This is a genomic window from Streptomyces sp. NPDC002870 (assembly GCF_042888505.1).
In the GTDB taxonomy this organism is placed as follows: domain Bacteria; phylum Actinomycetota; class Actinomycetes; order Streptomycetales; family Streptomycetaceae; genus Streptomyces.
On sequence record NZ_JBIAPW010000004.1, the window covers coordinates 168300 to 222699 of the forward strand.

At 67.8% G+C, this 54400-nt stretch carries 61 protein-coding genes and 4 tRNA genes (2 of these 65 only partly in view); 12 read left to right on the forward strand and 53 right to left on the reverse strand.

Features of this window, described 5'->3' with window-relative positions; genetic code table 11:
- The 19 genes from rpsE to rpsJ all read right to left on the reverse strand — a co-directional run.
- On the reverse strand, nt 1–153 hold the 5' portion of the coding sequence (gene rpsE, locus ACFYWY_RS07380; RefSeq protein WP_385309881.1) for a 30S ribosomal protein S5. 450 nt of this gene lie to the left of the window's left edge; only the first 153 of its 603 coding nucleotides appear in the window; the start codon lies at nt 151–153; the stop codon falls past the left edge of the window.
- A gap of 46 nt (nt 154–199) precedes the next feature.
- On the reverse strand, nt 200–583 hold the full coding sequence (gene rplR / locus ACFYWY_RS07385) for a 50S ribosomal protein L18 (RefSeq protein ID WP_389181113.1): 384 nt from the start codon (nt 581–583) through the stop codon (nt 200–202).
- 3 nt (nt 584–586) lie between these two features.
- On the reverse strand, nt 587–1126 hold the full coding sequence (gene rplF, locus ACFYWY_RS07390) for a 50S ribosomal protein L6 (protein WP_389181116.1): 540 nt from the start codon (nt 1124–1126) through the stop codon (nt 587–589).
- 21 nt (nt 1127–1147) lie between these two features.
- The gene (gene rpsH / locus ACFYWY_RS07395; protein WP_307661675.1) at nt 1148–1546 is read right to left on the reverse strand and encodes a 30S ribosomal protein S8; all 399 of its coding nucleotides are present in this window, start codon (nt 1544–1546) and stop codon (nt 1148–1150) included.
- 210 nt (nt 1547–1756) lie between these two features.
- Nucleotides 1757–1942 carry a type Z 30S ribosomal protein S14 gene (locus ACFYWY_RS07400; protein ID WP_003956452.1) on the reverse strand — a complete coding sequence of 62 codons (186 nt, stop codon included), beginning with the start codon at nt 1940–1942 and terminating at the stop codon, nt 1757–1759.
- Nucleotides 1943–1947: 5 nt separating this feature from the next.
- Nucleotides 1948–2505, reverse strand: coding sequence for a 50S ribosomal protein L5 (gene rplE, locus ACFYWY_RS07405; protein WP_307661676.1), 558 nt, complete (start codon nt 2503–2505; stop codon nt 1948–1950).
- Nucleotides 2505–2828 (reverse strand): 50S ribosomal protein L24, encoded by a 324-nt coding sequence (gene rplX / locus ACFYWY_RS07410; protein WP_142214201.1) that lies wholly within the window; start codon nt 2826–2828, stop codon nt 2505–2507. Before rplX ends, rplE begins: the two co-directional genes overlap by 1 nt.
- A gap of 2 nt (nt 2829–2830) precedes the next feature.
- Nucleotides 2831–3199 (reverse strand): 50S ribosomal protein L14, encoded by a 369-nt coding sequence (rplN, locus tag ACFYWY_RS07415; protein ID WP_008739701.1) that lies wholly within the window; start codon nt 3197–3199, stop codon nt 2831–2833.
- A 107-nt stretch (nt 3200–3306) separates the two neighbouring features.
- On the reverse strand, nt 3307–3591 hold the full coding sequence (rpsQ, locus tag ACFYWY_RS07420; RefSeq protein WP_307661677.1) for a 30S ribosomal protein S17: 285 nt from the start codon (nt 3589–3591) through the stop codon (nt 3307–3309).
- Nucleotides 3591–3815, reverse strand: a complete 225-nt coding sequence (rpmC, locus tag ACFYWY_RS07425) for a 50S ribosomal protein L29 (RefSeq protein WP_307661678.1) — start codon at nt 3813–3815, stop codon at nt 3591–3593. The genes rpsQ and rpmC overlap by 1 nt, the downstream gene beginning before the upstream one ends.
- Nucleotides 3815–4234 (reverse strand): 50S ribosomal protein L16, encoded by a 420-nt coding sequence (gene rplP, locus ACFYWY_RS07430; RefSeq protein WP_014047785.1) that lies wholly within the window; start codon nt 4232–4234, stop codon nt 3815–3817. Before rplP ends, rpmC begins: the two co-directional genes overlap by 1 nt.
- A 5-nt stretch (nt 4235–4239) precedes the next feature.
- The gene (gene rpsC / locus ACFYWY_RS07435; protein WP_307661679.1) at nt 4240–5091 is read right to left on the reverse strand and encodes a 30S ribosomal protein S3; all 852 of its coding nucleotides are present in this window, start codon (nt 5089–5091) and stop codon (nt 4240–4242) included.
- A complete protein-coding gene (gene rplV / locus ACFYWY_RS07440; RefSeq protein ID WP_004571827.1) occupies nt 5091–5438 on the reverse strand; it encodes a 50S ribosomal protein L22 in 348 nt (115 codons plus the stop codon). The genes rpsC and rplV overlap by 1 nt, the downstream gene beginning before the upstream one ends.
- Before the next feature lie 40 nt (nt 5439–5478).
- Entirely contained in the window at nt 5479–5760 is a 282-nt protein-coding gene (gene rpsS, locus ACFYWY_RS07445; RefSeq protein ID WP_003966956.1) for a 30S ribosomal protein S19, read from the reverse strand.
- A 12-nt stretch (nt 5761–5772) separates the two neighbouring features.
- Nucleotides 5773–6609 carry a 50S ribosomal protein L2 gene (rplB, locus tag ACFYWY_RS07450; RefSeq protein ID WP_108151510.1) on the reverse strand — a complete coding sequence of 279 codons (837 nt, stop codon included), beginning with the start codon at nt 6607–6609 and terminating at the stop codon, nt 5773–5775.
- A gap of 50 nt (nt 6610–6659) precedes the next feature.
- Complete coding sequence (rplW, locus tag ACFYWY_RS07455; RefSeq protein ID WP_389181123.1) at nt 6660–6995, reverse strand: 50S ribosomal protein L23; 336 nt, start codon at nt 6993–6995, stop codon at nt 6660–6662.
- Nucleotides 6995–7654: a 50S ribosomal protein L4 gene (gene rplD / locus ACFYWY_RS07460; protein ID WP_389181126.1), complete on the reverse strand. Its 660-nt coding sequence runs from the start codon at nt 7652–7654 to the stop codon at nt 6995–6997. The genes rplW and rplD overlap by 1 nt, the downstream gene beginning before the upstream one ends.
- A gap of 5 nt (nt 7655–7659) precedes the next feature.
- Nucleotides 7660–8304 (reverse strand): 50S ribosomal protein L3, encoded by a 645-nt coding sequence (rplC, locus tag ACFYWY_RS07465; protein ID WP_266534126.1) that lies wholly within the window; start codon nt 8302–8304, stop codon nt 7660–7662.
- A gap of 14 nt (nt 8305–8318) precedes the next feature.
- A complete protein-coding gene (gene rpsJ, locus ACFYWY_RS07470) occupies nt 8319–8627 on the reverse strand; it encodes a 30S ribosomal protein S10 (RefSeq protein ID WP_003948644.1) in 309 nt (102 codons plus the stop codon).
- 560 nt (nt 8628–9187) lie between these two features.
- Between rpsJ and ACFYWY_RS07475 the strand changes: the two genes are divergently transcribed.
- Nucleotides 9188–11284 (forward strand): PIG-L family deacetylase, encoded by a 2097-nt coding sequence (locus tag ACFYWY_RS07475; RefSeq protein WP_389181129.1) that lies wholly within the window; start codon nt 9188–9190, stop codon nt 11282–11284.
- Between the two features lie 90 nt (nt 11285–11374).
- Here the strand turns inward: ACFYWY_RS07475 and tuf are convergent, their stop codons facing one another.
- The 14 genes from tuf to ACFYWY_RS07545 form a co-directional block, all read right to left on the reverse strand.
- Nucleotides 11375–12568, reverse strand: coding sequence for an elongation factor Tu (gene tuf / locus ACFYWY_RS07480; protein WP_307661685.1), 1194 nt, complete (start codon nt 12566–12568; stop codon nt 11375–11377).
- A gap of 161 nt (nt 12569–12729) precedes the next feature.
- Nucleotides 12730–14856 (reverse strand): elongation factor G, encoded by a 2127-nt coding sequence (gene fusA / locus ACFYWY_RS07485; RefSeq protein WP_389181133.1) that lies wholly within the window; start codon nt 14854–14856, stop codon nt 12730–12732.
- Nucleotides 14857–14894: 38 nt separating this feature from the next.
- Nucleotides 14895–15365 carry a 30S ribosomal protein S7 gene (gene rpsG, locus ACFYWY_RS07490; RefSeq protein ID WP_340474758.1) on the reverse strand — a complete coding sequence of 157 codons (471 nt, stop codon included), beginning with the start codon at nt 15363–15365 and terminating at the stop codon, nt 14895–14897.
- 2 nt (nt 15366–15367) lie between these two features.
- Nucleotides 15368–15739, reverse strand: coding sequence for a 30S ribosomal protein S12 (gene rpsL / locus ACFYWY_RS07495; RefSeq protein WP_003948652.1), 372 nt, complete (start codon nt 15737–15739; stop codon nt 15368–15370).
- Nucleotides 15740–16080: 341 nt separating this feature from the next.
- Nucleotides 16081–19998, reverse strand: a complete 3918-nt coding sequence (locus tag ACFYWY_RS07500; protein ID WP_389181136.1) for a DNA-directed RNA polymerase subunit beta' — start codon at nt 19996–19998, stop codon at nt 16081–16083.
- Between the two features lie 99 nt (nt 19999–20097).
- Nucleotides 20098–23583 carry a DNA-directed RNA polymerase subunit beta gene (gene rpoB / locus ACFYWY_RS07505; protein ID WP_389181139.1) on the reverse strand — a complete coding sequence of 1162 codons (3486 nt, stop codon included), beginning with the start codon at nt 23581–23583 and terminating at the stop codon, nt 20098–20100.
- 540 nt (nt 23584–24123) lie between these two features.
- Nucleotides 24124–24507 (reverse strand): 50S ribosomal protein L7/L12, encoded by a 384-nt coding sequence (gene rplL, locus ACFYWY_RS07510; RefSeq protein WP_389181142.1) that lies wholly within the window; start codon nt 24505–24507, stop codon nt 24124–24126.
- 112 nt (nt 24508–24619) lie between these two features.
- Nucleotides 24620–25150 (reverse strand): 50S ribosomal protein L10, encoded by a 531-nt coding sequence (gene rplJ / locus ACFYWY_RS07515; RefSeq protein ID WP_389181145.1) that lies wholly within the window; start codon nt 25148–25150, stop codon nt 24620–24622.
- Nucleotides 25151–25409: 259 nt separating this feature from the next.
- Nucleotides 25410–26345 carry a hypothetical protein gene (locus ACFYWY_RS07520; protein ID WP_389181148.1) on the reverse strand — a complete coding sequence of 312 codons (936 nt, stop codon included), beginning with the start codon at nt 26343–26345 and terminating at the stop codon, nt 25410–25412.
- Nucleotides 26346–26482: 137 nt separating this feature from the next.
- A complete protein-coding gene (rplA, locus tag ACFYWY_RS07525; protein ID WP_389181151.1) occupies nt 26483–27205 on the reverse strand; it encodes a 50S ribosomal protein L1 in 723 nt (240 codons plus the stop codon).
- 109 nt (nt 27206–27314) lie between these two features.
- Nucleotides 27315–27749, reverse strand: coding sequence for a 50S ribosomal protein L11 (rplK, locus tag ACFYWY_RS07530; protein WP_307661693.1), 435 nt, complete (start codon nt 27747–27749; stop codon nt 27315–27317).
- Nucleotides 27750–27916: 167 nt separating this feature from the next.
- Nucleotides 27917–28846 (reverse strand): transcription termination/antitermination protein NusG, encoded by a 930-nt coding sequence (gene nusG, locus ACFYWY_RS07535; protein WP_389181154.1) that lies wholly within the window; start codon nt 28844–28846, stop codon nt 27917–27919.
- Nucleotides 28847–28920: 74 nt separating this feature from the next.
- Nucleotides 28921–29208, reverse strand: coding sequence for a preprotein translocase subunit SecE (gene secE / locus ACFYWY_RS07540; RefSeq protein WP_307661695.1), 288 nt, complete (start codon nt 29206–29208; stop codon nt 28921–28923).
- A gap of 111 nt (nt 29209–29319) precedes the next feature.
- A tRNA-Trp gene (locus tag ACFYWY_RS07545) sits at nt 29320–29392 on the reverse strand.
- Nucleotides 29393–29563: 171 nt separating this feature from the next.
- Here ACFYWY_RS07545 and ACFYWY_RS07550 point away from each other — a divergent pair.
- Both ACFYWY_RS07550 and ACFYWY_RS07555 read left to right on the forward strand, forming a co-directional pair.
- Nucleotides 29564–30790, forward strand: coding sequence for a pyridoxal phosphate-dependent aminotransferase (locus ACFYWY_RS07550; RefSeq protein ID WP_389181158.1), 1227 nt, complete (start codon nt 29564–29566; stop codon nt 30788–30790).
- A gap of 174 nt (nt 30791–30964) precedes the next feature.
- Nucleotides 30965–31984 carry an adenosine deaminase gene (locus ACFYWY_RS07555; protein WP_389181161.1) on the forward strand — a complete coding sequence of 340 codons (1020 nt, stop codon included), beginning with the start codon at nt 30965–30967 and terminating at the stop codon, nt 31982–31984.
- 6 nt (nt 31985–31990) lie between these two features.
- Here the strand turns inward: ACFYWY_RS07555 and ACFYWY_RS07560 are convergent, their stop codons facing one another.
- Nucleotides 31991–32584, reverse strand: a complete 594-nt coding sequence (locus ACFYWY_RS07560) for a TetR/AcrR family transcriptional regulator (RefSeq protein WP_389181164.1) — start codon at nt 32582–32584, stop codon at nt 31991–31993.
- 101 nt (nt 32585–32685) lie between these two features.
- Here ACFYWY_RS07560 and ACFYWY_RS07565 point away from each other — a divergent pair, with 101 nt between their 5' ends.
- Nucleotides 32686–33321, forward strand: a complete 636-nt coding sequence (locus ACFYWY_RS07565; RefSeq protein ID WP_389181167.1) for an NAD(P)-dependent oxidoreductase — start codon at nt 32686–32688, stop codon at nt 33319–33321.
- Between the two features lie 72 nt (nt 33322–33393).
- On the opposite strand, the gene ACFYWY_RS07570 is transcribed toward ACFYWY_RS07565, so the two are convergent.
- The 10 genes from ACFYWY_RS07570 to ACFYWY_RS07615 all read right to left on the reverse strand — a co-directional run bounded on the left by ACFYWY_RS07570 (nt 33394) and on the right by ACFYWY_RS07615 (nt 39736).
- On the reverse strand, nt 33394–34248 hold the full coding sequence (locus tag ACFYWY_RS07570) for a hypothetical protein (protein ID WP_389181170.1): 855 nt from the start codon (nt 34246–34248) through the stop codon (nt 33394–33396).
- Nucleotides 34245–34820, reverse strand: a complete 576-nt coding sequence (locus tag ACFYWY_RS07575; RefSeq protein ID WP_389181173.1) for a SigE family RNA polymerase sigma factor — start codon at nt 34818–34820, stop codon at nt 34245–34247. Before ACFYWY_RS07575 ends, ACFYWY_RS07570 begins: the two co-directional genes overlap by 4 nt.
- A gap of 38 nt (nt 34821–34858) precedes the next feature.
- The gene (locus tag ACFYWY_RS07580; RefSeq protein WP_389181176.1) at nt 34859–35914 is read right to left on the reverse strand and encodes a UDP-N-acetylmuramate dehydrogenase; all 1056 of its coding nucleotides are present in this window, start codon (nt 35912–35914) and stop codon (nt 34859–34861) included.
- A 127-nt stretch (nt 35915–36041) separates the two neighbouring features.
- Entirely contained in the window at nt 36042–37484 is a 1443-nt protein-coding gene (locus tag ACFYWY_RS07585) for a DHA2 family efflux MFS transporter permease subunit (RefSeq protein ID WP_389181179.1), read from the reverse strand.
- A 78-nt stretch (nt 37485–37562) separates the two neighbouring features.
- Nucleotides 37563–38174: a TetR/AcrR family transcriptional regulator gene (locus ACFYWY_RS07590; protein WP_389181182.1), complete on the reverse strand. Its 612-nt coding sequence runs from the start codon at nt 38172–38174 to the stop codon at nt 37563–37565.
- Between the two features lie 132 nt (nt 38175–38306).
- Nucleotides 38307–38735, reverse strand: a complete 429-nt coding sequence (locus ACFYWY_RS07595; RefSeq protein ID WP_389181185.1) for a MaoC family dehydratase — start codon at nt 38733–38735, stop codon at nt 38307–38309.
- Entirely contained in the window at nt 38735–39187 is a 453-nt protein-coding gene (locus ACFYWY_RS07600; RefSeq protein ID WP_389181188.1) for a MaoC family dehydratase N-terminal domain-containing protein, read from the reverse strand. The genes ACFYWY_RS07595 and ACFYWY_RS07600 overlap by 1 nt, the downstream gene beginning before the upstream one ends.
- Nucleotides 39188–39290: 103 nt before the next feature.
- Complete coding sequence (gene rpmG / locus ACFYWY_RS07605) at nt 39291–39455, reverse strand: 50S ribosomal protein L33 (protein ID WP_003956487.1); 165 nt, start codon at nt 39453–39455, stop codon at nt 39291–39293.
- An 89-nt stretch (nt 39456–39544) separates the two neighbouring features.
- Nucleotides 39545–39617: transfer RNA gene (locus ACFYWY_RS07610), tRNA-Met, on the reverse strand.
- A gap of 46 nt (nt 39618–39663) precedes the next feature.
- A tRNA-Thr gene (locus ACFYWY_RS07615) sits at nt 39664–39736 on the reverse strand.
- A gap of 225 nt (nt 39737–39961) precedes the next feature.
- On the opposite strand from ACFYWY_RS07615, the gene ACFYWY_RS07620 reads away from it, so the two are divergent.
- The 3 genes from ACFYWY_RS07620 to ACFYWY_RS07630 all read left to right on the forward strand — a co-directional run bounded on the left by ACFYWY_RS07620 (nt 39962) and on the right by ACFYWY_RS07630 (nt 42529).
- Nucleotides 39962–41194, forward strand: coding sequence for an amidohydrolase family protein (locus ACFYWY_RS07620; protein WP_389181191.1), 1233 nt, complete (start codon nt 39962–39964; stop codon nt 41192–41194).
- 130 nt (nt 41195–41324) lie between these two features.
- On the forward strand, nt 41325–41981 hold the full coding sequence (locus ACFYWY_RS07625; protein WP_389181194.1) for an SDR family oxidoreductase: 657 nt from the start codon (nt 41325–41327) through the stop codon (nt 41979–41981).
- 50 nt (nt 41982–42031) lie between these two features.
- On the forward strand, nt 42032–42529 hold the full coding sequence (locus tag ACFYWY_RS07630; protein ID WP_389181197.1) for a GyrI-like domain-containing protein: 498 nt from the start codon (nt 42032–42034) through the stop codon (nt 42527–42529).
- Nucleotides 42530–42593: 64 nt separating this feature from the next.
- Here the strand turns inward: ACFYWY_RS07630 and ACFYWY_RS07635 are convergent, their stop codons facing one another.
- Nucleotides 42594–42995 carry an amphi-Trp domain-containing protein gene (locus ACFYWY_RS07635; RefSeq protein WP_389181200.1) on the reverse strand — a complete coding sequence of 134 codons (402 nt, stop codon included), beginning with the start codon at nt 42993–42995 and terminating at the stop codon, nt 42594–42596.
- A 670-nt stretch (nt 42996–43665) separates the two neighbouring features.
- On the opposite strand from ACFYWY_RS07635, the gene ACFYWY_RS07640 reads away from it, so the two are divergent.
- Nucleotides 43666–43998: a carboxymuconolactone decarboxylase family protein gene (locus ACFYWY_RS07640; RefSeq protein ID WP_389181203.1), complete on the forward strand. Its 333-nt coding sequence runs from the start codon at nt 43666–43668 to the stop codon at nt 43996–43998.
- A gap of 391 nt (nt 43999–44389) precedes the next feature.
- On the opposite strand, the gene ACFYWY_RS07645 is transcribed toward ACFYWY_RS07640, so the two are convergent.
- Nucleotides 44390–44471 (reverse strand) — tRNA-Tyr (locus tag ACFYWY_RS07645).
- Between the two features lie 194 nt (nt 44472–44665).
- Between ACFYWY_RS07645 and ACFYWY_RS07650 the strand changes: the two genes are divergently transcribed.
- The 3 genes from ACFYWY_RS07650 (at nt 44666) to ACFYWY_RS07660 (ending at nt 46627) form a co-directional block, all read left to right on the forward strand.
- Entirely contained in the window at nt 44666–45154 is a 489-nt protein-coding gene (locus tag ACFYWY_RS07650) for a YajQ family cyclic di-GMP-binding protein (protein WP_307661710.1), read from the forward strand.
- 211 nt (nt 45155–45365) lie between these two features.
- Nucleotides 45366–45869 (forward strand): methylated-DNA--[protein]-cysteine S-methyltransferase, encoded by a 504-nt coding sequence (locus ACFYWY_RS07655; protein ID WP_389181207.1) that lies wholly within the window; start codon nt 45366–45368, stop codon nt 45867–45869.
- Complete coding sequence (locus tag ACFYWY_RS07660; protein WP_389181210.1) at nt 45866–46627, forward strand: alpha-ketoglutarate-dependent dioxygenase AlkB family protein; 762 nt, start codon at nt 45866–45868, stop codon at nt 46625–46627. The genes ACFYWY_RS07655 and ACFYWY_RS07660 overlap by 4 nt, the downstream gene beginning before the upstream one ends.
- Nucleotides 46628–46648: 21 nt before the next feature.
- On the opposite strand, the gene ACFYWY_RS07665 is transcribed toward ACFYWY_RS07660, so the two are convergent.
- Complete coding sequence (locus tag ACFYWY_RS07665; RefSeq protein WP_307661712.1) at nt 46649–46918, reverse strand: GlsB/YeaQ/YmgE family stress response membrane protein; 270 nt, start codon at nt 46916–46918, stop codon at nt 46649–46651.
- 86 nt (nt 46919–47004) lie between these two features.
- Between ACFYWY_RS07665 and ACFYWY_RS07670 the strand changes: the two genes are divergently transcribed.
- Nucleotides 47005–48273: an APC family permease gene (locus ACFYWY_RS07670; RefSeq protein WP_389181214.1), complete on the forward strand. Its 1269-nt coding sequence runs from the start codon at nt 47005–47007 to the stop codon at nt 48271–48273.
- Here ACFYWY_RS07670 and ACFYWY_RS07675 read toward each other — a convergent pair.
- From ACFYWY_RS07675 to ACFYWY_RS07700, 6 genes are all read right to left on the reverse strand, one after another.
- Nucleotides 48270–48572, reverse strand: a complete 303-nt coding sequence (locus ACFYWY_RS07675; RefSeq protein WP_389181217.1) for a hypothetical protein — start codon at nt 48570–48572, stop codon at nt 48270–48272. The genes ACFYWY_RS07670 and ACFYWY_RS07675 overlap by 4 nt on opposite strands.
- Nucleotides 48573–48730: 158 nt before the next feature.
- Entirely contained in the window at nt 48731–49123 is a 393-nt protein-coding gene (locus ACFYWY_RS07680) for a YccF domain-containing protein (RefSeq protein WP_389181220.1), read from the reverse strand.
- Nucleotides 49120–49983, reverse strand: a complete 864-nt coding sequence (gene htpX / locus ACFYWY_RS07685) for a zinc metalloprotease HtpX (RefSeq protein WP_389181223.1) — start codon at nt 49981–49983, stop codon at nt 49120–49122. The genes ACFYWY_RS07680 and htpX overlap by 4 nt, the downstream gene beginning before the upstream one ends.
- A 146-nt stretch (nt 49984–50129) precedes the next feature.
- On the reverse strand, nt 50130–51659 hold the full coding sequence (locus ACFYWY_RS07690; RefSeq protein ID WP_389181226.1) for an NADH-quinone oxidoreductase subunit N: 1530 nt from the start codon (nt 51657–51659) through the stop codon (nt 50130–50132).
- On the reverse strand, nt 51656–53218 hold the full coding sequence (locus ACFYWY_RS07695; protein ID WP_389181532.1) for an NADH-quinone oxidoreductase subunit M: 1563 nt from the start codon (nt 53216–53218) through the stop codon (nt 51656–51658). Before ACFYWY_RS07695 ends, ACFYWY_RS07690 begins: the two co-directional genes overlap by 4 nt.
- A 27-nt stretch (nt 53219–53245) precedes the next feature.
- Nucleotides 53246–54400: the 3' portion of an NADH-quinone oxidoreductase subunit L gene (locus ACFYWY_RS07700; protein ID WP_389181229.1), read on the reverse strand. The gene runs 852 nt beyond the window's last position; the window shows 1155 of its 2007 coding nt (coding positions 853–2007); its start codon lies off the right edge, out of view; its stop codon occupies nt 53246–53248.

The window sequence follows — 54400 nt, forward strand, 5'->3', positions numbered from 1 at the left end:
GCGACCACCCTTGACAACCTTGGCAACGCGGTTGATCGCGACAACGCGCTCAACATAAGCGGTCTTCTCGGCGGCAGGGCCACCGTCGCGACCCTTCCGGTCCCGCCGCTCGCCGCCACCGGCACCGCTTCCGCGGCGCTGGGGTCCAGCCATTGGATTTACCTCTCTCTGTTACGTCCGTTAGTCCCGGAACCGGGGCTTAGAACTTCAGCCCGGCTTCGCGGGCGGCGTCAGCCAGAGCGGCAATGCGCCCGGCGTACCTGTTGCCACCACGGTCGAACACGACGGTCTCGATGCCGGCAGCCTTCGCACGCTCGGCCACAAGCGCGCCGACCTGCTTGGCCTGGGCGCTCTTGTCGCCCTCGCCACCACGAATCGAGGTGTCCAGGGTCGACGCCGACGCGAGCGTGTGGCCCGCGATGTCGTCGATGACCTGCGCAACGATGTTGCGGTTGGAGCGCGTCACGACCAGGCGCGGACGTACCGGCGTGCCGGAGACGTGCTTGCGGACGCGGATGTGGCGGCGCTTGATGGCAGCGCGCTTGTACGCGTCGCCCTTGGCAATCTTTACACCGTATGCCATGGCTTACTTACCCGCCTTTCCGACCTTGCGGCGGATGACCTCGCCGGCGTACTTGACACCCTTGGCCTTGTACGGGTCGGGCTTCCGCAGCTTGCGGATGTTCGCGGCGACCTCGCCGACCTTCTGCTTGTCGATGCCTTCGACCGAGAACTTGGTCGGCGACTCGACCTTGAAGGAGATGCCCTCGGGCGCCTCCACCAGGATCGAGTGGCTGTAGCCGAGCTGGAACTCCAGGTTGGAGCCCTTCGCGGCAACGCGGTAACCGACACCGCTGATCTCGAGCGCCTTGACGTACCCCTGGGTCACGCCGGTGATCATGTTCGCCACCAGCGTGCGGGACAGGCCGTGGAGGGCCTTGTTCTGACGCTCGTCGTTCGGGCGCAGCACCTTCAGGGTGCCGTCCTCGCCCTTGGTGACCTCGATCGGCGCAGCGACGGTGTGCGCGAGGGAACCCTTGGGTCCCTTCACCGCGACCGTGCGGCCATCGATGGTGACGTCCACACCGGCGGGAACCTGGATGGGGAGCTTGCCGATTCGCGACATTAGCTTTTCCTCCGTTCCCGACTACCAGACGTAGGCGAGGACTTCCCCACCCACGCCCTTCTTCTGCGCCTGCTGGCCGGTCAGGAGACCGTGGGACGTGGAGATGATCGCCACGCCCAGGCCGCCGAGAACCTTCGGCAGACTGGTGGACTTCGCGTACACGCGCAGACCCGGCTTGGAAATGCGCTTGATGCCGGCGATCGAACGCTCGCGGTTCGGGCCGAACTTCAGCTCCAGGACGAGGTTCTTGCCGACTTCGGCGTCCTCGACCTTCCAGCCGGTGATGAAGCCCTCCTGCTGGAGGATCTCCGCGATGTGCGACTTGATCTTGCTGTGCGGCATCACGACGGAGTCGTGGTATGCCGAGTTCGCGTTACGCAGACGCGTGAGCATGTCTGCGATGGGATCAGTCATGGTCATGAATTGGCCTTCGGCCTCTCTCGCCGGGGTTTCCTGTATGCGCCATCCCTCTCCCCACTCAGTGGCGGGACGGGTGCGGTGCGGGGACCTACGGCGTAGTAAGTCGGTCAGGGCGGCAGGCGCCCAACCCCACAAGCCTACGGCATATGAGGGAGGGCTCCCGCCGACCAGATACTTACCGAGAGCCTCCGGTAATTCCCAAGAAGGGAATTACCAGGAGCTCTTGGTCACGCCCGGCAGCTCGCCACGGTGAGCCATCTCACGAAGGCACACGCGGCACAGGCCGAACTTGCGGTAGACGGAGTGCGGACGGCCACAGCGCTGGCAGCGGGTGTAGGCGCGCACACCGAACTTGGGCTTACGAGCAGCCTTGGCAATAAGAGCCTTCTTCGCCATCTCGCTTACGCCTCCTTGAACGGGAAGCCGAGGTGACGAAGGAGCGCGCGGCCCTCAGCGTCGTTGGTCGCCGTGGTGACCACGGTGATGTCCATACCCCGGACGCGGTCGATCTTGTCCTGGTCGATCTCGTGGAACATGACCTGCTCCGTGAGACCGAAGGTGTAGTTGCCACGGCCGTCGAACTGCTTGGGGGACAGACCACGGAAGTCGCGGATGCGCGGAAGCGCGAGCGACAGAGTGCGGTCCAGGAACTCCCACATGCGGTCGCCACGAAGCGTGACGTGGGCACCGATCGGCTGGCCCTCACGCAGCTTGAACTGCGCGATGGACTTACGGGCCTTGGTGACGGCCGGCTTCTGGCCGGTGATCGTGGTGAGGTCGCGAATCGCGCCGTCGATCAGCTTGGAGTCGCGGGCGGCGTCGCCCACACCCATGTTGACCACGATCTTGACGAGGCCGGGAATCTGCATGACGTTCTCGTACGAGAACTCCTCACGCAGCTTGCCCGCGATCTCCTCGCGGTACTTCGTCTTCAGACGCGGAGTGGTGGTGGTAGCCATCAGATGTCCTCACCCGTCCGCTTGGCAACGCGGATCTTGTTGCCTTCGTCGTCGAAGCGGTAACCGACGCGCGTGACGACCTTGTTGCCGTCCTTCTCCACGACGAGCTGAACGTTGCTCACGTGAACGGGGGCCTCAGTCGTGACAATGCCACCGGTCTGCGAGCCGCGAGCGGTCTGACCGGCCTTGGTGTGCTTCTTGACCCGGTTGACACCCTCGACCAGGACGCGGTCCTCACGGGGGAAGGCCGCGATGACCTTGCCCTGCTTGCCCTTGTCCTTGCCGGTGATGACCTGAACCAGGTCGCCCTTCTTGATCTTCATGCTTACAGCACCTCCGGCGCGAGCGAGATGATCTTCATGAACTTCTTCTCGCGCAGCTCACGGCCCACCGGGCCGAAGATACGGGTGCCCCGAGGGTCGCCGTCGTTCTTCAGAATGACGGCGGCGTTCTCGTCGAAGCGGATGTACGAGCCGTCCTGGCGACGGCGCTCCTTGACGGTGCGAACGATGACCGCCTTGACGACGTCACCCTTCTTCACGTTGCCACCGGGGATCGCGTCCTTGACGGTGGCGACGATGACGTCACCGATGCCCGCGTAGCGGCGACCGGAACCACCGAGAACACGGATGCAAAGGATCTCCTTGGCACCAGTGTTGTCGGCGATACGCAGTCGCGACTCCTGCTGGATCACGTCTATCTCCTGATCGTCTGCCGGTTCCCGGCAGGGGCTGTCCTCTTACGAGGTCAGGCCCCTGCCGAGCCTGGCGGAACTGTCCTGAGGGGAAACCCCCTCAGGGATTACTTGGCCTTCTCGAGGATCTCGACGATGCGCCAGCGCTTCGTCGCCGACAGCGGACGCGTCTCCATGATGAGGACGCGGTCGCCGACACCGGCAGCGTTCTGCTCGTCGTGCGCCTTGAGCTTGTTGGTACGGCGGATGACCTTGCCGTACAGCGCGTGCTTCACACGGTCCTCGACAGCGACGACGACGGTCTTGTCCATCTTGTCGCTGACGACCAGACCCTCACGGGTCTTGCGGAAACCGCGGTCAGTGTTGGTCTCAGTCACATTGCTCTCGCTCATCAGGCGCTCTCCACCGTCTCGATGCCCAGCTCGCGCTCACGCATGAGGGTGTAGATCCGCGCGATGTCCTTGCGGACGGCCTTGAGCCGGCCGTGGTTCTCGAGCTGACCGGTCGCCGCCTGGAAGCGGAGGTTGAACAGCTCTTCCTTGGCCTCGCGAAGCTTGGCGACAAGCTCCTCGTCGCCCAGCTCTCGCAGCTCGGACGCCTTGGTACCGGTAGACATCACGACTCACCTGCCTCGCGCCGAACGATCCGGCACTTCATTGGAAGCTTGTGAGCTGCGCGGGTAAGCGCCTCACGCGCAATCTTCTCGTTCGGGTAGGACAGCTCGAACATCACCCGACCGGGCTTGACGTTCGCGATCCACCACTCCGGGGAACCCTTACCGGAACCCATGCGGGTCTCGGCAGGCTTCTTCGTCAGCGGGCGGTCCGGGTAGATGTTGATCCAGACCTTGCCGCCACGCTTGATGTGGCGGGTCATCGCGATACGAGCCGCCTCGATCTGGCGGTTGGTCACGTACGCCGGAGTGAGGGCCTGAATGCCGTACTCGCCGAACGCAACCTGCGTACCACCCTTGGACATACCGCTGCGCTTCGGGTGGTGCTGCTTGCGGTGCTTGACCCTACGGGGGATCAGCATTTCGGTCAGGCCTCCGTTCCGGTGCTCTCAGCAGCCGGAGCAGCGGCAGCGGCGGGAGCCTCGGCCTTGGGGGCCTCGGCTGCCGGCGCAGACTGCTGCGGCTTGCGACCACCGCGGCCGCCCCGCTCGCCACCACGACCGCCACGGCCACCGGCCGGACGGTCGCCGGCGCCACCACGGGCCGGGCGGTTACCCGCACGGGCCGCAGCGTTCTCGGCGCGGACCTCGGCGATGTTCTTGACGTCGCCCTTGTAGATCCAGACCTTCACACCGATACGGCCGAAGGTCGTCTTGGCCTCGAAGAAGCCGTAGTCGACGTTCGCGCGGAGCGTGTGCAGGGGCACACGGCCCTCGCGGTAGAACTCCGAGCGGGACATCTCGGCGCCGCCGAGACGGCCACCGCACTGGATCTTGATGCCCTTGGCGCCGGCCTTCATCGTGCCCTGCATGCTCTTACGCATGGCGCGACGGAAGGAGACGCGGGAGGAGAGCTGCTCGGCGACGGCCTGGGCCACCAGCTGAGCGTCCACCTCGGGGTTCTTGACCTCGAGGATGTTCAGCTGGACCTGCTTGCCGGTCAGCTTCTCCAGCTCGCCACGGATGCGGTCGGCCTCGGCGCCACGGCGACCGATGACGATGCCCGGGCGGGCGGTGTGGATGTCAACGCGGACGCGGTCGCGGGTGCGCTCGATCTCAACCTTCGAGATGCCGGCTCGCTCCATGCCCTTCGTCATCATGCGACGAATGGCGACGTCTTCCTTGACGTAGTCCTTGTACAGCTTGTCGGCGTACCAACGGGACTTGAAGTCCGTGGTGATGCCGAGCCGGAACCCATGCGGGTTAACCTTCTGGCCCATTACCGGGTTCCTTCCTTGCTGCTGACGACCACGGTGATGTGGCTGGTCCGCTTACGGATCCGGTAGGCACGGCCCTGAGCACGCGGACGGAACCGCTTCAGGGTCGGGCCCTCGTCCACGTACGCCTCGCTGATGACCAGCGAAGAGGCGTCGGTGTGGTCGTAGTTGTGTGCAGCGTTGGCAATGGCGCTGTCAAGCACCTTGCCAACCGGCACGCTCGCGGCCTGCGGGGCGAAACGCAGGACCGCCTGAGCCTCCGTGGCATCCATGCCACGGATGAGGTCCACCACTCGGCGGGCCTTCATGGGCGTGACGCGGATGTACCGCGCCTGGGCCCTGGCTTCCATGGTTGTCCCTTCGGTGTAAGTCATAGTCAGTCACCCCGCGTTAGCGGCGCTTCGACTTCCGGTCGTCCTTGACGTGGCCGCGGAAGGTGCGAGTCGGCGAGAATTCGCCGAGCTTGTGGCCGACCATCGACTCGGTGACGAACACCGGGACGTGGATCTTGCCGTTGTGCACCGCGATCGTGTGGCCGAGCATGGCCGGGACGATCATCGAGCGACGGGACCAGGTCTTGATGACGTTCTTGGTGCCTGCTTCGTTCTGGACATCCACCTTCTTGATGAGGTGTCCGTCGACGAAGGGCCCCTTCTTGAGACTGCGCGGCATCTAAACCCGCTCCTAGCGCTTCTTGTTCGTCTTGCGGCGGCGGACGATGTACTTGCTCGATGCCTTCTTCGGCGAGCGAGTACGACCCTCCTTCTGACCCCACGGGCTGACCGGGTGGCGACCACCGGAGGTCTTGCCCTCACCACCACCGTGCGGGTGGTCGACCGGGTTCATGGCGACACCGCGGACGGTCGGGCGAACGCCCTTCCAGCGCAGACGGCCGGCCTTGCCCCAGTTGATGTTCGACTGCTCGGCGTTGCCGACCTCGCCGATGGTGGCGCGGCAGCGGGCGTCGACCAGCCGGATCTCACCGGAAGGCATACGAAGGTGGGCCATCGTGCCCTCCTTCGCCAGCAGCTGCACGGAGGCACCCGCGGAACGGGCGAACTTCGCGCCGCCGCCGGGCCGCAGCTCGATGGCGTGGATGGTCGTACCGACCGGGATGTTGCGCAGCGCCAGGTTGTTGCCGGGCTTGATGTCGGCGGCCGGGCCGTTCTCGACACGGTCGCCCTGCGTCAGGCCCTTGGGCGCGATGATGTAGCGCTTCTCGCCGTCTGCGTAGTGCAGAAGCGCGATGCGCGCGGTGCGGTTCGGGTCGTACTCGATGTGAGCGACCTTGGCCGGCACGCCGTCCTTGTCGTGACGACGGAAGTCGATCACGCGGTAGGCGCGCTTGTGGCCACCGCCCTGGTGACGGACGGTCACACGACCGGTGTTGTTACGGCCGCCCTTGCTGTGCAGCGGGCGGACCAGCGACTTCTCCGGCGTGGACCGCGTGATCTCGACAAAGTCGGCGACGCTGGAGCCACGACGGCCCGGGGTCGTCGGCTTGTACTTGCGGATACCCATGTTCTCTCAGTCCTCGGAAGAATTCCGGATCCTGGACGTCTCGACCTCCGTCAGGAGGTCGGGCCGCCGAAGATGTCGATTCGGTCGCCCTCAGCGAGGGTCACGATGGCGCGCTTGGTGTTGGCGCGCTTGCCGAAACCGGTCTTGGTGCGCTTGCGCTTACCCTGACGGTTGATCGTGTTGACCCCGGTGACCTTGACCGAGAAGACCGCCTCGACGGCCTGCTTGATCTGGGTCTTGTTGGAGCCGGGCGCGACGATGAACGTGTACTTGTTCTCGTCCAGCAGGGCGTAGCTCTTCTCGGAGACAACCGGCTTGACGAGAACGTCGCGCGGGTCCGAGTAGGTCTTGCTGGTGACGGTGGCCTGCGAGGCAATGTCAGCCATCAGGCGTCGCTCCCTTCGGTCTCATCGTTCCGGCCAGTAGGCGCGCCAGACACGAAGGACTCGAAGGCGGCCTTGGTGAAGACCACGTCGTCAGAGACGAGTACGTCGTACGTGTTCAGCTGGCCCGGCTCCAGGAGGTGCACCTGGGGCAGGTTGCGGGCGGAGAGCCACGCGGCCTCGTCCGAGCGCTCGACAACCAGGAGCACGTTCTTGCGCTCGCTGACCTTGCCCAGCAGGGACTTGGCGGCCTTCGTGGAGATCTCGCCCTCGACCACGCCGGAGACGACGTGGATACGGGAGTTACGGGCCCGGTCGGTGAGGGCACCGCGCAGGGCGGCGGCCTTCATCTTCTTCGGGGTCCGCTGCGAGTAGTCACGCGGCGTGGGGCCGTGTACGACGCCACCGCCGGCGAACTGCGGCGCACGGGTCGAACCCTGACGGGCTCGGCCGGTGCCCTTCTGGCGGTAAGGCTTCCTACCGCCACCACGGACCTCGCCACGGCGCTTGACCTTGTGCGTGCCCTGACGGGCGGCGGCCAGCTGCGCGACAACGACCTGGTGGATCAGCGGGATGCTGATCTTGGCGTCGAAGATCTCGGCCGGGAGCTCGACGGTCCCGGACTTGTCGCCGGAGGGCGACAGAATGTCAATGGTGCTCATAGTCCTCAGACCCCCTTGGCCGCAGTGCGGACGAGGACGAGGCCGCCGTTCGGACCAGGAACCGCGCCCTTGATGAGCAGCAGGCCCTTCTCCGCGTCAACCGCGTGGATGGTCAGGTTCTGGGTGGTGACCCGCTCGTTACCCATGCGGCCCGCCATGCGCATGCCCTTGAAGACACGCCCAGGGGTGGCGCAGCCACCGATGGAACCGGGCGAGCGGTGCTTGCGCTGGGTACCGTGACCGGCGCCGAGGCCCTTGAAGTTGTGACGCTTCATGACACCGGCGAAGCCCTTGCCCTTGCTCTTGCCCGTGACGTCAACCTTGACGCCGGACTCGAACACCTCGGCAGTGATCTCCTGGCCCAGCGTGTACTCGCTGGCGTCGGAGGTACGGAGCTCCACCAGGTGGCGGCGCGGGGTTACGTCGGCCTTGGCGAAGTGACCCTTGAGGGGCTTGTTCACCTTGCGCGGGTCAATCTCGCCGAAGGCGATCTGGACCGACTCGTAGCCGTCGATGTCGTTCTTACGGACCTGGGTAACGACGCAGGGCCCGGCCTTGACGACGGTCACCGGGACGACACGGTTGTTCTCGTCCCAGACCTGGGTCATGCCGAGCTTCTCGCCCAGGACGCCCTTGATCTGCTTTGCCATCTTCTCCGCGCCTCTCAGAGCTTGATCTCGATGTCAACGCCGGCCGGAAGGTCCAGGCGCATCAACGAGTCAACGGTCTTGGGCGTCGGGTCGAGGATGTCGATCAGGCGCTTGTGCGTGCGCATCTCGAAGTGCTCGCGAGAGTCCTTGTACTTGTGCGGCGACTTGATGACGCAGTACACGTTCTTCTCAGTGGGCAGCGGCACCGGGCCCGCGACCGACGCACCAGTGCGGGTCACCGTCTCGACGATCTTCTTCGCCGAGGAATCGATGACCTCGTGGTCGTAGGCCTTGAGCCGGATGCGGATCTTCTGTCCCGCCATGGCTACTAGTAGTCCTGTCTCTAGAAACGCTCTGGAACTCGGTCGGTCCTGCGAACTTCTCCGACCCCCGCGGTCGGGCGTGTCGCACTCCCTCTACGAAGATCTCCCGAAGGATTTCCCAACCAAGGGGGTGCGGGCCGAAGACCACGCGTCGGGGGAAGAACACCCACCGAGCGCCTGGCTGGTACCCCGCTGACACTTCCCGGAAGATTCCCGTACGTCCGCTCCAGCGCTGCCTTACGGCAGTTGGGGCGACGAGTACTGTGGGACTCGCTTCCGGTCCTCCCGGCGGGAGGCGCGCAACATTGGCACTCAACCGAGCAACCTGGACAGTGTGCCATAAGGGGCAGACCCCTGGCCAATCGTGGCCGGAGAGCGTACCCCACCGCTCCGCCCCACGCACAAGCTTCCTGCGGCGAAGCAACCTCGCGTGTCGGTCAGCCGTCTTGCTGACTGCGGAACGGCTCTGACCAGCAGCCCGTCCGCCATCGCCTGAGAAAGACAGTACGCAGCACGGGGGCCTCTCTGCCCGCTGCGGGGGAGCGGACGGAGCACGACAGATGAACGACGCGCCTGCCCGGGCGGCGGCTGCCACGCGCCCCGGCGGCCCGAGCAGACGCCGTGTGGTCACCGCCACGACCGTCCTCGCCGCCGCCGCGGCCCTCAGTTCCTGCTCCGTACCCGCCCCGCGGCGCTCCACCCCCGCCGCGGACCCCGCGCCCGGCATGGCGATAGCCAGCTCCCGGCGGGCGCAGGCGATGCAGATACTGGCCCATCCGGATGACGATCTGTACTTCATGAACCCCGACACCCAGCGGATGCTGGCCGCCGGGGTCCCGCTGGTCTGCATCTATGTCACCGCGGGTGAGCACAACGGCAAGAACCACATACCCGGGGACTGGGACGTCCCCGCGGACCGGGCCGGCTACGCCTCCGCCCGCCACCAGGGCCTGCGCCAGGCCTACGCGGCCCTGCTCGGGCTCGACATGTTCGCCGACTGGACCAAGGATGTCGCCTCGCTGCACGGCGGCCACCGGGCGGAGATCAACACCCTCACCAACGGCCGGGCCGCGGTCGAACTGATCTTCCTCAACCTCCCCATGCACACCACTCGCCGCTATATGGCTCTCCCCAGCCTGTGGCGGGACCGCTCGCTCGGTCTGAACACCGTCGTCGCCACGGACTCTCCGCTGCGCAGGACCGTCTCGTACGACTACGACGCGCTCATCGACGTACTCGTCGGGCTGATGGAGCAGTACCGGCCGACCGTGATCCAGACCCTGGACCCCGATCCCGACATCCAGCACAGCGACGAGGCCACCCGTAAGAAGGACAGCGAGCAGCGCGGCTACTCGGATCACGCCGACCACACCGCCGCCGCCCTGTTCAGCTGGGCCGCGATGGTCCGCTGGGTCGCCCGTGCGACGAGCGACAGCGGTGAGGTGCCCGGCTTCGTCGCCACCGCCTTCCGCGGCTACTACAACCGCCACTGGCCGAAGAACCTCCCGGCCGCGGTCCTCCGGGAGAAGGCCGCCGGCCTCGTCCCGTACGGCGGCAGCCCGGACTGGGAATGCGGCAACGCGGCCGGCTGCGGCGACTACAACGTCGGCGGCATCCGCCCGCTCAAGAACAAGAAGGGCTGGGTCCGCGCCACCCACCACCGCTACCCCGGCCCCCGCACCACCGTCGCCGCCGAGGCGTCCGGCCGGCTGGTCGCCTACGGCGTACTCGGGCTGCGTGCGGTCCGCTGGCGGGAGACCCGGCCGGGAAGCGGCCAGTGGGGCGCCCCGGACGACCTCGGCGGCGGCCCGCTCGCGCCCGCGCTCGGCGCGGCCACCCTCAAGGACGGCCGTCAGCTGCTGTTCGCGCTGCGCTTCGCCGCCATCGACGGCCACGGCGGCGCCAACCGGCGCGAGGTCGTCCTGCTGGAACAGGGCTCCCCCGGCGGCGAGTTCCTCGCCTGGAACGGCCTGGGCAACCCCGAGCGGGACGACGACCGCGGCCGCCGCATCGGCGTTCCGGTGGCGGTCGCGGCCCCCGACGGCCGGGTCCACCTCTTCGTCCGCAATGCCGACAAGGGCATCAGCACCCGGGTCCGCGACAGGACCGGGCGCTGGGACCGCTGGCGCGACCTCGGCGGCGCGGAGATCCAGGACGGCCTCTCCACGGTCGTGGACAGGGCCGGCCGGGTCCATGTCTTCGGCGCCGGTCGCGAGAGCGTGCACCACTGGACGCAGGACACCATGGGCCTGCCGCTCACCTTCCGCCCGGACAGCCGGCTGCCGGTCCCCGGGGGCCCGCTCGCCCCGGTGCTGACCGACGACGGTGGCATCGAGCTGTACTACCGCAAGCCGGCGGACTCGGTGGTGATGGCCGTACGCACCGGCGGCGCACCCGCCCGGCCCCGCAAGGAAGGCTTCGAAGGGTACGGCCCACTCAGCGCGGCCGCGGCCCCGGGCGGCCTCGTACTGCTCGGCAAGGACATCCGTGGCCGGATCCAACTCCGCACCGGCGAAAAGCTTCTGACGCGCACGCAAGGGATCGCGGCGCTGGACGCGCCCTCCCTGCACACGGGCCGCTCGGGCGCCACCGTCGTGGGCCTTGGGGCCGACGCACACCCCTGGACCTGGTTGCCCGGGGCCGGAACGGCCGGCTGAGAGGGCCGAGACGCGAACAAGGGCCCCGCACCGATGGTGCGGGGCCCTTGCTGATGCTCCAGGAGCAACCAGATCAGATCAGATCAGCAATTACTTGTTGATCTTGATGACCTGGCCGGCGCCGACGGTCCGGCCACCCTCACGGATGGCGAACTTCAGGCCCTCCTCCATGGCGACCGGCTGAATCAGCGAGACCGTCATGGTGGTGTTGTCGCCCGGCATGACCATCTCGGTGCCCTCGGGGAGGGTCACGACGCCGGTCACGTCCGTGGTACGGAAGTAGAACTGCGGGCGGTAGTTGTTGAAGAAGGGGGTGTGACGACCACCCTCGTCCTTCGACAGGATGTAGGCCTGGGCCTCGAACTCGGTGTGCGGCGTAACCGAACCGGGCTTGATGATGACCTGGCCGCGCTCCACGTCCTCGCGCTTGATGCCACGGAGGAGCAGACCGACGTTCTCACCGGCCTGGCCCTCGTCGAGCAGCTTGCGGAACATCTCGATGCCGGTGACCGTGGTGGTGGTCTTCTCGGTCTTGATGCCGACGATGTCGACGGTCTCGTTGACCTTGAGGACACCACGCTCGATACGACCGGTGACGACGGTGCCACGACCGGTGATCGTGAAGACGTCCTCGATCGGCATCAGGAACGGCTTGTCGACGTCACGCTCGGGCTGCGGGATCGCCTCGTCGACGGCGGCCATCAGGTTCAGGACCGACTGGCCCCACTCCTTGTCGCCCTCGAGAGCCTTGAGCGCCGAGACGCGCACGACCGGCAGGTCGTCGCCCGGGAACTCGTACTCGGAGAGGAGCTCACGAACCTCGAGCTCGACGAGCTCCATGATCTCCTCGTCGTCCACCATGTCGGCCTTGTTCAGGGCGACAACGATGTACGGCACGCCGACCTGGCGGGCCAGGAGCACGTGCTCCTTGGTCTGCGGCATCGGGCCGTCGGTGGCGGCGACCACGAGGATGGCGCCGTCCATCTGCGCCGCACCCGTGATCATGTTTTTGATGTAGTCCGCGTGACCCGGGCAGTCGACGTGCGCGTAGTGACGCGACTCCGTCTGGTACTCGACGTGCGCGATGGAGATGGTGATACCGCGCTGGCGCTCCTCAGGAGCCTTGTCGATCTGGTCGAAGGCCGAGGCCTCGTTCAGGTCCGGGTACGCGTCATGCAGCACCTTGGTAATGGCGGCCGTGAGGGTCGTCTTACCGTGGTCGATGTGACCGATGGTGCCGATGTTGACGTGCGGCTTAGTCCGCTCGAACTTCGCCTTCGCCACTGGGGTCCTCCTGTGGAGTGGTTCTGTACGCCTTACTCATCGGCGCCAGGTGATCTTTGCTGGGATGCCGGGGCCCGGGGCACTCCAGCCGATTACTTGCGTAACGGCTGGAATGCCCCAGCAGGCTCCGGTGACAAGCCTAAGGCGTGTACTCGGAAGAGTTACTCGCCCTTGGCCTTCGCGATGATCTCCTCGGCGACGTTCCGCGGAACCTCGGCGTAGGAGTCGAACTGCATCGAGTAGCTTGCGCGACCCGAGGTCTTGCTGCGGAGGTCTCCGACGTAGCCGAACATCTCCGACAGCGGAACCAGGCCCTTGACGACCCGGGCACCGCTGCGCTCCTCCATGGCCTGAATCTGGCCACGGCGGGAGTTGAGGTCGCCGATGACATCGCCCATGTAGTCCTCGGGCGTGGTGACCTCAACGGCCATCATCGGCTCGAGGAGCACGGGGGACGCCTTGCGAGCACCCTCCTTGAACGCCTGCGAACCGGCGATCTTGAACGCGAGTTCGGAGGAGTCGACCTCGTGGTAGCCACCGTCGAGAAGGGTGACGCGGACGCCCACCATCTCGTACCCGGCCAGGATGCCGAACTGCATGGCCTCCTGCGCGCCCGCGTCCACCGAGGGAATGTACTCACGGGGGATGCGGCCACCGGTGACCTTGTTCACGAACTCGTAGGTCGCGTCGCCGCCCTCGATGGGCTCCAGCGCGATCTGCACCTTCGCGAACTGACCGGTACCACCGGTCTGCTTCTTGTGCGTGTAGTCGATACGCTCGACGGTCTTGCGGATCGTCTCGCGGTACGCGACCTGCGGCTTGCCGACGTTCGCCTCGACGCGGAACTCGCGACGCATGCGGTCGACGAGCACTTCGAGGTGAAGCTCGCCCATACCACCGATGATGGTCTGGCCGGTCTCCTCGTCCGAGTGGACCTGGAAGGAGGGGTCCTCCTCCGCGAGACGCTGGATGGCGACACCCAGCTTCTCCTGGTCACCCTTGGACTTGGGCTCGATCGCGACCTGGATGACCGGCGCCGGGAAGTCCATGGACTCCAGGATCACCGGGTTCTTGTCGTCGCACAGCGTCTCACCGGTGGTGGTCTGCTTCAGGCCCATGACGGCGACGATGTCGCCGGCGCCCACCGACTCGATCTCCTCACGCTTGTTCGCGTGCATACGGTAGATCTTGCCGATGCGCTCCTTCTTGCCCTTGGTGGGGTTCAGCACAGCGGTGCCGGACTCCAGGCGACCCGAGTAGACCCGGATGAAGGTGAGCTTACCCAGGTGCGGGTCGCTCGCGATCTTGAAGGCGAGGGCGGACAGCGGCTCGTCGTCGGACGGCTTGCGCTTGACGACCGTCTCCGGGTCCTTCACGTCGTGGCCCTCGATGGCCTCGACGTCCAGGGGAGAAGGCAGGTAGCGCACGACCGCGTCGAGCAGCGGCTGAACACCCTTGTTCTTGAAGGCGGTACCGCAGAACACCGGGGTGATCGTGGTGCCGCCGCCCTTGCCGGACGCGATGGTGATACGACGGATCGCGGCGTACAGCTGCTCCTCGGTGGGCTCGACGCCCTCCAGGTACAGCTCCATGACCTCTTCGTCGTTCTCAGCCACGGTCTCGACCAGCTTGCCGCGCCACTCCTCGGCAGCCTCGGTGTGCGTGGCCGGGATGTCGACGACGTCGTACATCTCGCCCTTGGTGGCCTCGGCGGACCAGACAAGAGCCTTCATACGAACGAGGTCGACGACGCCCTTGAAGTCCGCCTCGGCACCGATCGGCAGCTGCATCACGATCGGGGTCGCGCCGAGGCGGTCCACGATCATGTCGACGCAGCGGTGGAACTCCGCGCCGGTGCGGTCGAGCTTGTTGACGAAGCAGATACGCGGAACGCCGTAGCGGTCCGCCTGGCGCCACACAGTCTCGGACTGGGGCTCAACGCCGGCGACACCGTCGAACACCGTGACGGCACCGTCGAGCACGCGGAGCGAACGCTCCACCTCGACCGTGAAGTCGACGTGCCCCGGGGTGTCGATGATGTTGATGGTGTGATCGACGTCCTCGAGCGGCCAGTGACAGGTCGTCGCGGCGGACGTGATCGTGATGCCGCGCTCCTGCTCCTGCTCCATCCAGTCCATCGTGGCAGCGCCGTCGTGGACCTCACCGATCTTGTAGCTCACACCGGTGTAAAACAGGATGCGCTCGGTGGTCGTCGTCTTGCCCGCGTCGATGTGGGCCATGATCCCAATATTGCGGACCTTGGCCAGGTCAAGCGAAGTGGTGGCCATAAGGCTCAATCTTCTCTCGGTCTCGATGTGGGTAGCGACTACCAGCGGTAGTGCGCGAAGGCCTTGTTGGACTCGGCCATCTTGTGCGTGTCCTCACGCTTCTTGACCGAAGCGCCGAGGCCGTTGGAGGCGTCGAGCAGTTCGTTCATGAGGCGCTCGGTCATGGTCTTCTCGCGACGGGCGCGGGAGTAACCCACGACCCAGCGGAGCGCGAGGGTGGCGGCGCGACCGGGCTTGACCTCGATCGGCACCTGGTAGGTGGCGCCACCGACACGGCGGGACTTGACCTCGAGAGACGGCTTGACGTTCTCGAGAGCGCGCTTCAGCGTGATGACCGGGTCAGCGCCGGTCTTCTCGCGGAGGCCTTCCATGGCGCCGTAGACGATCCGCTCGGCGGTGGAACGCTTGCCGTTGAGCAGAAGCTTGTTGATCAGCGACGTGACAAGAGGAGAACCGTAGACCGGGTCGATGATGACCGGGCGCTTCGGGGCGGGGCCCTTACGAGGCATTCTTACTTCTCCTTCTTGGCGCCGTAGCGGCTGCGGGCCTGCTTGCGGTTCTTGACACCCTGGGTGTCGAGGGAACCGCGGATGATCTTGTAGCGAACACCCGGCAGGTCCTTCACACGGCCACCACGCACGAGCACGATGGAGTGCTCCTGCAGGTTGTGTCCCTCACCCGGAATGTAGGCCGTGACCTCGATGCCGGAGGTCAGACGCACACGCGCGACCTTCCGCAGGGCCGAGTTCGGCTTCTTCGGGGTGGTCGTGAACACTCGCGTGCAGACACCACGACGCTGAGGGGAACCCTCGAGCGCGGGCGTCTTGTTCTTCTCGACCTTGTCCTGCCGGCCCTTCCGGACCAGCTGCTGGATCGTAGGCACTACTTCTCCGGTTTCTGTGTGCCGTTCGTGAAGCTAACCTGGAACGTCGCCGACCCACGCGGTCGGGTGTGTCGAATACAGGCTCCCGCCGCAAGGCAGAGAGAGCGCAGATTACGGTGGCCGATTCTTCAGACTCGCCATGCGGTTGAGGACACGCACACGAGCCCAGGCACACCCCAGGCACAAGGACAGAGCGTACCTACCGCATCGGCTGCGGTCAAAACAACTGCACACGCGCAGGACACACCGGCCTGCAACATACTTCCCCGCGGCTCGCTGGGGATACCCCGACAGGGCGGCCATCCCGCGAGGGTTGGCCGCCCTGTGGCGGTTGCTATCGCTTACTGGTTGTACGGACCGTAGTCGTAGTCCTCCAGCGGAACGGCCTGGCCGGAGCCGGTGCCGAACGGCGAGTAGTCGATGTCGTCGTAGCCGACGGCCGAGTACATCGCGGCCTTGGCCTCCTCGGTGGGCTCCACCCGGATGTTGCGGTAGCGGGACAGGCCCGTACCGGCCGGGATGAGCTTACCGATGATGACGTTCTCCTTGAGGCCGATCAGGGAGTCCGACTTGGCGTTGATCGCCGCGTCGGTCAGAACCCTGGTCGTCTCCTGGAAGGACGCCGCCGACAGCCACGACTCGGTGGCGAGCGAGGCCTTGGTGATACCCATCAGCTGCGGACGGCCGGAGGCGGGGTGACCGCCCTCGGTGACCACACGACGGTTCTCGGTCTCGAACTTCGAGCGCTCGACGAGCTCGCCAGGCAGCAGCTCCGCGTCGCCGGACTCGATGATCGTCACGCGGCGCAGCATCTGCCGGATGATGATCTCGATGTGCTTGTCGTGGATCGACACACCCTGCGAGTTGTAGACCTTCTGGACCTCGCCGACCAGGTGGACCTGGACCGCGCGCTGACCGAGGATCCGCAGCACGTCGTGCGGGTTGGTGGCACCCACGGTGAGCTTCTGGCCCACCTCGACGTGGTCGCCCTCGCCCACCAGCAGACGGGCACGCTTCGAGATCGGGAACGGCGTCTCGTCGCTGCCGTCGTCGGGGGTGACGACGAGCTTCTTGGTCTTCTCGGTCTCCTCGATACGGACGCGGCCAGCCGCCTCCGAGATCGGGGCGACGCCCTTGGGCGTACGAGCCTCGAAGAGCTCGACGACACGGGGCAGACCCTGGGTGATGTCGTCACCGGCCACACCACCGGTGTGGAAGGTACGCATCGTCAGCTGGGTACCGGGCTCACCGATGGACTGGGCGGCGATGATGCCGACCGCCTCACCGATGTCCACCAGCTTGCCGGTGGCGAGCGAACGGCCGTAGCAGTACGCACACGTGCCGACCGCGGACTCACAGGTCAGGACCGAACGGGTCTTGACCTCCTCGACGCCCGCGGCGACGACCGCGTCGATGAGCACATCGCCCAGGTCGACATTGGCCGGCGCGATGACCTTGCCGTCGACGACGACGTCCTCGGCGAGCATCCGCGCGTACACGGACGTCTCGACGTCCTCCGCCTTGCGCAGCACACCGTCGGCGCCGCGCTCGGCGATCCGCAGCTTGAGGCCGCGGTCGGTGCCACAGTCCTCTTCGCGGATGATGACGTCCTGCGAGACGTCCACCAGACGACGGGTCAGGTAACCCGAGTCGGCGGTACGCAGGGCGGTGTCGGCCAGACCCTTACGGGCACCGTGGGTGGAGATGAAGTACTCCAGCACGGACAGACCCTCACGGAACGACGCCTTGATCGGCCGCGGGATGGTCTCGTTCTTGGCGTTGGACACCAGACCACGCATACCGGCGATCTGACGCATCTGCATCATGTTTCCACGAGCACCCGAGTTGACCATCATGAAGATGGGGTTGGTCTTCGGGAAGTTCTCGTTCATGGCCTCGGCAACCTCGTTGGTCGCCTTGGTCCAGATCGCGATGAGCTCCTGGGTGCGCTCGTCCTTGGTGATCAGACCGCGCTCGTACTGCTTCTGGACCTTCTCGTCCTGCGCCTCGTAGCCCGCGACGATCGCCTTCTTGGCCTCGGGGACCACGACGTCGGAGATGGCCACGGTGACACCGGAGCGGGTCGCCCAGTAGAAGCCGGCCGCCTTCAGGTTGTCGAGCGTCGCCGCCACGATGACCTTGGGGTAGCGCTCGGCCAGATCGTTGACGATCTCGGAGAGCTGCTTCTTGCCGACCGAGTAGTCGACGAAGGGGTAGTCCTCGGGCAGCAGCTCGTTGAAGAGCGCGCGGCCCAGAGTCGTACGCAGCCGGAAGCTGTCACCCTGCTGCCACTCACCCGCGGCGCCGCTGATGTCTGCGGCGCCCTGCTCGGCCGGGGGAACCCAGCCGCGCGGCGGAATGGTGCCGACGGGGAAGCGGATGTCGACCTTCGCCTGGAGCGAGAGCTCGCGGGCGTCGAACGCCATGATCGCCTCGGCCGTGGAGCCGAAGGACCGGCCCTCGCCGATGACCTTGCGCTCTTCCTCGTCGGTCGTGAGGAAGAAGAGGCCCAGCACCATGTCCTGGGTCGGCATGGTGACCGGACGGCCGTCGGCCGGCTTCAGGATGTTGTTCGAGGACAGCATCAGGATGCGTGCCTCGGCCTGCGCCTCCGCGGAGAGCGGCAGGTGGACGGCCATCTGGTCACCGTCGAAGTCCGCGTTGAACGCGGTGCAGACGAGCGGGTGGATCTGGATGGCCTTGCCCTCGACCAGCTGCGGCTCGAAGGCCTGGATGCCGAGGCGGTGCAGCGTCGGCGCACGGTTCAGCAGAACCGGGTGCTCGGCGATGACCTCTTCCAGCACGTCGTACACGACCGTGCGGCCGCGCTCGACCATGCGCTTCGCCGACTTGATGTTCTGCGCGTGGTTCAGATCGACCAGGCGCTTCATCACGAACGGCTTGAAGAGCTCCAGCGCCATGGCCTTCGGCAGACCGCACTGGTGCAGCTTGAGCTGCGGGCCGACGACGATGACGGAACGGGCCGAGTAGTCGACTCGCTTACCGAGCAGGTTCTGACGGAAACGACCCTGCTTGCCCTTGAGCATGTCGCTCAGGGACTTCAGCGGGCGGTTACCGGGACCGGTCACCGGGCGACCACGGCGGCCGTTGTCGAACAGCGCGTCGACGGCCTCCTGCAGCATCCGCTTCTCGTTGTTCACGATGATCTCGGGGGCACCGAGGTCAAGGAGACGCTTGAGGCGGTTGTTGCGGTTGATCACACGGCGGTACAGGTCGTTCAGGTCGGAGGTCGCGAAGCGGCCACCGTCCAGCTGCACCATCGGACGCAGGTCCGGCGGGATGACCGGCACGCAGTCCAGCACCATGCCCTTGGGGCTGTTGCTGGTCTGCAGGAACGCGGAGACGACCTTGAGGCGCTTGAGCGCACGGGTCTTCTTCTGGCCCTTGCCTGTACGGATGATCTCCCGGAGACGCTCGGCCTCCTCCTCGAGGTCGAAGGACTCCAGGCGCTTCTGCAGCGCCGCCGCACCCATCGAGCCGTCGAAGTACGTGCCGAAGCGGTCACGCAGCTCGCGGTAGAGCAGCTCGTCGCCCTCCAGGTCCTGGACCTTGAGGTTCTTGAAGCGGTTCCACACCTCGTCGAGACGGTCGATCTCGCGCTGCGCACGGTCGCGCAGCTGCTTCATCTCACGCTCGGCGCCTTCGCGCACCTTGCGGCGCACGTCGGCCTTGGCGCCCTCGGCCTCGAGCTCGGCCAGGTCGGTCTCGAGCTTCTTGGCGCGGGCCTCGAGGTCGGCGTCGCGGCGGTTCTCGACCTGCTGGCGCTCGACGGAGACATGCGCCTCCAGCGAGGGCAGGTCGCGCGTACGGCGCTCCTCGTCCACGAACGTGATCATGTACGCGGCGAAGTAGATGACCTTCTCGAGGTCCTTCGGCGCGAGGTCGAGCAGGTAGCCAAGGCGCGACGGGACGCCCTTGAAGTACCAGATGTGCGTGACAGGCGCGGCCAGCTCAATGTGGCCCATCCGCTCACGGCGCACCTTGGCGCGGGTGACTTCGACGCCACAGCGCTCACAGATGATGCCCTTGAAGCGGACACGCTTGTACTTACCGCAGTAGCACTCCCAGTCCCGGGTCGGACCGAAGATCTTCTCGCAGAAGAGTCCGTCCTTCTCGGGCTTGAGCGTGCGGTAGTTGATGGTCTCCGGCTTCTTGACCTCGCCGTGGGACCACTGTCGGATGTCGTCCGCGGTGGCAAGGCCGATCCGCAGCTCGTCGAAGAAGTTGACGTCGAGCACTTTGTCGTCAATCCCTCTTTCGGGGTCGAGTCTCAATCATGGTCTGTACGGGTCCGGGGCAGGGCCGGGGCTCTTTGTTCAGAGCCCCGGCCAGACCCGTCAGACCTCTTCGACGCTGCTCGGCTCGCGCCGGGACAGGTCGATACCGAGCTCCTCCGCAGCGCGGAAGACGTCCTCGTCCGTGTCACGCATCTCGATAGACATGCCGTCCGAGGACAGCACCTCCACGTTGAGACAGAGCGACTGCATTTCCTTGATGAGCACCTTGAAGGACTCGGGAATGCCGGGCTCGGGGATGTTCTCGCCCTTGACGATGGCCTCGTAGACCTTCACGCGGCCGGTGACGTCGTCGGACTTGATGGTCAGCAGCTCCTGGAGGGCGTATGCGGCGCCGTAAGCCTCCAGCGCCCACACCTCCATCTCACCGAATCGCTGGCCACCGAACTGGGCCTTACCACCCAGCGGCTGCTGGGTGATCATCGAGTACGGACCGGTCGAACGGGCGTGCAGCTTGTCGTCGACCAGGTGGTGGAGCTTGAGGATGTACATGTACCCGATCGAGATCGGGTCCGGGAACGGCTCACCGGAGCGGCCGTCGAACAGGTTGGCCTTGCCGGACGACTGGACCAGCCGGTCACCGTCACGGTTCGGGATCGTGGCCTCGAAGAGCCCGGCGATCTCGTCCTCGCGCGCACCGTCGAAGACCGGGGTCGCGACGTTGGTGCCGGGGGCGACCTGGTCGGCGCCGATGGCCTGCAGGCGCTGCGCCCAGTCGTCGGCGAGACCGGAGACGTCCCAGCCGCGGCTGGCGAGCCAGCCGAGGTGGATCTCGAGGACCTGTCCCGGGTTCATTCGGGACGGGACACCCAGCGGGTTGAGGATGATGTCGACCGGGGTGCCGTCCTCCAGGAACGGCATGTCCTCGATCGGCAGGATCTTCGAGATGACGCCCTTGTTGCCGTGACGGCCGGCGAGCTTGTCACCATCGGTGATCTTGCGCTTCTGCGCGACGTACACGCGAACCAGCTGGTTCACGCCCGGCGGCAGCTCGTCGCCCTCCTCGCGGTCGAAGACCCGTACGCCGATGACCTTGCCGGTCTCGCCGTGCGGCACCTTCAGCGAGGTGTCACGGACCTCACGCGCCTTCTCACCGAAGATCGCGCGGAGCAGCCGCTCCTCCGGGGTCAGCTCGGTCTCACCCTTGGGCGTGACCTTGCCGACCAGGATGTCACCGGCGACGACCTCGGCACCGATGCGGATGATGCCGCGCTCGTCGAGGTCGGCGAGGACCTCCTCGGAGACGTTCGGGATGTCCCGGGTGATCTCCTCGGGGCCGAGCTTGGTGTCACGGGCGTCGACCTCGTGCTCCTCGATGTGGATCGAGGAGAGGACGTCGTCCTGCACGAGGCGCTGCGACAGGATGATCGCGTCCTCGTAGTTGTGACCCTCCCACGGCATGAACGCGACCAGCAGGTTCTTGCCGAGCGCCATCTCGCCCTGCTCGGTGGCCGGACCGTCGGCGAGGACCTGGCCCTCGACGACCCGGGAGCCCTCGTCCACGACAACCTTCTGGTTGACCGAGGTGCCCTGGTTCGACCGGGAGAACTTGGCGATGCGGTACGTGGTGTAGGTGCCGTCGTCGTTGGCGACGGTGATGTAGTCCGCGGAGACCTCCTGGACGACACCTTCCTTCTCCGCCTTGATGACGTCACCGGCGTCGACCGCGCAGCGGTACTCCATGCCGGTGCCGACCAGCGGCGCCTCCGCCGTGATCAGCGGAACTGCCTGGCGCATCATGTTCGCGCCCATGAGGGCACGGTTGGCGTCGTCGTGCTCGAGGAACGGGATCATGGCGGTCGCGACCGACACCATCTGGCGCGGCGAGACATCCATGTAGTCGACGTCGTCGCCCGGGATGTAGTCGACCTCGCCGCCACGACGGCGCACCAGGACGCGCGGCTCGGTGAACCGCAGGTCCTCGGAGAGCGTCGCGTTCGCCTGGGCGATGACGAAGCGGTCTTCCTCGTCGGCGGTCAGGTAGTCGACCTCGTCGGTGACGACGCCGTCGACGACCTTGCGGTACGGCGTCTCGACGAAACCGAACGCGTTGACGCGTCCGTACGAGGCGAGCGAACCGATCAGACCGATGTTCGGGCCTTCAGGGGTCTCGATCGGGCACATGCGGCCGTAGTGCGACGGGTGCACGTCACGGACCTCGAAGCCGGCCCGCTCACGGGAGAGACCACCCGGGCCAAGAGCCGACAGACGGCGCTTGTGGGTGAGACCCGACAGCGGGTTGTTCTGGTCCATGAACTGCGACAGCTGGCTGGTGCCGAAGAACTCCTTGATGGAGGCGACGACCGGCCGGATGTTGATCAGGGTCTGCGGCGTGATCGCCTCGACGTCCTGGGTCGTCATGCGCTCACGCACGACGCGCTCCATACGAGCCAGACCCGTGCGGACCTGGTTCTGGATGAGCTCGCCGACGTTACGCAGACGACGGTTGCCGAAGTGGTCGATGTCGTCGGTCTCGACGACGATCTGGGTGCCGCTCTCGCCGACCGTCTCGGTCTCACCGGCGTGCAGCTTGACCAGGTACTTGATGGTCGCGATGACGTCGTCGCTGGTGAGCACGCCGGCGTCCAGCGGCTCGTCGGCGCCGAGCTTCTTGTTCACCTTGTAGCGGCCGACCTTGGCGAGGTCGTAGCGCTTCGGGTTGAAGTAGAGGTTCTCGAGCAGCGTCTGAGCGGCCTCGCGGGTCGGGGGCTCACCCGGGCGCAGCTTGCGGTAGATGTCGAGCAGCGCGTCGTCCTGGCCCTGGGTGTGGTCCTTCTCCAGGGTGGCGCGCATGGACTCGTACTCGCCGAACTCCTCGAGGATCTGCTCGGTGGTCCAACCGAGAGCCTTGAGCAGGACGGTGACGGACTGCTTGCGCTTGCGGTCGATGCGGACACCGACCATGTCGCGCTTGTCGATCTCCATCTCGAGCCAGGCACCCCGGGACGGGATGATCTTGGCCGTGAAGATGTCCTTGTCGGACGTCTTGTCGATGTTGGAGTCGAAGTAGACACCCGGCGAGCGGACCAGCTGCGACACCACGACACGCTCGGTGCCGTTGATGACGAAGGTGCCCTTGTTGGTCATGAGCGGGAAGTCGCCCATGAAGACCGTCTGGGACTTGATCTCGCCGGTCTCGTTGTTGGTGAACTCGGCCGTGACGAAAAGCGGGGCAGCGTACGTGAAGTCGCGCTCCTTGCACTCGTCAATGGAGTTCTTCGGAGGCTCGAAGCGGTGGTCGCGGAAGGTCAGCGACATCGACCCGGAGAAGTCCTCGATCGGAGAGATCTCCTCGAAGATCTCCTCCAGGCCGGACTTTGTGGGGACGTCCTGTCCGCTGTCCAGAGCCGCCTCGACACGAGCCTTCCAGGCGGCATTGCCGAGCAGCCAGTCAAAGCTCTCGGTCTGCAGCGCGAGGAGGTTCGGAACCTCGAGGGGCTCCTTGATCTTTGCAAAGGAGATGCGCAGCGGGGCGGTGCTGGCGCCGTTGTTCGTATTCGCGGTCGAGGCGTTGCGCGAGGCGGCCAAGAGGGGGTCCTTCCGAGGGCTCGGACTCACTACGCGCGTACCGGTCCCATGCTGGGCACGGAGATAGAAATCCCAGGTGAGGGATTATTCAATCTACGGTGCTCATACGTGGGGATGCCCCTGGTGACGGGCAGGGGGCAGCTAACAGGCAGCGCAAAGGGTCAGTGTAGCCAGTTGGCACACTGATGTCCAGTGCGGGTTTTCGAAACCCTCGTTGTTCTCAACTCCGCGACACCCTCGCGCCGTGTGGCGCACCTCGATACTGCCCGTTCGGTCGCCGATCCATGCCTCGGATACGGATCGTTGTGACGACGCGTCCTGAGAATTGCGCGCTGCGTGCGGTTCGTCAAGGCCCCCCAGCCCAAACGGGGCTGCTGGGACACAGCGAGGCGTACGACGAAGATCACGATACTCGCCGCACACCGAAGAGCAAGGCAGCCGCCACGGCAATGCCGAAGGGCGACCACCCGGATGGGTGATCGCCCTTCTGCTGTGCCTTCAGCGGTCCCTCGCGGAACCTTGAGTCAGAGACTCAGAAAGTCACTTGACCTCGACGGACGCGCCGGCGCCCTTGAGGGACTCGGCAGCCTTCTCGGCGGCCTCCTTGGCGACCTTCTCGAGGACGGGCTTCGGGGCGCCGTCGACGAGGTCCTTGGCCTCCTTCAGGCCCAGGGAGGTCAGCTCACGCACGACCTTGATCACCTGGATCTTCTTCTCGCCGGCGCCGGTGAGGATGACGTCGAACTCGTCCTGCTCGGCCTCGGCCTCGGCCGGGGCGACAGCGGCGCCACCAGCGGCAGCGGCGACCGGAGCGGCGGCGGTGACGTCGAACTTCTCCTCGAAGGCCTTCACGAACTCGGAGAGCTCGATGAGGGTCATCTCCTCGAACTGCGCAAGCAGGTCGTCCTGGCTGAGCTTCGCCATGATGGCGGTCCTTCCACTAATTCGGCTGGTGCCGGTTGTCTGTGTCGGCGGGCGTACATCGGCCCGCTGCGACCGGCCGCACTACGCGGCGACGGTCAATGCGCGAGCCGAATTACTCGGCACCGCCCTGCTCGGCCTTCTTGGCACGAAGCGCCTCCGCGGTGCGGACGAACTTCGAGGGAAGCGCCTGGAAGAGCGCGGCAGCCTGAGACTGCTTGCCCTTCATGGCGCCCGCCAGCTTGGCGAGCAGAACCTCGCGGGACTCGAGGTCCGCAAGCTTCTTGATCTCATCGGCGGACAGCGCCTTACCGTCAAGGACACCGCCCTTGATGATGAGGTTGGGGTTGTCCTTGGCGAAGTCACGAAGACCCTTCGCCGACTCCACCGGGTCACCGGTGACGAAGGCAACCGCCGTCGGACCCGCGAACAGGTCGTCGAGCGCGTTGATCCCGGCCTCGTTGGCCGCAATCTTGGTCAGCGTGTTCTTCACCACGGCGTACTGGGCGTTCTCACCGAGCGAACGGCGCAGCTCCTTGAGCTGAGCCACGGTGAGACCCCGGTACTCGGTCAGCACGGCGGCGTTCGAGCTGCGGAACTGGTCCGCGAGCTCGGCTACCGCGGCAGCCTTGTCGGGCCTTGCCATAGAGCGTCGGCCTCCTTCCGGGTGATGAGGACCGCTCAGAAGGGGCTGAACAAAACGAAACGCCCCGGCGCAGGCGCACGGGGCGTAGCTCGACCGGAATGAACTCCGGGAGCTTTCCACAGTCACCTGCGCAGGACGTCCGCAGTCAGCGGATCCTTCGGCCGCCGCATCCTCTTACGAGAGCACGGCAACGACCAGCGGTCTTTGGCTTCTGTGGAAGAGTACGGGAGAGGATCCCGGTGAGGCAAATCGGGCTGCGTCAGCTCTGTCCCGCGGACTCCATGCCCTCGCCGGCCTTCTTCAGCATCTCCATGAGGTCGAAGGTGTCCCCGGCCGGCGGCGCCTGCACGGTGGCCTTGGCGCCGTAGTCCGAGTAGTTGGCGACGATCTTCACCTTGCCCTCGGGGCTGTCCATGCCGATGTCCATCTTCACGGGGTAGTTGTCCTGGTTGACCCAGACCTCGGTGTCGTACCCCTTGATGCCGGACTTCTTCATATTGGCGAGGAGGTCCTGGCGCTGCTTCTCGCTGAGCGTCTTGAGCGACTTGTTCGACGCCACCATCTCTTCGAGCGTCAGCGTGCCCTTGTAGTGCTGGGCCTCGACCCCATCGACCTTCTCCGCGCCGACGTGCTTGAGATTCGGCGACTCGAGCAGCAGCGCGAGCTGCTGGGCCGGGTCCTGGTTCATGCTCTCCAGGCTGCCGGTCATCTGCTTCTGCAGCGCCTTGTCCCCCGACGCCTCGGCGGCGGCACCGAGGTCGAGCTTCATCCAGCGCTTGCCGTCCATGTCCTTGGCGGCCTTGGCGCCCATGTCCATGTACATGGCGTTGTTCAGCCACACCATGCGTATCTGCTCCGGGGCGTCCGGGTCAGCCTTGAACATGGAACCCTTCATGGTCATGTCCATCACCGTGGGGTCCCACCCCATGACTCCGGACATCTCCATGGTGCCCCCGCCGTCCATGGCGGCCGGCATCGCCATCGTCATTCGGACCTTCGCCGACTTCGCGGCCGAGGTCTTCTTGTACGCCGCCGTGAGGACCTGCGTCACCGCCGCGCGGGACTGGGTCTCGGTCTTCCTGGGCGTCTCGGCGGCCTTCTTCTCCCCATTGCCACCCTGACAGCCTGCTGCGCCGACTACGACGGCCACAGCCGTCAGCGAGACGCCCGCGCGCGTCCATGCGGACATGGTCATGCCCCACCCCTTGTTGTATGCGAACGCTTGAACCGTAACGCACGCCTATGACACAGGGACAACGAAAACCGGCCCCCACATCTCCGAAGAGGTGCGGGGGCCGGCTCAGTACGCGAGACCCGCGGCTGCCGTCAGATTCAGACGGCGGCCGGGTCCTCCTCGACGAGGAGGTTGCGGGTGCGGTTGGAGTCCAGCGGGATGCCGGGGCCCATCGTCGTGGTCAGGGTCGCCTTCTTGATGTAGCGGCCCTTCGCGGCGGACGGCTTCAGACGGAGGATCTCCTCCAGCGCCGCGGCGTAGTTCTCGACCAGCTTCGTCTCGTCGAAGGAGACCTTGCCGATGATGAAGTGCAGGTTCGAGTGCTTGTCGACGCGGAACTCGATCTTGCCGCCCTTGATGTCGTTCACAGCCTTGACGACATCGGGGGTGACGGTGCCGGTCTTCGGGTTCGGCATCAGACCACGCGGACCGAGCACGCGGCCGAGGCGGCCGACCTTGCCCATGAGGTCCGGGGTGGCGACGACGGCGTCGAAGTCCAGACGGCCCTTCGCGACCTCGTCGATCAGTTCGTCGGAGCCGACAATGTCGGCGCCAGCGGCTTCCGCGGCCGCAGCACGGTCACCGGTCGCGAAGACCAGGACCCGGGCGGTCTTGCCGGTGCCGTGCGGAAGGTTCACGGTGCCGCGGACCATCTGGTCGGCCTTGCGCGGGTCAACACCCAGACGCATGGCGACCTCGACGGTGCCGTCGAACTTGGTGGCGGTGGTGTCCTTGGCGAGACGGACGGCCTCGAGCGGGGCGTACAGCTTCTCCCGGTCGATCTTGGCGTCCGCAGCGCGGAGAGTCTTGCTGCGCTTCACTTCTGCTCCTGTGTGCAGTAACACCATGCGGCTGACGCCGCGTGGCAGGTGTGGAGTCGTGGTGCGGACCAGCGCTTGGCCCTACCACTGGAGGTCTTCGGGGGGCTGATCAGCCCTCGACCGTGATGCCCATGGAACGGGCGGTGCCGGCGATGATCTTCGACGCGGCGTCCAGGTCGTTGGCGTTCAGGTCGGGCATCTTGACCGTGGCGATCTCGCGGACCTGGGCGCCGGTGAGCTTGGCGACCTTGGTCTTGTGAGGCTCGCCGGAGCCCTTGTCCACACCCGCGGCCTTGAGGATCAGCTTGGCGGCCGGCGGAGTCTTGGTGATGAAGGTGAAGGAACGGTCCTCGTAGACCGTGATCTCCACCGGCACGACCATGCCACGCTGCGACTCGGTCGCGGCGTTGTAGGCCTTGCAGAACTCCATGATGTTGACGCCGTGCTGACCGAGCGCGGGGCCGACCGGCGGAGCCGGGTTGGCCGCGCCGGCCTGGATCTGGAGCTTGATAAGCCCCGTGACCTTCTTCTTCTTGGGAGGCATTGCTCTCTCCGGGTCCTAGTGAGAGTTTCCAGCGCTCCACCCGATCATCCGGATGGAGGCATACCGCACAACGATAACGGGTATAGCTGTGCGGCCAAAAACCGAGCAGGTCAGAGCGGCCACGAGGGCCGGTCTGACCTGTTCGGAAGCGTATGTTCCAGAAGGCTTCAGTTCTTCTGGATCTGGTCGAAGCTCAGCTCGACCGGGGTCTCGCGGCCGAAGATCTCGACGAGGCCCTTGACCTTCTTCGAGTCGGCGTTGATCTCGTTGATCGTCGCCTGCAGCGTCGCGAACGGGCCGTCGGTGACGGTGACCGAGTCGCCGACCTCGAAGTCCAGTACCTGAACCTCGACCTTGCGCGACGGAGCCGGCTTGCCCTCGGCCTCGGCGGCCTCGCGCGCGGCCTTCTCCTCGGCCTCCGGGGCGAGCATCTTGACGATCTCGTCCAGGGTCAGCGGGTACGGGTCGTACGCGTTGCCCACGAAGCCGGTGACGCCAGGGGTGTTGCGGACGACGCCCCAGGACTCGTTCGTCAGGTCCATGCGGACCAGGACGTACCCGGGAAGCTTGTTCTGGCGGACGTTCTTGCGCTCGCCGTTCTTGATCTGGACGATCTCTTCCTCGGGCACTTCGGCCTGGTAGATGAAGTCCTCGACGTTCAGAGAGACGGCGCGCTGCTCAAGGTTGGCCTTCACGCGCTTCTCGTATCCGGCGTACGTGTGGATGACGTACCACTCGCCCGGCAGACCGCGCAGCTCCTCGCGGAGGGCGGCGACCGGGTCGGCCGGGGCCTCGGGCTCGGCCGGCTCGGCGTCGGCGGCCTCTTCGGCATCCTCGACGTCGGCCGCGGCGGTCTCGTCCTCTTCCACCTCGGCGACGGCGGTGGCCTCGTCCTCGACGTGCATCGCGGCCTCTTCGGCCGGCTCACCCGCGGCGACGTCGGCAGCCTCGGCGAGGTCGACCTCGTCGGCCCCTTCGATGATTTCGAGCGCGTCGTCGTCGACCGTGTCCGGCGCAGCCTCGGCCGCCTCGGCCGTCGCCGCAGCCTCTTCGCCCTCCACGGGCTCGACGGCGTCGTTCAGGTTCGGGTCAGACACGGTGGCTGCTTCTTCCTGGATACAGATGGGGTGGAACATGCGAAAGGGGCGCCGCTGCCGGCGCCCTTCGCGGATCAGCCGAAGACGTACTTGACGGCTTCCTGGAACCCATAGTCAATCACGGTCACAAGACCAATCATGACGACTACGAAGACAATCACCACTGTCGTGTAAGTCGTCAGCTGGCTGCGAGTCGGCCAGACGACCTTGCGCAGCTCGGCGATGATCTGGCGGTAGAAGAGCGCGAGACGGCCCAGTGGACCCTTCTTTCCGCGCTTGCCGCCCTTACGAGTCTTCTTCTTCGACTCCGGCGCCTCATCATCGGCATCAGGCATGTCGATGGAGCCCACGGCGTCCGTCACGATCTCTCACCTGATTCCGGGTCGTGGCCGTGCCGCGCCCGGTTGAGCCGCACGGCTGTGCAATGAAATACATACATACATGCGCACACATCCTGGCGAAGGTGTGTGTAGCAGGGCCGGAGGGACTTGAACCCCCAACCGCTGGTTTTGGAGACCAGTGCTCTACCAATTGAGCTACGACCCTTTGTGGTTTCCCCAACCTACCGCATCCGCAGATGTGGTTGGTGAGGGGCCAACGACGAGTGAGTGTACGTGGTCGCAGGCCCGGCGTCGAACAGATAGCTCCCGGACGGTTCCTGTCCGCTACTCGAAACCTGTGTGCCGGGTGCGTCGGCCGTCTGGGACGATGGGCCGTATGAGCGCTGCAACCCCTCCCACCGAGCGCCGGGTCTCCGCCCGCATCGGCGCGATCTCCGAGTCCGCGACCCTCGCCGTCGACGCCAAGGCAAAGGCTCTCAAGGCCGCCGGGCGTCCGGTGATCGGCTTCGGCGCGGGTGAGCCGGACTTCCCGACACCCGACTACATCGTCGAGGCCGCGATCGAGGCCTGCCGCAACCCGAAGTACCACCGCTATACCCCGGCCGGCGGGCTCCCCGAGCTCAAGGCCGCCATCGCCGCCAAGACGCTGCGCGACTCCGGTTACGAGGTCGAGGCCGCCCAGATCCTGGTCACCAACGGTGGCAAGCAGGCGATCTACGAGGCGTTCGCGGCGATCCTCGACCCGGGCGACGAGGTCATCGTCCCGGCGCCGTACTGGACGACGTACCCCGAGTCGATCCGCCTCGCGGGCGGTGTCCCGGTCGAGGTCGTGGCCGATGAGACCACCGGCTACCGGGTCTCCGTGGAACAGCTGGAGGCGGCGCGCACGGAGCGTACGAAGGTCGTGCTCTTCGTCTCGCCGTCCAACCCGACCGGCGCGGTCTACAACCGGGCCGACGCGGAGGCGATCGGACGCTGGGCCGTCGAGCACGGGCTGTGGGTCCTGACGGATGAGATCTACGAGCACCTTGTGTACGGCGACGCCACCTTCACCTCGCTGCCGACGCTCGTGCCCGAGCTGCGCGACAAGTGCATCGTGGTCAACGGTGTGGCCAAGACCTATGCGATGACTGGCTGGCGTGTGGGGTGGATCGTCGGCCCGAAGGATGTGGTGAAGGCCGCGACCAACCTGCAGTCGCACGCCACCTCCAATGTGTCGAACGTGGCGCAGGTGGCCGCGCTGGCCGCCGTCTCGGGTTCGCTGGACGCGGTCGACGAGATGCGCACGGCCTTCGACCGCCGCCGCCAGACGATCGTGCGGATGCTCAACGAGATCGACGGCGTGCTGTGCCCGGAGCCGGAGGGCGCGTTCTACGTGTACCCCTCGGTGAAGGCGCTGCTGGGCAAGGAGATCCGCGGCAGCCGCCCGCAGACCTCGGTGGAGCTGGCGGCGCTGATCCTGGAGGAGGCCGAGGTGGCTGTCGTACCGGGCGAGGCCTTCGGTACGCCGGGCTATCTGCGGCTGTCGTACGCACTGGGCGACGAGGACCTGGTCGAGGGTGTCTCGCGGCTGCAGAAGCTGCTGGCGGAGGCGCGCGACTGAAGCAGTCGGGCCTCCTCACGTGAGTGACGTGAGTGACGCGAGTGACTGAGTGGCGCGAAACGGGCTCCCGGCTGCGGCCGGGGGCCCGTTCCCGTTCCCGGTTCTTCGTTCGGGCAAGCGCCCGATCGGGGAAAGGGGCTGCCGGTCTGCGCGCGCGTGCGGCAAGATCCTGCAATGGAGCACGTACGAGACCTCAGGCTGCTGCCGAAGGCCCATCTGCATCTGCACTTCACCGGGTCGATGCGGCCTACCACCCTGCTCGAGCTCGCCGACAAGTACGGCGTCCATCTGCCCGATGCGCTGACCAGCGGTGAACCGCCCAAGCTGCGGGCGACTGACGAACGCGGCTGGTTCCGTTTCCAGCGGCTCTACGACATCGCGCGGTCCTGTCTGCGCTCCCCCGAGGACATCCAGCGGCTGGTGCGCGAGGCGGCAGAGGAGGATGTGCGGGACGGCTCGGGCTGGCTCGAGATCCAGGTCGACCCGACCTCGTACGCCCCCATGCTGGGCGGCCTGATCCCGGCGCTGGAGATCATCCTGGACGCCGTGGAGCGTGCCGGGCGGGAGACCGGTCTCGGCCTGCGGGTGCTGGTCGCCGCTAACCGGATGAAGCACCCGCTGGACGCCCGTACGCTCGCTCGACTCGCGGTCCGGTACGCGGACCGCGGGGTCGTCGGCTTCGGCCTCTCCAACGACGAACGCCGGGGCATGGCAAGGGACTTCGACCGCGCCTTCGCGATCGCCCGGGACGGCGGCCTGCTGGCGGCGCCGCACGGTGGCGAGCTGACGGGCCCCGCCTCCGTACGGGACTGCCTGGACGACCTGCACGCCTCGCGCATCGGGCACGGGGTGCGGGCGGCGGAGGACCCCCGGCTGCTGCGGAAGCTGGCCGAGCGCGGGGTGACCTGCGAGGTGTGCCCGTCGTCGAATGTGGCGCTGGGCGTGTACGAGAAGCCGACGGACGTGCCGCTGCGGACGCTGTACGAGGCGGGCGTGCCGATGGCGCTGGGGGCGGACGACCCGCTGCTGTTCGGCTCGCGGCTGGCGGCGCAGTACGAACTGGCGCGGAAGCACCACGGCTTCACGGACGCCGAACTGGCAGAGCTGGCGCGGCAGTCGGTGCGGGGCTCGGCGGCGCCGGAGGATGTACGGAACAAGCTGCTGGCGGGGATCGACGACTGGCTGGCCGGCTAGCGGGCGCTAGCCGATTCCGCGCAGCAGGGTGCGGACCAGGCTCGCGGCGAACTCGTCGACCGGCTGCGGAGGCTTTCCGTCCTCGGTCATGTCGTACGCGAAGGCACGCTGTGCGCACGCGCCGAGCAGCAGGGACGCGGCCGCGTAGGTGTCGGCGTCGGGCCCGATACGGCCCGCTGCCTGCTCGGCGCGGAGGTAGGCGTCGAGCCTCCGGATGGGCACGTGCGGGCCCCGGCCCATCTCGCGCATGGTCGCGTCGTGGCGTTGCTTGAGCTTGGGCTCGGCGTAGAGCGAGGCGGCGATCGGGAAGCTCTCGGCGTAGAAGAGCGCGGCCTCCCGGGCGATCTCGGTGAGGTTCTCCTCGACGGTCCGCTTCCCCGGGTGCTCGACGAGCCGGTCCAGCAGCGGGTTGAGCTTGGGCAGCCGCTCCTTGAGCACGGTCACGAACAGCTCTTCCTTGTTCGCGAAGTACTTGTAGAGCGCCGCCTCCGAGCAGCCGGCCGCTTTGGCGATCTCCTTGGTGGTCGCGCGGGCGAGGCCGATGGTGAGCATGAGCTCGTGTGCGGCGTCGAGGATGCGGGCGCGGGCGGGTTTCTGCAAGAGAATCCTCGCATCGGGACTTGTGGGGCCTTGACGGGTGGGTGAGTACTTACCCACCCTAGAGGTGAGTGAACACTTACCCACCCGAGAAGGGATGCGCCATGAAGCTCACAGTTTTCGGTGCGACCGGCGGAATCGGCCAGGAGATCGTCCGCCAGGCCCTGGCGGCGGGGCATGAGGTGACGGCGATGGTGAGGGACCCGGCACGGCTGACGGTGAAGGGCGAGGGCTTGGAGATCGTCACGGCCGCCCTCGACGACCCGGAGGCGCTGAGGCCGGCCGTGGCCGGCCGGGACGCGGTGTTCTCGGGGCTCGGCCCGCGCACGAAGAAGCAGGTGGGCATCGCGTCGGGCCTGACGCGGGTGATCCTTCGGGCGCTGGACGCGGAGGGGGTGCGCCGCTTCCTGGTGGTGAGCGCCGCACCGCTCGGGCCCGTACCGGAGAACGAGACGTTCTTCCTGCGCCACATCGGGACGCCGCTGATCTCGCGGATCCTGCGCAAGCACTACGACGACCTGCGGACGATGGAGGAGGAGCTCCGCGGCAGCGCGACCGACTGGACGTCGGTGCGGCCGCCGAGGCTGGTGGATATGCCGGTGACAGGGGTGTACCGGACGGCCGTGGGGGCGAATCTGCGGGGCGGGTCGAAGATCGGGCGGGCGGACGTGGCGCACGCGATGCTGGCGATGGTGGATGACGCGGCGACGCTGAAGCAGGCGGTGGGGGTGGCGTACTAGGAGGCTGCTGAAGATCTTTCCAGGGGGCGTCTGAATACAGCCCGATCCAAAAGACACCCGCCGGACCACCGGTCAGGCGCACAGGGGCGGCTTCTCACCCGCCCCTGCGGGGCGGAATTCGATCGGGTCCCGACCTGGAGAATCGAACCGGAGTTTGTCGCCCTGCAACCGCATGAAACCGGTCACGATCGTGTACCGCCCGCTGGCATCTATGCCGGTCTCCTTCGAGTAGTCACGGATGGTCACCCACCCCCGCCCGTCGAAACCGGTGTAGCGGAGACCGCAGTGAACGTAGAGACCGTGCGGGTACCAGGATCCCTCCACAGCATTCTCGGGCGGTTGCTCCAGGACCGGCGGCTTGGCCGGGTTCGGTGGGGGCAAGAGGGGGCAGTGCCCGCCTCCGGACACCGGGCGGAAGGTCAGCGTCCGTTTCATCGACCCGGACCCGAACTCGAACCGGGCGACGTCCTTCGATTTCAGCGTCATGCGGCCGGACACCCGGTCGCCGTGGAGGACGATTTCCGGCGCCTTCGCGGTGCCTGCCAACGCAACTTCCGTGTCAGTGACCCACTTACTGCCGCCGAACACGGCAAACCGCAGATCACAGCTCCGGACGAGGTCGTACGGGTACGCAACCCCGATCTGCGGGTCGGCCGGGCCCAGCTCCAGAGGGCGGTCCGCCTGGTCAGTCCAGATCGCGGCGACCGAATCCGAGGTCCGGGGAGCCGACTCGGTGATGCGCAGGCCGAGCCCCGTGCCGCCCGCGATCAGCACCACCGCGCAGGCCGCCGCCGCCCCCCGGCGGCGGGCCCGGGCACGGCGAGCCTTGTCCAGAAACGTCTCCACGGCCGTCAGTCCCCCCGCCGGGCCGTGCCCCTGGGCCAAGTCCCGCAGGCCTCGCCGCAACTGGTCTTCGTCCTCGGTCATCGCGCACTCCTTTCGGTTCCCGCATAACCGGCGAGCGCGCCCGCAGCGCGCAGCCTCTCCAAGGCCCTGTTGGTACGGCTCTTGACCGTCCCGGGCGAACAGCCGAGCAGCTCGGCCGTCTGTTCCACCGACAGGTCCTCGTAGAAGCGGAGCACCACCGCAGCGCGCTGAGCACGGGGCAGGCATGCGAGCGCGCGGCCCAGTTCGAGCCTGGCCTCCGCGCTCCCCGCCATGTCGTGGCTGTCCGGGGCGATATCCCCTTCCGGGCGGACCACCTCCGTATGCCAGCGGCGGCGACGCCAGGTCGCGTAGAGATTGACTACGACCTTGCGTGTGTACGCCTGAGGCGATTCCCAGCCTGCCGAGCGGCCCCAGTGCGTATAGACCCGTATCAGCGCGGCCTGTACAAGATCCTCGGCCGTGTGCGGATCACCCGTCAGCAGACGGGCGGTCCGCAGCAGGGACACATGTGACGCTGTCACAAAATCCGCGAATTCCGAATCGCGAGCCGAGCCGCCCTGACGCACTGGCGCTCCCCCCGAGCAGTGTGGTCCGAAGACCCTGTCACCCACTCGACAACCTGGGGAGCCCGGCAGGTTCCATCAGGGTTTCAGAGGCTGACGCCGACCGTCACAGGCTCGTTGAACAGCGTGATGCCGAACGCCTCGCGCACGCCTGCCACGACCTCGCGCGCCAGGGCCAGCAGGTCCTCGGTGGTTGCTTCGCCACGGTTGGTCAGGGCGAGGGTGTGCTTGGTGGAGATACGGGCGGGGCCCGTTCCGTACCCCTTGGTGAAGCCCGCCTTGTCGATCAGCCAGGCCGCCGACGTCTTGGTGCGGCCGTCCCCCGCCGGGAAGGCAGGCGGCGCGACGTCCTCGCCGAGCCGGTCACGGACCCGGGTGAGGAAGGACTCGTACTCCCCGGACGTCAGGATCGGGTTGGTGAAGAAGGACCCGGCGGACCAGGTGTCGTGGTCCTCGGGGTCCAGCACCATGCCCTTGCCGGCGCGCAGCTTCAGTACGGTCTCGCGCACCGCGGCGGCCGGGACGCGGTCGCCCGCCTCGACGCCGAGGGCGCGGGCCGTCTCGGCGTACTTGAGGGGTGCGGAGAGGCCGTTCGCGTCCTCGAGATCGAAGCGCACGCGCAGGACGACATAGCGCTCCGGGTGCTGCTTGAAGCGGCTGTGGCGGTACGAAAAGGCACACTCGGCGTTCGGGACGGTGACCGTCTCGCCGGTGCGGCGGTCGTAGGCGACGACCTCGGTGATGGTGCTGGAGACTTCCTGGCCGTACGCGCCGACGTTCTGGATCGGGGTCGCGCCGGCCGAGCCGGGGATGCCGACCAGGCACTCGATGCCCGCGAGGCCCGCCTCGACGGTGCGCGCGACGGCGTCCGTCCAGACCTCGCCGGCCGCCAACTCGAGTTTGGTGCCGGACAGTTCGAAGCCGCGGGTGGCGATGCGGAGCGCGGTGCCGTCGAAACCCTTGTCGCCGATGACCAGATTGCTGCCGCCGCCGATGATCAGCAGCGGGGTGCCTGCGGCGTCCGCCTCGCGTACGGCGGCGATCACCTCGTCGTCGGTGGTCGCCGTGACGAGGCGGGTCGCGGGGCCGCCGAGCCGGAAGGTGGTCAGGGGGGCGAGGGGGGCGTCGTGGAGTTCCTGCACGGGGACAAGAGTACGGTCCGTGGTCCCGCCGCTCGGGCGGGGCCACGGACCGTATGCGTACACACCCTGTCGTACGGCGGCGAGACGGCTGCGACACAGCGGCGACCCAGCTGCCGTGCGGCGGCTGTCACACGGCGACGGGGGCGCGCTCCCCGGCGGTCGCTGCCGCCTTCTCCGTCCCCGCCGGGTCCGTGCGGCGGCGGCCCGGGATCAGCAGCGCGACCAGCGCCGCGAGGGCCACTGCCGCCGCGCCGATCCAGAGCGCCGGGACGGTGCCGTCGGTGAAGGCTTCGGGGGTCTCGTAGCCGCCCTGGACGGCGAAGACCGCGCCCAGGACCGCGATGCCGAGGGCTCCGCCGACCTCGCGCAGGGCGTTGTTGGCGCCGGAGGCGATCCCCTGCTCGGCGGAGCGGACGCTGGACATGACCACACTGGCCGCGGGGGCGAAGTACAGCGCCATACCGATGCCACTGAGGATCAGGCCGGGCAGCTGGGCCGCGTACGAGACACCCGGCTCCAGGACGATGGCGAAGAGCCCAAGGCCGATCGCCTGGAGGGCGAGGCCGGTGGCGACGACCGGGCGCCCGCCGATCTTGTCGGAGAGGTAGCCGGCGATCGGCGCGACGATCAGCGGCATGCCGGTCCAGGGGAGCATCCGCAGCCCGGCCTCGGTGGGCGAATAGCCTGCGACGCCCTGCAGGAACTGACTGAGCAGGAAGATCGAGCCGAACATCCCGAGGAACATCAGCAGGCTCGCGACATTGATCCCGAAGAAGGCGCGGTCACGGAAGAGCCGCATGGGGAGCATGGGGTTCTTGCTGGTGATCCCATGGCGGACGAAGGCGAGGACGAGCGCCGTTCCCACGGTCAGGCCGGCCAGGATCGGGGTGCTGGTCCAGCCGTCGGCCTGGCCGTTGACCAGGGCGTAGACGATGCCGAAGAGGCCACCACTGACGAGCAGGGTGCCGGGGATGTCGAGCCGGGCGTTGGGGGCGTACGACTCGTCCAGGCGCAGCCGGGCCAGGGGCAGCAGGACAAGGCCGATCGGAACGTTCAGCCAGAAGATCCACTGCCAGGAGATGTGCTCGGTGAGGCTGCCGCCGATGAGGGGTCCACTGGCGACGGCGAGGCCGGTGACGGCGCTGAAGATGCCGAGGGCCGCACCGCGGCGGGCTACGGGGACAGCCGCGGTGAGCAGGGTCAGAGTGAGCGGCATCATGACCGCGGCGCCGACGCCCTGGACGGCGCGGGCTGCGATGAGGGCGTCAATACCGGGAGCGAGGGCGGCTCCTGCGGATGCTCCGGTGAAGATCACCAGGCCCGCTATGAACAGCCTGCGGCGGCCGAAACGGTCGCCGAGGGCGGCCCCGAGCATCAGCAGGACGGCGAAGGTGAGGGTGTACGCGCTCACCGTCCACTCGAGGTCCTCCAGCGCGCCGCCGAGGTCCTTGCGGATGGAGGGGAGGGCGGTGGTGACGACGAGATTGTCGAGGGCCGCCATGAAGCCGGCGACGCTGGTGATGACGAGGGCCCAGGCTGCGCTGGAGCGGCGCCCTGCTTGCTGGTTCATTGATCCCCCAGAGGGTTAGTTATTGATGACTAACTTGTACGGGCAGAACTCACCCCGGAAAAGGGGCGGGTGCCGCGACTAGCGCGGAACGTCGGCGCCCGAACCAGCCTGAACGCCTGACGGAACCTTGGCGTCCGACGTGACCCTGATGTCGGACATGTCGAGCCCGGACCACACCCGGTGTTCCTCCGGGAAGCCCAGCGCCACCAGAACGTTGATCAGCATGCCGCAGCCGAGAAAGTCGGTCGCCTGCTTCGAGTCCCCGGCGAACGCGACCTGCGCCTGGTCCCAGACCTCGGCCCAGCCCGCCCTGATCCGTTCACCGAACTCGTGATCCCCGGCCGCATCGGCGGAGGCCACCGCAACATACGTCTGCATCTGCATCAGCAGCTTGTCGCTGTCGTCGATGAGCCGCATGTACGCGGCGGCCATCGCCTCCATCGGCGAACTGTCGGGACGCTGCTCGATGGCGTCGGCAAATGCTTTGGGGGTCTCCTCCAGACAGCGGAGCGCCGCGGCCAGGAACAGCTCCCGCTTGTTCTTGAAGAGACGGAAGAGGTACGGCTGCGATACGCCGACCCGCTTGGCGATCACCTCGGTCGAGGTGCCGTTGTACCCGCCGCGCGCGAATTCACTGATCGCGGCGCGGATGACGCTCTCACGCCGCTCCTCTGCACTCATCCTGGCCATGGAACAAAGTTAGTGTCCAATCACTAATGAAGTCAACGGGTGGCGGCCCCGGGTCGGGAACGAGTAAGGGGCACCCCGCAGAGAGGGGTGCCCCTTACCTTGTCCCATACCTCTACCTTGTCCCGGTACCGCTCAGGCGAGCCGCACGACGGCGCGGGACATACTGAGAACCTTCTCCCCGGCGCACATCGCCGTCAGGTCGACCCGCACCAGGTTGTCGTCCAGCTTCACCGCGACCTTGCCGCTGACCTCGATCAGCGCGCCCTTCTCGTCGTTCGGCACGACGACGGGCTTGGTGAAGCGCACGCCGTACTCAACCACCGCGCCCGGGTCGCCGACCCAGTCGGTCACCACGCGGACCGCCTCGGCCATGGTGAACATGCCGTGCGCGATCACGTCCGGAAGTCCGACCTCCGTGGCGAACTTCTCGTTCCAGTGGATCGGGTTGAAATCGCCCGAGGCGCCCGCGTACTGCACCAGCGCGGCCCGGGTGACGGGGAAGCTCTGAGCCGACAGCTCGGTGCCGACCTCGACGTCCGCGTAGGAGATCTTCGCCGTCATCACGCCTCCTCGGCGGCGCGCGCCACCAGCTTGGTCCACGCGGTCACGACATGCTCGCCGGCCTCGTCGTGCACCTCGCCCCGGATTTCCACGACGTCGTTGCCCGCAAGGGACTTGATGGTCTCGATGGTGGAGGTGACCGTCAGCCGGTCCCCCGCCCGCACCGGCCGCGCGTACGCGAACTTCTGGTCGCGGTGCACCACGCGGTCGTAGTCCAGCCCCAACTGCGGATCCTGAATGACCTGTTCCGCCGCCTTGAAAGTGATCGCAAAGGCGAAAGTCGGCGGAGCGATCACATCGGAGTGGCCGAGCGCCTCGGCGGCTTCCGGGTCGGTGTACGCGGGATTGGCGTCACCGACCGCCTCGGCGAACTCACGGATCTTCTCCCGGCCGACCTCATAGGGCGGGGTGGGCGGATAGGTCCGCCCGACGAAGGACTGGTCGAGCGCCATGGACTGGCTCCCTCCTGATGGATTGACCACAAGCTGATGGATTGACCACTACAAACGACACGAGGCCGCCCCCAGTGGGGACGGCCTCGTATACGAGCCTGATTCAGCGCGTTTCGCGGTGCGCCGTGTGCGAGTTGCAGCGCGGGCAATGCTTCTTCATCTCAAGACGGTCCGGGTTGTTGCGCCGGTTCTTCTTGGTGATGTAGTTCCGCTCCTTGCACTCCACGCAGGCCAGCGTGATCTTCGGGCGGACGTCGGTGGCAGCCACGTGAGTGCTCCTTGGACGGACGGATGGACGGGTGAACGCATAAGAGAGTAGCCGACCGGAGGACCGACCCCACAATCGGCTACTGTGTGTAGCGGTGACCGGACTTGAACCGGTGACACAGCGATTATGAGCCGCTTGCTCTACCGACTGAGCTACACCGCTGCGATACCGGATCCCCTCACCCGGAGGTGAGGATCTCCGACATCAGAGCCCCAATACGGAATCGAACCGTAGACCTTCTCCTTACCATGGAGACGCTCTACCGACTGAGCTATTGGGGCGAGCGATGAAGACATTACACGGTCCGTCGCCGATCGCCCAAATCCGTTTCACGCTCCCCTCGGGGCCTCCACCCCGCCCGTCCCGTACGCCACTCGTGGCCACACCGGTACGACTATTGCGCTCCTCCTCGAAGCGCGCTGCACGCGCCCCTAGGCTCGACCCACGCCGCGTGATCTTGCCCTGCGTCACGCCGCCCGAGCCCCACCGCCCCACCCAGGAGCGCGATGCCCGACAGCCAGCCGCAGCCACCCGACGGCAACACCGCGGACACCACTGCGCTGCTGCTCTGCGGCGCCCGGCTGACGGACGGCCGCACCGTCGACGTACGGCTCAGTGGCGGCCGCATCGAGGCTGTCGGCACTGCGGGCAGCCTCACCCCGCGCTCCACCCGAGTGGATCTCAGCGGCTATCTGCTGCTCCCCGCCCCCGCCGAGCCGCACGCCCACGGCGACACCGCTCTCACCGCCGACTCCCCCGGGCCCGTCTCGTACGACACTGAGGACGTCCAGCGGCGTACCACCGAGGCCGCGCTGCTGCAGCTCGGGCACGGGGCGACGGCGGTGCGCTCGCACGTACGGATCGGGGATGTGCAGGGGCTCGGCCCGCTGGAGGCGGTCCTGCAGGCACGGCGCTCACTGCGCGGGCTCGCCGATCTGTCGGCGGTGGCGGTGCCCCGGCTGCTGACGGGCGTCGCGGGGGCGGACGGTCTGGCGATGCTGCGGGACGCGGTGAAGATGGGCGCTGGGGTAGTGGGCGGATGCCCGGACGCCGACCCGGATCCGACCGGGTACGCGGAAGCGGTGCTGGAGGTCGCGGCCGAGCACGGCTGCCCGGTCGATCTGCACACACACGGTGACGACCCGGCGCGGCTCGCACGGCTGGCGGCGATGGCGGGTGGGCTGCGGTCCGGGGTTGTGATCGGGCCGTGCGCGGGGCTCGCCCGCTTGCCCCGCGAGCTGGCCGCAAGGGCCGCGGACCAGCTCGCGGCGGCCGGCGTGACGGTGGTCTGCGTGCCGCAGGGCGGCTGCGGGGCGGTGGAACTCCGGGGCAACGCGCCGGTGCGACTGCTGCGCGCGGCCGGGGTACGGGTCGCGGCGGGCAGCGGGGCGCTGCGGGACGTGTCGAATCCGGTGGGGCGCGGCGATCCGCTGGAAGCCGCGTATCTGCTGGCCTCGCAGGGCGGGATGCGGGCGAAGGACGCGTACGGGTCGGTGGCCGGGGCGGCGCGGGAGGCGATGGGACTGCCCGAGGTGCGGGTGGAGGCCGGTTTCCCGGCGGAGTTGCTGGCGGTGCGTGGCGAGCGGATCTCGGGGGTGCTGTCTCTGGCGTACAGCCGGATCGTGATCCATCGCGGGCGGGTGGTGGCGCGTACGAGCGCGGTACGCGAGTACTGCGACTCGGCGGTCGCGGTGGCGCTGGAACTGCCGCGGCAGGGGCGCGCGGATCCGGGGCCTTGAGCCCGGGCCCGTGAGCTGTGCGCCCCCGCCTTGAGCTTTGAGCCCGGGCCGTCAGCTTTGAGCCACGCCCTGGCCGGGGAACGCGTCAGTCCCTGAGCGGGGTCCGTGCTTCGGACGTACCGTCGTAGTCATGCGCATTGTCATCGCTGGAGGACACGGCCAGATCGCACTCCGTCTCGAGCGGCTGCTCTCGGCGGGCGGACACGAGGTCGTAGGCATCATCCGCAAACCTGAACAGGCCGCCGGCCTGCGCGAAGCCGGAGCCGAACCGGTCGTGCTCGACCTCGAGTCGGCCTCGGTCGAGGAGGTCACCGCGGTGCTGCAGGGCGCCGGCGCGGCGGTCTTCGCGGCGGGCGCGGGCCCTGGCAGCGGCGTCGCCCGCAAGGAGACAGTCGACCGCGGCGCCGCAGTGCTCTTCGCGGACGCGGCGGAACGGGCAGGCGTACGGCGGTACATCGTGGTGTCGTCGATGGGCGCCGACGCACACCACCCCGGTGACGGGGAGTTCGACGCCTATCTGCGGGCGAAGGGGGCTGCGGACGACCACGTACGGTCGAGGCCGGGCCTCGACTGGACGATTCTGCGGCCGGGCGCGCTGACGAACGACGCGGGAACAGGTCTCGTACAACTGAAGGCTTCGACGGGGCGTGGGATGGTGCCACGCGACGATGTGGCGGCGGTGCTCGCCGAGTTGGTGGAGATGTCGGCCACGGCCGGACTGACGCTGGAGCTGATCAGCGGATCGGTGCCGGTGACCGTCGCGGTGAAGGACGTCGCAGGAAACTGACCCGATGAGTTTCCGCTCTCCGTACGGTCCTTGATGTCATGAGGGAACACATGCCTGAGATTCAGCCCGCGGTCGTGGAACGCGGGGAGCAGTTGTACGCCTTCGTCCGCGGGTCCGTCCGGATGGACGCCTTCGCCACGATCGCGGACCGGTTGCCGGAGCTCATCGGCTGGCTGACCGGCCGCGGGGCGGAGTTCGCCGGCGCGCCCTTCTTCCGCTTCAACAGCATCGACATGGACGGGGAGTCGGAGGTCGAGGCCGGCATGCCCGTCGTGTCCATGCCGGAGCCCGAGGGGGACATCGGGATGGCCGTGCTGCCCGCGGGTCGCTATGTGACGGTCACCCATGCCGGCCATCCCGACCAGCTGTTCGGGGTGGTCACGGCTGTTCGGGAGTGGGCCGAGCGGGAGGGGCTGGAGTGGGACATGACGGTGGTCGACGGCGTTGAGCGCTGGGCGTGCCGACTGGAGTCGTATCTGACCGACCCGCGGGTGGAGCCGGACATGTCCAAGTGGGAGGTCGAGCTGGCCTTCCGGCTGGCGGACTGAGGTCGAGGACCTGCCGGCCTGCCGTGGCGCGCGGCGGTGGCCGGCCCGAGGGCCTTGGCGCGGCTCAGGGCGTTTTGGGGGCGGACCGCTTCGCGTTCTTGCTCCTGTTGGTGCCGCTGTTGCTCCGCCCGGGCTTGGCGGGCGCGCTGTTGCTCCGCCCGGGCTTGGCGGGCGCGCTCTTCCGCCTCCTCGGGGCCCCTTCTGTGCCTGCCCCCGCCTGCGATGGCGCCGTCCGGGTGGGTGTGGTCGGCCACTTGAACTCGATCTCCAGCTCGATCTCCCCGTTACCGACCTCGACCTCCATCTCGCTACGAAGGTCGTCGGGGATCCGCAGGCTCAGCTTCCCGGGGCCGAGTTCCAGTTCGGCATCCCCGCCCTGCCTCAGCGCGGCCGCGAGCGCCGTGAGCTGATCAGCCGCCTCAAGGCGTGACAGCGAGCGCTTCTGCTCAAACTTGAGGTCCTTCATGGGCTGTCTCCGATCCGGCAGAAACAGTAGATAGCGTCAAGTCTGATGCCACGCCCTGGATCGGACATCCTCATGGCCGGGTGAAGAACCAGAACGACCGACGACCGGTCCGGGTGCCGTCCGACCTGCCCGGGAGAGCTTTGCATCCCGCTCTCGTGGGGGCGCTGGTGACCCGCCGGTGTGCGTCCACGGTCGGGGGGCCCGGGAGCGGCTCGCGGAGCTCGCACCAGCCGGCAAGGCTTGGGAGGACGCAACCGCGGGCGGCGATGCGGTCGCCGTCACCCAGGTGGACGCTGGAGTCGACGCCCCCGCCATCGGGACGTGGCCTTCCGGGGTAAACCATGTCGCAGTCCGGTCGGGCGCGGGTGGCGGATCAGCCGTTTCCCCATCAGGTCGGCCGCGGCCGAGGCCTCGGTCTTCTCCGGGATCGTTTGCCGGCCGGACAGTCCTGGCCGGGGTACCCATCGGCCGGGTGCCTGCCGCTGGCCGACGGGCGTTGCGCTCGCGAGCATGCTCGCCGCCACCCACCTGCCTCCCCCTCGGACGCCCCCTGGACAGGCAATCCGCGGGAAACGGACTTACGGTCGATCCGTAGACACTGCACCGAGATGCGGAGCCCTGCTACCGCCCGCTGATTCCCCGTCACGACACCAACAGGAGACGACCCACCATGGCCACAGCATCTGAAACCCCGGTACTGGACACCCTCGCCGCGATGACGGTCGACTCGATTGAGCGGTGCGGGCTGGCCCCGGACATGTTCATGCTCACCCGCATCGCGGCCCTCGCCGCCTCGGACGCTCCGCCGATCTCCTACGTCGCCCACATCGACCCCGCCCTCCAGGCCGGCCTGACCGCCGACCAGCTGCAGGATGTCCTGGTCGCCATCGCCCCCATCGTGGGCACAGCCCGCGTCATGACGGCAGCCGGCAACATTGCCAAGGCACTCGGCATCGCGATCGCCGTCGCAGACGCAGAGGCAGAAGCCCAGGGCGGCCGGTAGAGACGTCGCCCGAGGTCTGGAGCCACCAGCCGCCCCGGCATCGATGATCGGCGCGGCCGTCAGCTGAACAGGACATGGCGCCATCCCGTGCCGCCGCTCAGACAGCTGCTCTCAATTCCTCCCAGGCCACCGCAGAAGCCGGGCGACAGGCTGCCGCGCCAGGATCGAGCAAGGACGGCGTCGATCCACCCCTGGGACGACACAGCGCCCCGTTACCGGACGCCTGCGTTGGCCCGCGTATGACCCGCACGTGCTGGTCAGAGCCCAGATCCAGGCGAAACAGACTGAGCAAGCCACCCAGTTTCGATTCCACTTGAAAGATCGCTCCGCAGCAACGAGAAGACCCCCGTCGCCCTGCGTTTCCGCAGGTTAACAGGGGTCTCGCATCGCGTGGCGGCGCCAGGATTCGAACCTGGGTAGGCAGAGCCGACGGATTTACAGTCCGTTCCCATTGGCCACTCGGGCACACCGCCATGGGATGTCGCCGCGAGAGTGTCCGCTGTGGGGCGGTGCTCCGTGGCAACGACGTAAACGATACCCGATGCCCAGGGGTGCTCCGCCACCGGATTGATCAGCCTCGGGGCGGGTGCGGGTGGCTAGGCTTGCGGCAGCGGCCGGGAGACTTCCGGCCGCGTCTCCACGCACCCGATACAAGGAGCCACAGGACATGGCCGACTCCAGTTTCGACATCGTCTCGAAGGTCGAGCGGCAGGAGGTCGACAACGCCCTCAACCAGGCCGCGAAGGAGATCTCTCAGCGCTACGACTTCAAGAACGTCGGGGCTTCGATCGCCTGGTCCGGCGAGAAGATTCTTATGCAGGCGAACTCCGAGGAGCGGGTCGCCGCCATCCTCGACGTCTTCCAGTCCAAGCTGGTCAAGCGCGGGATCTCGCTGAAGGCGCTGGACGCGGGCGAGCCGCAGCTGTCCGGCAAGGAGTACAAGATCTTCGCCTCGATCGAGGAGGGCATCTCCCAGGAGAACGCGAAGAAGGTCGCGAAGATCATCCGCGACGAGGGCCCGAAGGGCGTCAAGGCGCAGGTCCAGGGCGAGGAGCTGCGGGTCAGCTCGAAGAGCCGGGACGACCTGCAGGCCGTGCAGGCGCTGTTGAAGGGGCAGGACTTCGACTTCGCGCTGCAGTTCGTGAACTACCGCTGATTCGGGCGGGCGCTCCGGGCGGACCGGGGGTGGGACCGCCTCGGCCGCCCCGCCCCCGCCCCGTGTCGGCGGGCCGTCGACACGACGTCCGATATCCGCCAGCTTCGGCGGAGTGGAGGTCGCAGACTCGTAGGCGTACGGCGCAGGAAGTACCGCACTGGAGCACGGCGCGGAACCGGCGCAGGACACGCAGCGAGGAGAGGAACAAGCCATGACGGTCTACACGATCATCGACAGCCCGCTGGGCGAAGTGCTGCTGGTCGGCGAGGAGTCCACCACCGCGAGGGGCGGCACCGCGCTCGCGTCGCTGTCGCTGCCGGACCAGAAGGGCGCGGCCGTCGTCCGGGACGGCTGGCGGCGCACCCCGGCGGCCTTCGAGGAGATCGGGAGTCAGCTGACCTCGTACTTCGATGGCCGGCTGACGCACTTCGAGATCGAGTACGCCGGCGGTGGGACCGAGTTCCAGCGGCGGGTGTGGCGGGCGCTGGAGGAGATTCCGTACGGGGCGACGGCGACGTACGGAGAGATCGCCGAGCGGGTCGGCACCTCCGCCGTGGGAGTGCGGGCCGTGGGCACCGCGATCGGGCGCAATCCGCTGCTCGTCGTCCGGCCCTGCCACCGGGTGATCGGGTCGGACGGCGCCCTTCGGGGTTACGCGGGCGGCCTGGAGCGCAAGGCGCGGCTCCTCGGGCTCGAGGGCGCGCTGGCGTCGTGAGCGGCGAGGCACTGTTCCCGAGGGAGCGGGCGGTGGTCGCCCCGGGAGCGGTGCATGTACCCGGGTGGCTGCCGGTCGAGCGACAGCGGGAACTGGTCGAAGTCTGCCGCGGCTGGGCGCGGGGTCCTGTGCCGATCCGCCACACCGTGCTGCCGGGCGGTGGCGTGATGTCGGTACAGACGGTGTGCGTGGGCTGGCACTGGCAGCCGTACCGGTACAGCCGCACCGCGGACGATGTGAACGACGCTCGGGTCGCCGAATTCCCCGACTGGCTGGTGGAGTTGGGGCGTGCGGCGCTGGCCGCGGCGTACGAGGTGGGCGTCGGCACGGATGGGGCAGAGGTGACAGCGGCCGGGGCTGGGTCTGCCGGGGGCGGGGCCGGGTCTGGGGCTGGGGCTGGGGTCGGGGGCGGGGTCGGGGCCGATCGGGGCTACAGGCCCGACACCGCGCTGATCAACTTCTACGACGGCGCGGCGCGGATGGGGATGCACCAGGACAAGGAGGAGCGGTCCGGTGCGCCGGTGGTGTCGCTGAGCATCGGCGACACCTGTGTCTTCCGGTTCGGGAACACCGAGACACGGGGGCGGCCATACACCGATGTGGAGCTGGCGTCCGGGGACCTGTTCGCCTTCGGAGGGCCCTCGCGCTTCGCCTACCACGGGGTGCCGAAGGTGTACCCCGGCACGGCCGACCCGGCGACGGGGATGAGCAGCGGGCGGCTGAACATCACCCTGCGCGAGACCGGGCTGCCGGGCTGAGCAGTCCCGCAGACTGGGCGGCTAGCGCGAGCGCGAGTGGCCGAACAGGATCCGATAGATGATCAGCAGCACGAGCGAGCCTCCGATGGCCGCTGCCCAGGTGGCCCCGTCGTAGAACTCGTTGGTGATCGGCCGGTCCAGGTAGCGTGCCGATATCCAGCCGCCGATGAACGCGCCTGCGACGCCTATGAGCGTCGTGCCGATCAGGCCGCCCGGGTCGCGGCCCGGGAGCAGAATTTTGGCTATGGCCCCGGCGAGCAGCCCGAGAATGATCCAGCTGATGATGCCCATGCCGTGAACCTGCCTTTCGTACGGTGTTGAACTTAAGGACGACGGTGGGACGGGGCCCGGTTGCGGAGATCAGTAGGGTGCGGCGCATGACACAGGAACTCCGGCGGTCCCTGGGACTCTTCGACGCCGTTGTGATCGGGCTCGGGTCGATGGTCGGGGCGGGCATCTTCGTGGCACTGGGCCCGGCGGCCAGGGCAGCCGGATCGGGGCTGCTGCTGGGACTGGCGCTGGCCGCGGTGGTCGCGTACTGCAACGCCATGTCGTCGGCGCGGCTCGCCGCCCGCTATCCGGCGTCCGGCGGGACCTATGTGTACGGGCGGGAGCGGCTCGGCGAGTTCTGGGGGTATCTGGCGGGCTGGGCGTTCGTCGTGGGCAAGACCGCGTCGTGCGCGGCGATGGCGCTGACGGTCGGGGCGTACGCGTGGCCGGAGCAGGCGCACGCGGTGGCGGTCGCCGCAGTGGTGGCGCTGACTGCCGTGAACTACGGGGGCGTTCAGAAGTCAGCGTGGCTTACACGGGCGATCGTGGCGGCGGTGCTGGCGGTCCTCGCTGCGGTCGTGGTGGTCTCCCTCGGGTCGGGCTCGGCGGACTTCGGGCGGTTGGATGTCGGCGCGGACGCCACGGTGGACGGGGTGCTCCAGGCGGCGGGGCTGCTGTTCTTCGCGTTCGCGGGGTACGCGCGGATCGCCACGCTGGGCGAGGAGGTGCGGGATCCGGCACGTACGATCCCGCGCGCCGTCCCGCTGGCGCTGGGCATCGCGCTGGTGGTCTATGCGTGTGTCGCGGTCTCGGTCCTCTCTGTGCTGGGAGCCGGGGAGTTGGGCAGGGCGACGGCTCCGCTCGCCGATGCCGTTCGAGCGGCGGACGCGCAGTGGCTGGCGCCTGTGGTGCAGGTGGGCGCCGCGGTGGCGGCGCTCGGGTCATTGCTCGCGCTGATCCTCGGGGTCTCCAGGACGACGCTGGCGATGGCCCGGGACGGCCATCTGCCGGGTGCACTGGCCGCCGTGCACCCTCGATTCCAGGTGCCGCACCGCGCGGAGCTGGCTGTGGGGGCGGTCGTCGCGGTGGTGGCCGCGACAGTGGATGTGCGTGGGGCGATCGGCTTCTCGTCGTTCGGGGTGCTGGTGTACTACGCAATTGCCAACGTCTCGGCGTGGACGCTGAGTTCCGATTCGGATCGGGATACGCCCGTTCGAGTGGCGAAGTCTCGAGCGATGACGGTCCGGGTCACGGCGGGCTGCGGGCTGGTTGGCTGTCTGGTGCTGGCTTTCGCGCTGCCGGCGCTGTCGGTGGCCGCGGGTGCGGCCGTACTGGCCGTGGGAGTGGTGGTGCACGCGGTACGGCGGCGGCGCTAGGTGCATTGCCCAGGAAGCCGCACGGGCCGGTCCGGATCCGTCCGGCCCGACGCGCGGTTGGCGAGGTGCCGCTCGACGGCGGAGTGCGCCGGCAGCAACCCGTACTCCGGGCCGAAGCCGCCATCGGCTATCCGCGTGTAGAGACCGGCCAGCAGCGGTGGCAGGGCGAAGCCGAGCGCCGTCTCGACGCGGGCCACGGCGGCGCGGTCCGCCCGTGCGGGGAGCGAGCTGCCGTCCCCCTGCTCGGGGTTGTGCGCGGCGGCGGCTACCCGCTCCAGCAACTGCTCGGTCTCGGTCATGTGTTCATGGTGAACCACGGCACTGACAATCAGGTCAGGACGACCTCGATGCCGTGCAGGCCCTCGGCGTCGTGGCACAGAGCCCACACGAGCGGGTACTCCGGTTCGTTTACGTCGTACTCGATCAGTGCGTACCGCAGCAGCTGCACTAACGCGGCCTACCGCGCGGCGAAGGGCTGGTCCGTGGGGACGATCTCCTTGCCGAAGGGCAGCAGGGAGACCGGGATCAGCTTGAAGTTGGCGATGCCCAGTGGGATGCCGATGATCGTGACGCACAAGGCGATGCCGGTGAAGATGTGGCCGAGCACCAGCCACCAACCGGCGAGGACCAGCCACAGCACGTTGCCGACGCAGGACGGTGCGCCCGCGTCGCGGCGGTCGACCACGGTGTAACCGAAGGGCCAGAGGGCGTAGACGCCGATCCGGAACGCGGCCAGGCCGAACGGGATGCCGATGATGGTGATACAGAGCAGCAGGCCCGCGAGCATGTAGCCGAGGAACATCCAGAACCCGCACAGGATGAGCCAGATGACGTTCAGGATTGTCTTCATGGGCGGCGACCTGCCATCTGCTCGAGTCGGGCGATGCGTTCCGCCATGGGCGGGTGTGTCGAGAACATCTTGGAGAGGCCCGGGCCTGGCCGGAAGGGATTCGCGATCATCATATGGCTCGCGGTCTCCAAGCGCGGCTCGGGCGGCAGTGGCAGCTGTTTCGTACCGGCGTCGAGCTTGCGCAGGGCACTGGCGAGGGCAAGCGGGTCGCCGGTGAGCTGGGCGCCCGAGGCGTCTGCCTCGTACTCACGCGAACGGCTGACGGCCAGCTGGATCACGGAGGCGGCCAGCGGGCCCAGAATCATGATCAGCAGCATGCCGAGGAGACCGGGGCCCTCGTCGTCGTCGGAGCGGCCTATGGGGATCAGCCAGGCGAAGTTCACCAGGAACATCACCACGGAGGCGAGGGCGCCCGCGACCGAGGAAATCAGGATGTCGCGGTTGTAGACATGGCTGAGCTCGTGGCCGAGGACGCCACGCAGCTCCCGCTCGTCGAGGATCTGCAGGATCCCTTCGGTGCAGCACACTGCGGCGTTGCGCGGGTTGCGGCCGGTCGCGAAGGCATTGGGGGCCTGGGTCGGTGAGATGTAGAGGCTGGGCATGGGCTGCCGGGCGGCGGTGGAGAGCTCACGGACGATGCGGTAGAGCGCGGGAGCCTCGAATTCGCTGACCGGGCGGGCGCGCATGGCCCGCAGCGCCAGCTTGTCGCTGTTCCAGTAGGCGTACGCATTGGTGCCGAGCGCCACGACGAGCGCTATGAGCAGGCCCGTGCGACCGAAGAAGCTGCCGATGACGAGGATGAGGGCGGACAGTCCCCCGAGGAGCACGGCGGTCTTCAGCCTGTTGTGCCGGCGGTGCACGGTACGCCCTCCAAGTGGTGCGGCAGGGGAACCCTTTGCGTGGTCGTCTCCACTCTCAAGTGGACCCTTCTGTACTGGTCAACGCCAGGCGAAGGTGGCTAGTTCCCTTGTGCCGTCGGCCTCGGAGTGGGCCGTTGGAGTGGTGCTCAGAACAGACTGCTCGCCGCGACGCGGAGCACCAGCTGGGGGTAGCCGGAGAGTACGACGCCGACGACGGCGGTCACGACGATGGCCAGGGTGACCGGAGCGGGGGCGCGCTTTCTGACCGGCTGGACTCCATCGGCGCCCTCCTCGGCGCCCGCCGGGGCGCGGAAGAGGACCGCCGTCCACTGCAGGTAGTAGTACAGGGCGATCACGACATTGATGCCCATGACGACCGCCAGCCAGCCCAGGCCCGCGTCGACGGCCGAGGAGAAGACGGTCACCTTGGCGAACAGGCCGATGATGCCCGGCGGCAGACCGGCCAGGCAGAGCAGGAAGAAGCCCATCGCGAGGGCGGTGAGCGGGCGGGTGGCGTAGAGGCCGCGGTAGTCGGAGATCCGGTTGAGCGGGTGCGTACGGGCGACGAGCGCCGCCACCGCGAAGGCCCCCAGGTTCACGACCGCGTACATGAGGGCGTACGCGACGGTGGCGCCGATCTGGTCGTCGCTGGAGTACGCGGCGGCCGCGATCGGCACCAGGAGGTAGCCGGCCTGCGCCACGGAGGACCACGCAAGGAGGCGTACCGCGCTCCACGCGCGCGTGGCCGACTGGCGCAGCGCCGCGACATTGCCCGCAGTCATGGTCAGACCGGCCAGGACGGCGATCGCCGGGCCCCAGACGTTCGCGTATCCCGGGAAGGCGATGACGGTCACCAGGATGAGGCCGGAGAAACCGACCGCCTTTCCGACGACGGAGAGGTACGCGGCGACGGGCAGCGGTGCGCCCACATAGGTGTCGGGGACCCAGAAGTGGAAGGGGACCGCGGCCGTCTTGAACGCGAAGCCCACGAGAGTCAGCGCCACGCCCACCTTGGCGAGGGTGTCGAGCTGGCCGGAGACCTTGTCGAGGTCGGCGGCGATCTGGGTGAGGTGGAGGGTGCCCGTCGTGGCGTACACGAAGCTGACGCCGAGCAGCATCACGGCGGTAGCGGCGACCGAGGAGAGGAAGAACTTCAGGGCTGCTTCGCTGGAGAGCCGGTCGCCACGCCTGAGGCCGACGAGCGCGAACGCGGGCAGCGATGCGACCTCGAGGGCGACGACGAGGGTGGCCAGGTCGCGCGAGGCCGGCAGCAGGGCCGCGCCGGCCGCGGAGGAGAGCAGCAGGAACCAGAATTCCCCTGCCGGGAGCTGCTTGCGGGTCTCGTGGAGCGAGAGCAGAGCAGTGAGCAGCGCGCCTCCGAGCACCAGCAGCTGGATCACCAGGGTGAAGTGATCGGCGGTGTAGCTGCAGGCGCCGACGTCCGTCGTGAGGCAGAAAGTCTCGCGGTTGCCCTTGCGCAGCGGCACCAGGGTGATGAGCGCGGCCACGAGGCCGGCGATCGCCACGGCGCCCAGCAGCCGCTTGCGCTCCTCAGGTACGAACAGATCAGCGACCAGCACGATCAGGGCGACCACCGCGGTGATGGTGGGCGGCGCGATCGTGAGCCAGTCGACGGACTGGACGAGGCTGGTGACGCTGTCGGCTGCCACGGTCACGAATTGCCTCCTGCGAGGAGCTTCTGCACGGCCGGGTCAGTGAGGCCGAGGAGGACCGCGGGCCACAGTCCGGCGAGCACGGTGAGTGCGACGAGCGGGGTCCAGGCGGCGAATTCGTACGTCTGGACGTCGGCGAACGGTTTCGCGTCCTGCTGCTCCTCCTGCCGCAGCGCGCCCATGCAGACGCGGCGCACGACGATGAGGAGGTACGCGGCGGTGAGCAGGGTGCCGAAGCCGGCGATGGCCATGAAGGTGAGGAAGGCGGGGCGGCTCAGGCCCTCGGCGGGGTCGAACGCGCCGAACAGCGCCAGCATCTCGCCCCAGAATCCGGCGAGGCCGGGCAGGCCGAGGGAGGCGACGGCGGCGAAGGCGAGGAGGCCGCCGAGGCGGGGGGCGCGGCCGTAGAGGGCCGCTCCGGTGGCGCCGGCGAGGGTGTCGAGGTCGGCGGTGCCGTAGCGGTCCTTGAGTGCTCCGACCAGGAAGAAGAGCAGGCCGGTGATGAGGCCGTGGGCGATGTTGGCGAAGAGCGCGCCGTTCACGCCGGTGGGTGTCATCGTCGCGATGCCGAGCAGTACGAAGCCCATGTGGCCGACGGAGGAGTAAGCGATCAGGCGCTTGAGGTCGCCGCCCGCGCCCTGCTTGGCGAGGGCGAGGCAGGCGAGGGATCCGTAGATGATGCCGGCGACGGCGAAGGCGGCGAGGTACGGCGCGAAGGTCTGCATGCCGTCCGGCGTGATGGGCAGCACGATGCGGACAAACCCGTACGTACCCATCTTCAGCAGTACGCCGGCGAGGAGGACGGAGCCGACGGTCGGAGCGGCGGTGTGCGCGTCCGGGAGCCAGCTGTGCAGCGGCCACATCGGAGTCTTCACAGCCAGCCCGAGACCGATCGCCAGAACGGCGATGACCTGCACTGATGTGGTCAGCCCACGGCCGTTGTCAGTGGCGAGTGCCACCATGTCGAATGTGCCGGTCTTCAGCCCGATCAGCAGCAGGCCGAGCAGCATGACGACCGAGCCGAGCAGCGTGTAGAGGATGAACTTCCAGGCGGCGGCCTGCCGCGCCTCACCGCCCCAGCGGGCGATGAGGAAGTACATCGGGATGAGAACGATCTCGAAGGCCAGGAAGAAGAGCAGCAGGTCGAGGACGGCGAAGGTCGCGAGGGTCCCGGATTCGAGGACGAGCAGCAGTGCGACGAAGGCCTTCGGGGAAGGGCCCGCGGGCATCTTGAAGTAGCTGTACAGCGCGCACAGGAAGGTCAGCAGCGCCGTAAGGACCAGGAGGGGGAGGGAAATGCCGTCGATGCCGAGGTGGATCCGCACATCGAGTGCCGCGATCCAGCTGATGTCCGTCGTGGCCTGCATCTTCGACGGGTGGTCGTGGTCGAAGCCGAGGGCCAGCACGATCGCCGCGGCGAGGATCGCGCCGGTGACGGTCATGCCGTGCCGCAGGACCGCCTGGTCCGGGCTCTTTCCGCGCAGCCCGGGCGGGGCGGGCAGCAGCGCCGCGGCGGCCCCGACGAGCGGGCCGACGACGATGAACGCGAGAAGGAACTGCATCACGGACTCGCTGATATCGATCACGGCTCACGATCCGGCGTTGACGTTGGATAGGACGACGGCGGCGATCGCCAGGACGACGGAGCCGGCGAGCAGCGCGCTGAGGTAGGTCTGCACATTGCCGGTCTGGGCGCGGCGGACGGCCGCGCCGAGCCAGCGGGCTCCGGTGCCCGATCCGCTTACGTACGTTTCCACGACCTCCCGGTCGAGGAAGCTGACCAGCTGGGCGGCGGCCCGGACGGGCCGTACGAACAGCGCGGAGTAGACAGCGTCGAGGTGGAACCCGGCCGCGGCGTGGCGGTGGAGCGGGCCGAGCAGCAGTCGGCCGGGATCCGCAGGGTCGGGGGCTGCCGCGATGTCCCCGTACGCGGGGACGTGGGCGGCGATGGCCTCGGCCTCGACGACCGACGGCGGCGCTTCCGGATGGGCGGCGACGGCGCCCATGGGGATGCGGGCGGCGTCCGTGCGGTACCGGATGGCGCGCCACGTGCCGTAGGTGATCAGTCCGCCGACGAGCGCGACCCCCGTGCCGAGGACGCCGGTGGTGACGGTCGGGGTGAGGCTGTGGCCGTCGAACCAGTCGTCGAGGTAGCCGACGGTCAGGCCGAAGGCCAGAGAGGGGATGGCGAGCGCCCAGAGCACGGCGTTCATGACGATCGGCTCGCGGCCGTGGTGCGGGGCTTCGGCTCCGCGGCCACGGAAGGCGAGCAGCCAGAGGCGGATCGCGTACGCGGCGGTGAGCAGGGCGGTGAGCAGACCGGAGACCAGCACCGTCCAGCCCGCGGCGGCCGGTGCGAAGTCGGATTCGCCGAGCGCAGTGTGCTCGGCGGCCACGAGGACGGCTTCCTTGGAGAAGAAGCCGGCGAAGGGAGGAATCGCGGCCAGCGCGAGCAGGGCGACCGTCATCGTCCAGTACGCGTCGGGCACGCGCTTCGCGAGGCCGCTCATCCGGGACATGGCGGCGAGCGAGTTGGTGCCGGCGGCGTGGATGATCACGCCGGCGGCGAGGAAGAGCAGGGCCTTGAACGCGCCGTGCGACAGGAGGTGGAAGACGGCCGCGCCCCGGTCCCCGACGGCCAGGGCGCCCGACATATAGCCGAGCTGTCCGATGGTCGAGTAGGCGAGGACGCGCTTGATGTCGTCCTGGGCGAGTGCGGCGAGCCCCGAGCCGACCATGGTGAC

Excerpts from the sequence above, each read along its gene's own strand:
- rplD (WP_389181126.1), bottom strand. The coding sequence starts at position 7,654 with ATGAGCACCATTGACATTCTGTCGCCCTCCGGCGACAAGTCCGGGACC.
- rplE (WP_307661676.1), bottom strand. The coding sequence starts at position 2,505 with ATGGCTACCACCACCACTCCGCGTCTGAAGACGAAGTACCGCGAGGAG.
- ACFYWY_RS07635 (WP_389181200.1), bottom strand. The coding sequence starts at position 42,995 with ATGAAGGACCTCAAGTTTGAGCAGAAGCGCTCGCTGTCACGCCTTGAG.
- ACFYWY_RS07570 (WP_389181170.1), bottom strand. The coding sequence starts at position 34,248 with ATGACCGAGGACGAAGACCAGTTGCGGCGAGGCCTGCGGGACTTGGCC.
- ACFYWY_RS07555 (WP_389181161.1), top strand. The coding sequence starts at position 30,965 with ATGGAGCACGTACGAGACCTCAGGCTGCTGCCGAAGGCCCATCTGCAT.
- ACFYWY_RS07640 (WP_389181203.1), top strand. The coding sequence starts at position 43,666 with ATGGCCACAGCATCTGAAACCCCGGTACTGGACACCCTCGCCGCGATG.
- rplJ (WP_389181145.1), bottom strand. The coding sequence starts at position 25,150 with ATGGCAAGGCCCGACAAGGCTGCCGCGGTAGCCGAGCTCGCGGACCAG.
- rplF (WP_389181116.1), bottom strand. The coding sequence starts at position 1,126 with ATGTCGCGAATCGGCAAGCTCCCCATCCAGGTTCCCGCCGGTGTGGAC.
- ACFYWY_RS07655 (WP_389181207.1), top strand. The coding sequence starts at position 45,366 with ATGACGGTCTACACGATCATCGACAGCCCGCTGGGCGAAGTGCTGCTG.
- ACFYWY_RS07475 (WP_389181129.1), top strand. The coding sequence starts at position 9,188 with ATGAACGACGCGCCTGCCCGGGCGGCGGCTGCCACGCGCCCCGGCGGC.
- ACFYWY_RS07625 (WP_389181194.1), top strand. The coding sequence starts at position 41,325 with ATGCGCATTGTCATCGCTGGAGGACACGGCCAGATCGCACTCCGTCTC.
- ACFYWY_RS07585 (WP_389181179.1), bottom strand. The coding sequence starts at position 37,484 with ATGAACCAGCAAGCAGGGCGCCGCTCCAGCGCAGCCTGGGCCCTCGTC.
- rplR (WP_389181113.1), bottom strand. The coding sequence starts at position 583 with ATGGCATACGGTGTAAAGATTGCCAAGGGCGACGCGTACAAGCGCGCT.
- ACFYWY_RS07400 (WP_003956452.1), bottom strand. The coding sequence starts at position 1,942 with ATGGCGAAGAAGGCTCTTATTGCCAAGGCTGCTCGTAAGCCCAAGTTC.
- rpsH (WP_307661675.1), bottom strand. The coding sequence starts at position 1,546 with ATGACCATGACTGATCCCATCGCAGACATGCTCACGCGTCTGCGTAAC.
- ACFYWY_RS07630 (WP_389181197.1), top strand. The coding sequence starts at position 42,032 with ATGCCTGAGATTCAGCCCGCGGTCGTGGAACGCGGGGAGCAGTTGTAC.
- rpsQ (WP_307661677.1), bottom strand. The coding sequence starts at position 3,591 with ATGAGCGAGAGCAATGTGACTGAGACCAACACTGACCGCGGTTTCCGC.
- rplK (WP_307661693.1), bottom strand. The coding sequence starts at position 27,749 with ATGCCTCCCAAGAAGAAGAAGGTCACGGGGCTTATCAAGCTCCAGATC.
- ACFYWY_RS07675 (WP_389181217.1), bottom strand. The coding sequence starts at position 48,572 with ATGACCGAGACCGAGCAGTTGCTGGAGCGGGTAGCCGCCGCCGCGCAC.
- ACFYWY_RS07665 (WP_307661712.1), bottom strand. The coding sequence starts at position 46,918 with ATGGGCATCATCAGCTGGATCATTCTCGGGCTGCTCGCCGGGGCCATA.
- fusA (WP_389181133.1), bottom strand. The coding sequence starts at position 14,856 with ATGGCCACCACTTCGCTTGACCTGGCCAAGGTCCGCAATATTGGGATC.
- ACFYWY_RS07590 (WP_389181182.1), bottom strand. The coding sequence starts at position 38,174 with ATGGCCAGGATGAGTGCAGAGGAGCGGCGTGAGAGCGTCATCCGCGCC.
- ACFYWY_RS07550 (WP_389181158.1), top strand. The coding sequence starts at position 29,564 with ATGAGCGCTGCAACCCCTCCCACCGAGCGCCGGGTCTCCGCCCGCATC.
- rplB (WP_108151510.1), bottom strand. The coding sequence starts at position 6,609 with ATGGGTATCCGCAAGTACAAGCCGACGACCCCGGGCCGTCGTGGCTCC.
- ACFYWY_RS07600 (WP_389181188.1), bottom strand. The coding sequence starts at position 39,187 with ATGGCGCTCGACCAGTCCTTCGTCGGGCGGACCTATCCGCCCACCCCG.
- ACFYWY_RS07520 (WP_389181148.1), bottom strand. The coding sequence starts at position 26,345 with ATGACCATGTCCGCATGGACGCGCGCGGGCGTCTCGCTGACGGCTGTG.
- rpsJ (WP_003948644.1), bottom strand. The coding sequence starts at position 8,627 with ATGGCGGGACAGAAGATCCGCATCCGGCTCAAGGCCTACGACCACGAG.
- rpsS (WP_003966956.1), bottom strand. The coding sequence starts at position 5,760 with ATGCCGCGCAGTCTCAAGAAGGGGCCCTTCGTCGACGGACACCTCATC.
- ACFYWY_RS07695 (WP_389181532.1), bottom strand. The coding sequence starts at position 53,218 with ATGCAGTTCCTTCTCGCGTTCATCGTCGTCGGCCCGCTCGTCGGGGCC.
- ACFYWY_RS07565 (WP_389181167.1), top strand. The coding sequence starts at position 32,686 with ATGAAGCTCACAGTTTTCGGTGCGACCGGCGGAATCGGCCAGGAGATC.
- rpmC (WP_307661678.1), bottom strand. The coding sequence starts at position 3,815 with ATGTCTACCGGTACCAAGGCGTCCGAGCTGCGAGAGCTGGGCGACGAG.
- rplP (WP_014047785.1), bottom strand. The coding sequence starts at position 4,234 with ATGCTGATCCCCCGTAGGGTCAAGCACCGCAAGCAGCACCACCCGAAG.
- rplW (WP_389181123.1), bottom strand. The coding sequence starts at position 6,995 with ATGGCTGACATTGCCTCGCAGGCCACCGTCACCAGCAAGACCTACTCG.
- rplC (WP_266534126.1), bottom strand. The coding sequence starts at position 8,304 with ATGGCAAAGCAGATCAAGGGCGTCCTGGGCGAGAAGCTCGGCATGACC.
- ACFYWY_RS07670 (WP_389181214.1), top strand. The coding sequence starts at position 47,005 with ATGACACAGGAACTCCGGCGGTCCCTGGGACTCTTCGACGCCGTTGTG.
- rpsG (WP_340474758.1), bottom strand. The coding sequence starts at position 15,365 with ATGCCTCGTAAGGGCCCCGCCCCGAAGCGCCCGGTCATCATCGACCCG.
- ACFYWY_RS07595 (WP_389181185.1), bottom strand. The coding sequence starts at position 38,735 with ATGACGGCGAAGATCTCCTACGCGGACGTCGAGGTCGGCACCGAGCTG.
- ACFYWY_RS07620 (WP_389181191.1), top strand. The coding sequence starts at position 39,962 with ATGCCCGACAGCCAGCCGCAGCCACCCGACGGCAACACCGCGGACACC.
- ACFYWY_RS07680 (WP_389181220.1), bottom strand. The coding sequence starts at position 49,123 with ATGAAGACAATCCTGAACGTCATCTGGCTCATCCTGTGCGGGTTCTGG.
- rplX (WP_142214201.1), bottom strand. The coding sequence starts at position 2,828 with ATGAAGATCAAGAAGGGCGACCTGGTTCAGGTCATCACCGGCAAGGAC.
- rplL (WP_389181142.1), bottom strand. The coding sequence starts at position 24,507 with ATGGCGAAGCTCAGCCAGGACGACCTGCTTGCGCAGTTCGAGGAGATG.
- rplV (WP_004571827.1), bottom strand. The coding sequence starts at position 5,438 with ATGGAAGCCAGGGCCCAGGCGCGGTACATCCGCGTCACGCCCATGAAG.
- rpsC (WP_307661679.1), bottom strand. The coding sequence starts at position 5,091 with ATGGGCCAGAAGGTTAACCCGCATGGGTTCCGGCTCGGCATCACCACG.
- ACFYWY_RS07650 (WP_307661710.1), top strand. The coding sequence starts at position 44,666 with ATGGCCGACTCCAGTTTCGACATCGTCTCGAAGGTCGAGCGGCAGGAG.